This window comes from Curtobacterium sp. MCBA15_007 (genome assembly GCF_001864905.1).
GTDB classification, from domain to species: domain Bacteria; phylum Actinomycetota; class Actinomycetes; order Actinomycetales; family Microbacteriaceae; genus Curtobacterium; species Curtobacterium poinsettiae.
The window spans coordinates 589115-646785 of the sequence record NZ_MJGM01000001.1; the positions used below are offsets into that span (position 1 = coordinate 589115).

At 70.3% G+C, this 57671-nt stretch carries 50 protein-coding genes and 1 tRNA gene (2 of these 51 running past the window's edge); 31 read left to right on the forward strand and 20 right to left on the reverse strand.

What is annotated here, in order from left to right:
* The 5 genes from pstA to BIU95_RS02870 form a co-directional block, all read right to left on the reverse strand.
* Positions 1 to 1045, reverse strand: partial view of a phosphate ABC transporter permease PstA gene (pstA, locus tag BIU95_RS02850; protein WP_017888093.1) — the 5' portion only. The gene continues 41 nt to the left of window position 1, outside the view; the window shows 1045 of its 1086 coding nt (coding positions 1-1045); it begins with the start codon at positions 1043 to 1045; its stop codon lies beyond the left edge, outside the window.
* A gap of 13 nt (positions 1046 to 1058) precedes the next feature.
* Positions 1059 to 2009: a phosphate ABC transporter permease subunit PstC gene (gene pstC / locus BIU95_RS02855; protein ID WP_071250253.1), complete on the reverse strand. Its 951-nt coding sequence runs from the start codon at positions 2007 to 2009 to the stop codon at positions 1059 to 1061.
* A gap of 238 nt (positions 2010 to 2247) precedes the next feature.
* On the reverse strand, positions 2248 to 3354 hold the full coding sequence (locus BIU95_RS02860; protein ID WP_071250255.1) for a phosphate ABC transporter substrate-binding protein PstS: 1107 nt from the start codon (positions 3352 to 3354) through the stop codon (positions 2248 to 2250).
* Between the two features lie 381 nt (positions 3355 to 3735).
* Entirely contained in the window at positions 3736 to 4683 is a 948-nt protein-coding gene (locus BIU95_RS02865) for an NUDIX domain-containing protein (protein WP_071250259.1), read from the reverse strand.
* Complete coding sequence (locus tag BIU95_RS02870; RefSeq protein ID WP_042539263.1) at positions 4680 to 6845, reverse strand: RNA degradosome polyphosphate kinase; 2166 nt, start codon at positions 6843 to 6845, stop codon at positions 4680 to 4682. Before BIU95_RS02870 ends, BIU95_RS02865 begins: the two co-directional genes overlap by 4 nt.
* A 207-nt stretch (positions 6846 to 7052) precedes the next feature.
* On the opposite strand from BIU95_RS02870, the gene BIU95_RS02875 reads away from it, so the two are divergent.
* The 7 genes from BIU95_RS02875 (at position 7053) to BIU95_RS02900 (ending at position 15682) form a co-directional block, all read left to right on the forward strand.
* Complete coding sequence (locus BIU95_RS02875) at positions 7053 to 7334, forward strand: hypothetical protein (RefSeq protein ID WP_017888088.1); 282 nt, start codon at positions 7053 to 7055, stop codon at positions 7332 to 7334.
* Between the two features lie 107 nt (positions 7335 to 7441).
* On the forward strand, positions 7442 to 12742 hold the full coding sequence (locus tag BIU95_RS02880) for a DUF6531 domain-containing protein (RefSeq protein ID WP_071250261.1): 5301 nt from the start codon (positions 7442 to 7444) through the stop codon (positions 12740 to 12742).
* 104 nt (positions 12743 to 12846) lie between these two features.
* Positions 12847 to 13227: a hypothetical protein gene (locus BIU95_RS18105; protein WP_139179603.1), complete on the forward strand. Its 381-nt coding sequence runs from the start codon at positions 12847 to 12849 to the stop codon at positions 13225 to 13227.
* A gap of 954 nt (positions 13228 to 14181) precedes the next feature.
* Entirely contained in the window at positions 14182 to 14739 is a 558-nt protein-coding gene (locus tag BIU95_RS02885) for a hypothetical protein (RefSeq protein WP_139179604.1), read from the forward strand.
* A gap of 48 nt (positions 14740 to 14787) precedes the next feature.
* Entirely contained in the window at positions 14788 to 15063 is a 276-nt protein-coding gene (locus BIU95_RS02890; protein WP_139179605.1) for a hypothetical protein, read from the forward strand.
* A 39-nt stretch (positions 15064 to 15102) separates the two neighbouring features.
* A complete protein-coding gene (locus BIU95_RS02895) occupies positions 15103 to 15384 on the forward strand; it encodes a hypothetical protein (protein WP_071250263.1) in 282 nt (93 codons plus the stop codon).
* A 94-nt stretch (positions 15385 to 15478) separates the two neighbouring features.
* Positions 15479 to 15682, forward strand: a complete 204-nt coding sequence (locus BIU95_RS02900) for a hypothetical protein (RefSeq protein WP_071250265.1) — start codon at positions 15479 to 15481, stop codon at positions 15680 to 15682.
* Between the two features lie 33 nt (positions 15683 to 15715).
* On the opposite strand, the gene BIU95_RS02905 is transcribed toward BIU95_RS02900, so the two are convergent.
* Positions 15716 to 16309, reverse strand: coding sequence for a hypothetical protein (locus BIU95_RS02905; protein ID WP_071250267.1), 594 nt, complete (start codon positions 16307 to 16309; stop codon positions 15716 to 15718).
* A gap of 253 nt (positions 16310 to 16562) precedes the next feature.
* Here BIU95_RS02905 and BIU95_RS02910 point away from each other — a divergent pair, with 253 nt between their 5' ends.
* The 3 genes from BIU95_RS02910 to BIU95_RS02920 are packed head-to-tail and all read left to right on the forward strand — an operon-like array spanning position 16563 to position 25024.
* Positions 16563 to 19319, forward strand: coding sequence for a hypothetical protein (locus BIU95_RS02910; RefSeq protein ID WP_071250269.1), 2757 nt, complete (start codon positions 16563 to 16565; stop codon positions 19317 to 19319).
* Complete coding sequence (locus BIU95_RS02915) at positions 19316 to 20722, forward strand: hypothetical protein (protein WP_071250272.1); 1407 nt, start codon at positions 19316 to 19318, stop codon at positions 20720 to 20722. Before BIU95_RS02910 ends, BIU95_RS02915 begins: the two co-directional genes overlap by 4 nt.
* Positions 20723 to 20758: 36 nt before the next feature.
* Positions 20759 to 25024 carry an FtsK/SpoIIIE domain-containing protein gene (locus tag BIU95_RS02920; RefSeq protein ID WP_071250274.1) on the forward strand — a complete coding sequence of 1422 codons (4266 nt, stop codon included), beginning with the start codon at positions 20759 to 20761 and terminating at the stop codon, positions 25022 to 25024.
* 100 nt (positions 25025 to 25124) lie between these two features.
* On the opposite strand, the gene BIU95_RS02925 is transcribed toward BIU95_RS02920, so the two are convergent.
* The 3 genes from BIU95_RS02925 to BIU95_RS02935 are packed head-to-tail and all read right to left on the reverse strand — an operon-like array spanning position 25125 to position 28735.
* On the reverse strand, positions 25125 to 27176 hold the full coding sequence (locus tag BIU95_RS02925; protein WP_071250416.1) for a serine/threonine-protein kinase: 2052 nt from the start codon (positions 27174 to 27176) through the stop codon (positions 25125 to 25127).
* Between the two features lie 48 nt (positions 27177 to 27224).
* On the reverse strand, positions 27225 to 28052 hold the full coding sequence (mshD, locus tag BIU95_RS02930) for a mycothiol synthase (RefSeq protein ID WP_056071814.1): 828 nt from the start codon (positions 28050 to 28052) through the stop codon (positions 27225 to 27227).
* Positions 28052 to 28735: a response regulator transcription factor gene (locus BIU95_RS02935; RefSeq protein ID WP_071250276.1), complete on the reverse strand. Its 684-nt coding sequence runs from the start codon at positions 28733 to 28735 to the stop codon at positions 28052 to 28054. The genes mshD and BIU95_RS02935 overlap by 1 nt, the downstream gene beginning before the upstream one ends.
* A gap of 180 nt (positions 28736 to 28915) precedes the next feature.
* Here BIU95_RS02935 and BIU95_RS02940 point away from each other — a divergent pair, with 180 nt between their 5' ends.
* From BIU95_RS02940 to BIU95_RS02950, 3 genes are all read left to right on the forward strand, one after another.
* A complete protein-coding gene (locus tag BIU95_RS02940) occupies positions 28916 to 29197 on the forward strand; it encodes a hypothetical protein (RefSeq protein ID WP_139179606.1) in 282 nt (93 codons plus the stop codon).
* A 137-nt stretch (positions 29198 to 29334) separates the two neighbouring features.
* Complete coding sequence (locus BIU95_RS02945; protein ID WP_071250278.1) at positions 29335 to 29937, forward strand: FABP family protein; 603 nt, start codon at positions 29335 to 29337, stop codon at positions 29935 to 29937.
* The gene (locus tag BIU95_RS02950) at positions 29937 to 31019 is read left to right on the forward strand and encodes a folate-binding protein YgfZ (RefSeq protein ID WP_071250280.1); all 1083 of its coding nucleotides are present in this window, start codon (positions 29937 to 29939) and stop codon (positions 31017 to 31019) included. Before BIU95_RS02945 ends, BIU95_RS02950 begins: the two co-directional genes overlap by 1 nt.
* A 96-nt stretch (positions 31020 to 31115) precedes the next feature.
* Here the strand turns inward: BIU95_RS02950 and BIU95_RS02955 are convergent, their stop codons facing one another.
* Complete coding sequence (locus BIU95_RS02955) at positions 31116 to 31889, reverse strand: SAM-dependent methyltransferase (protein ID WP_017888073.1); 774 nt, start codon at positions 31887 to 31889, stop codon at positions 31116 to 31118.
* A 44-nt stretch (positions 31890 to 31933) separates the two neighbouring features.
* On the opposite strand from BIU95_RS02955, the gene BIU95_RS02960 reads away from it, so the two are divergent.
* Positions 31934 to 32680 carry a phosphoglyceromutase gene (locus tag BIU95_RS02960; protein ID WP_017888072.1) on the forward strand — a complete coding sequence of 249 codons (747 nt, stop codon included), beginning with the start codon at positions 31934 to 31936 and terminating at the stop codon, positions 32678 to 32680.
* A 183-nt stretch (positions 32681 to 32863) separates the two neighbouring features.
* Here BIU95_RS02960 and BIU95_RS02965 read toward each other — a convergent pair whose 3' ends face one another.
* Both BIU95_RS02965 and phoU read right to left on the reverse strand, forming a co-directional pair.
* The gene (locus BIU95_RS02965; RefSeq protein WP_017888071.1) at positions 32864 to 33412 is read right to left on the reverse strand and encodes an AAA family ATPase; all 549 of its coding nucleotides are present in this window, start codon (positions 33410 to 33412) and stop codon (positions 32864 to 32866) included.
* A 31-nt stretch (positions 33413 to 33443) separates the two neighbouring features.
* Positions 33444 to 34112 (reverse strand): phosphate signaling complex protein PhoU, encoded by a 669-nt coding sequence (gene phoU, locus BIU95_RS02970; RefSeq protein WP_017888070.1) that lies wholly within the window; start codon positions 34110 to 34112, stop codon positions 33444 to 33446.
* 146 nt (positions 34113 to 34258) lie between these two features.
* On the opposite strand from phoU, the gene BIU95_RS02975 reads away from it, so the two are divergent.
* Both BIU95_RS02975 and BIU95_RS02980 read left to right on the forward strand, forming a co-directional pair.
* Positions 34259 to 35425 carry a cell wall metabolism sensor histidine kinase WalK gene (locus tag BIU95_RS02975; RefSeq protein ID WP_017888069.1) on the forward strand — a complete coding sequence of 389 codons (1167 nt, stop codon included), beginning with the start codon at positions 34259 to 34261 and terminating at the stop codon, positions 35423 to 35425.
* Positions 35422 to 36102, forward strand: coding sequence for a response regulator transcription factor (locus BIU95_RS02980; RefSeq protein ID WP_017888068.1), 681 nt, complete (start codon positions 35422 to 35424; stop codon positions 36100 to 36102). The genes BIU95_RS02975 and BIU95_RS02980 overlap by 4 nt, the downstream gene beginning before the upstream one ends.
* Positions 36103 to 36393: 291 nt before the next feature.
* On the opposite strand, the gene BIU95_RS02985 is transcribed toward BIU95_RS02980, so the two are convergent.
* The gene (locus BIU95_RS02985; protein WP_140448501.1) at positions 36394 to 36996 is read right to left on the reverse strand and encodes a hypothetical protein; all 603 of its coding nucleotides are present in this window, start codon (positions 36994 to 36996) and stop codon (positions 36394 to 36396) included.
* Positions 36997 to 37137: 141 nt separating this feature from the next.
* Between BIU95_RS02985 and BIU95_RS02990 the strand changes: the two genes are divergently transcribed.
* From BIU95_RS02990 to rlmB, 4 genes are all read left to right on the forward strand, one after another.
* On the forward strand, positions 37138 to 37620 hold the full coding sequence (locus BIU95_RS02990) for a CarD family transcriptional regulator (RefSeq protein WP_017888066.1): 483 nt from the start codon (positions 37138 to 37140) through the stop codon (positions 37618 to 37620).
* Between the two features lie 64 nt (positions 37621 to 37684).
* Positions 37685 to 38887, forward strand: a complete 1203-nt coding sequence (gene ispD, locus BIU95_RS02995; protein WP_071250282.1) for a 2-C-methyl-D-erythritol 4-phosphate cytidylyltransferase — start codon at positions 37685 to 37687, stop codon at positions 38885 to 38887.
* A 32-nt stretch (positions 38888 to 38919) separates the two neighbouring features.
* Positions 38920 to 40329, forward strand: coding sequence for a cysteine--tRNA ligase (cysS, locus tag BIU95_RS03000; RefSeq protein ID WP_042539317.1), 1410 nt, complete (start codon positions 38920 to 38922; stop codon positions 40327 to 40329).
* 28 nt (positions 40330 to 40357) lie between these two features.
* The gene (gene rlmB, locus BIU95_RS03005; RefSeq protein WP_017888063.1) at positions 40358 to 41368 is read left to right on the forward strand and encodes a 23S rRNA (guanosine(2251)-2'-O)-methyltransferase RlmB; all 1011 of its coding nucleotides are present in this window, start codon (positions 40358 to 40360) and stop codon (positions 41366 to 41368) included.
* A 435-nt stretch (positions 41369 to 41803) separates the two neighbouring features.
* On the opposite strand, the gene BIU95_RS03010 is transcribed toward rlmB, so the two are convergent.
* Positions 41804 to 43111: a DUF4032 domain-containing protein gene (locus BIU95_RS03010; RefSeq protein WP_139179607.1), complete on the reverse strand. Its 1308-nt coding sequence runs from the start codon at positions 43109 to 43111 to the stop codon at positions 41804 to 41806.
* A gap of 84 nt (positions 43112 to 43195) precedes the next feature.
* Positions 43196 to 44296, reverse strand: coding sequence for an ABC transporter ATP-binding protein (locus tag BIU95_RS03015; protein WP_017888061.1), 1101 nt, complete (start codon positions 44294 to 44296; stop codon positions 43196 to 43198).
* Positions 44297 to 44539: 243 nt separating this feature from the next.
* On the opposite strand from BIU95_RS03015, the gene BIU95_RS03020 reads away from it, so the two are divergent.
* Positions 44540 to 45472 carry a thioredoxin domain-containing protein gene (locus tag BIU95_RS03020; RefSeq protein WP_071250284.1) on the forward strand — a complete coding sequence of 311 codons (933 nt, stop codon included), beginning with the start codon at positions 44540 to 44542 and terminating at the stop codon, positions 45470 to 45472.
* Positions 45473 to 45610: 138 nt separating this feature from the next.
* On the opposite strand, the gene BIU95_RS03025 is transcribed toward BIU95_RS03020, so the two are convergent.
* Positions 45611 to 46504 carry a neutral zinc metallopeptidase gene (locus BIU95_RS03025; RefSeq protein ID WP_017888059.1) on the reverse strand — a complete coding sequence of 298 codons (894 nt, stop codon included), beginning with the start codon at positions 46502 to 46504 and terminating at the stop codon, positions 45611 to 45613.
* Between the two features lie 100 nt (positions 46505 to 46604).
* Here BIU95_RS03025 and BIU95_RS03030 point away from each other — a divergent pair, with 100 nt between their 5' ends.
* Positions 46605 to 47747 carry a glycerol dehydrogenase gene (locus BIU95_RS03030; protein WP_071250286.1) on the forward strand — a complete coding sequence of 381 codons (1143 nt, stop codon included), beginning with the start codon at positions 46605 to 46607 and terminating at the stop codon, positions 47745 to 47747.
* A gap of 13 nt (positions 47748 to 47760) precedes the next feature.
* On the opposite strand, the gene BIU95_RS03035 is transcribed toward BIU95_RS03030, so the two are convergent.
* Complete coding sequence (locus tag BIU95_RS03035; protein WP_031260218.1) at positions 47761 to 48564, reverse strand: NAD(P)H-hydrate epimerase; 804 nt, start codon at positions 48562 to 48564, stop codon at positions 47761 to 47763.
* Here BIU95_RS03035 and BIU95_RS03040 point away from each other — a divergent pair.
* Both BIU95_RS03040 and BIU95_RS03045 read left to right on the forward strand, forming a co-directional pair.
* Positions 48563 to 49348: an alpha/beta fold hydrolase gene (locus tag BIU95_RS03040; RefSeq protein WP_017888056.1), complete on the forward strand. Its 786-nt coding sequence runs from the start codon at positions 48563 to 48565 to the stop codon at positions 49346 to 49348. The two genes, BIU95_RS03035 and BIU95_RS03040, sit on opposite strands and share 2 nt — an antisense overlap.
* Before the next feature lie 53 nt (positions 49349 to 49401).
* Positions 49402 to 50433, forward strand: a complete 1032-nt coding sequence (locus BIU95_RS03045) for an aldo/keto reductase (protein WP_071250288.1) — start codon at positions 49402 to 49404, stop codon at positions 50431 to 50433.
* A 257-nt stretch (positions 50434 to 50690) separates the two neighbouring features.
* Here the strand turns inward: BIU95_RS03045 and BIU95_RS03050 are convergent.
* Positions 50691 to 50766 (reverse strand) — tRNA-Thr (locus BIU95_RS03050).
* A gap of 37 nt (positions 50767 to 50803) precedes the next feature.
* Positions 50804 to 51211, reverse strand: coding sequence for a peptide-methionine (R)-S-oxide reductase MsrB (msrB, locus tag BIU95_RS03055; RefSeq protein ID WP_017888054.1), 408 nt, complete (start codon positions 51209 to 51211; stop codon positions 50804 to 50806).
* Between the two features lie 65 nt (positions 51212 to 51276).
* Between msrB and BIU95_RS03060 the strand changes: the two genes are divergently transcribed.
* The 7 genes from BIU95_RS03060 to BIU95_RS03090 all read left to right on the forward strand — a co-directional run bounded on the left by BIU95_RS03060 (position 51277) and on the right by BIU95_RS03090 (position 57312).
* Positions 51277 to 51750 (forward strand): GNAT family N-acetyltransferase, encoded by a 474-nt coding sequence (locus BIU95_RS03060; RefSeq protein ID WP_031260216.1) that lies wholly within the window; start codon positions 51277 to 51279, stop codon positions 51748 to 51750.
* Positions 51750 to 52829, forward strand: coding sequence for a DUF2332 family protein (locus BIU95_RS03065; protein ID WP_071250290.1), 1080 nt, complete (start codon positions 51750 to 51752; stop codon positions 52827 to 52829). Before BIU95_RS03060 ends, BIU95_RS03065 begins: the two co-directional genes overlap by 1 nt.
* Before the next feature lie 96 nt (positions 52830 to 52925).
* Entirely contained in the window at positions 52926 to 53237 is a 312-nt protein-coding gene (locus BIU95_RS03070; protein ID WP_231564081.1) for a DUF3263 domain-containing protein, read from the forward strand.
* Positions 53234 to 53845 (forward strand): LytR C-terminal domain-containing protein, encoded by a 612-nt coding sequence (locus BIU95_RS03075; RefSeq protein ID WP_017888050.1) that lies wholly within the window; start codon positions 53234 to 53236, stop codon positions 53843 to 53845. The genes BIU95_RS03070 and BIU95_RS03075 overlap by 4 nt, the downstream gene beginning before the upstream one ends.
* A gap of 180 nt (positions 53846 to 54025) precedes the next feature.
* Positions 54026 to 54229, forward strand: a complete 204-nt coding sequence (locus BIU95_RS03080; RefSeq protein ID WP_017888049.1) for a cold-shock protein — start codon at positions 54026 to 54028, stop codon at positions 54227 to 54229.
* Positions 54230 to 54486: 257 nt separating this feature from the next.
* Complete coding sequence (gene groL / locus BIU95_RS03085) at positions 54487 to 56109, forward strand: chaperonin GroEL (RefSeq protein ID WP_017888048.1); 1623 nt, start codon at positions 54487 to 54489, stop codon at positions 56107 to 56109.
* Between the two features lie 306 nt (positions 56110 to 56415).
* Positions 56416 to 57312 carry a hypothetical protein gene (locus BIU95_RS03090; RefSeq protein WP_139179608.1) on the forward strand — a complete coding sequence of 299 codons (897 nt, stop codon included), beginning with the start codon at positions 56416 to 56418 and terminating at the stop codon, positions 57310 to 57312.
* A gap of 210 nt (positions 57313 to 57522) precedes the next feature.
* Here the strand turns inward: BIU95_RS03090 and BIU95_RS03095 are convergent, their stop codons facing one another.
* Positions 57523 to 57671: the end of a cell wall metabolism sensor histidine kinase WalK gene (locus BIU95_RS03095; protein ID WP_031260211.1), read on the reverse strand. 1549 nt of this gene lie beyond the right edge of the window; 149 of the gene's 1698 nt are visible here — the last part of the coding sequence; its start codon lies beyond the right edge, outside the window; the stop codon is at positions 57523 to 57525.

Genomic DNA, 57671 nt, shown 5'->3' on the forward strand with positions numbered 1-57671 from the left:
GGGCAAGCAGGTTGAGCAGCATCACGATCAGGATGAGCACCAGGGCCGCGGTCCACGCCCGGTCGACGAACGGCACCGGGTTGGCGCCCTGCTGCGAGTACTGCGTGTACGCGTACACCGGCAGGGTCATCATCGGGTCGCGGAACAGGTTGTAGTTCATGCTCGCGGTGAAGCCGGCCGTGACGAGCAGCGGGGCGGTCTCACCGATGACGCGGGCGATCGAGAGCATGATGCCGGTCATGATGCCCGCGAGGCTCGTGGGCAGAACCACCTTGAGGATCGTCAGGTACTTCGGGACACCGAGGGCGTACGAGGCCTCGCGGAGTTCCATCGGGACGATCTTCAGCACCTCTTCGGTGGAGCGCACGACGATCGGGATCATCAGCACCGACAGGGCGACGGAGCCGACCAGACCGAAGCGGGCACCCGGGCCGAGGAACAGCGCGAAGAGCGCGTAGGCGAACAGCCCGGCGACGATCGACGGGATGCCCGTCATGACGTCGACGAAGAACGTGATGCCCTTCGCCAGCGCGCCACGACCGTACTCGACCAGGTAGATCGAGGTGAGCAGACCGATCGGCACCGAGATGAGCGCCGCGAACAGGGTGATCTCGAGGGTGCCGATGAGCGCGTGGACCGCGCCGCCGCCCTCGGAGATGACCCCGCGCATCGAGTACGAGAAGAAGTTCGCGTCGAGGCGGGCGACGCCCTTGGCGATGACCGTCCAGAGCAGCGACACCAGCGGCAGGACCGCGATGACGAACGCCGTGATGACGAGCGAGGTGACCAGGCGGTCGACGGCCTTGCGACCGCCCTCGACGATACGCGAGACGACGACGATGAGCACGTCGAACAGGACCGTGCCGAGGAAGATCGCGGCGACGACGTTGAAGTCCTTGACGGCGCCACCGGCGTTGAGCAGGGCGAAGACCAGGACGAGGGCGACCCAGCTGCCGACCAGCAGCAGCCACGGGACGGACGCGTGCAGCTTGCCGTTGGCGTAGACGTTGCCGGCGGTGCCGGTCTGACGGAGCGCGAGGGACATCGGGTGCGACCTCTCAGCTGACTCGGCTGCGGACGATGTACCGCGCGAGCATGTTGATGACCAGGGTGATGACGAAGAGGATGAGACCCGACGCGATGAGCGCGTTCAGTGCCGTCCCGGAAGCCTCGGCGAACTGCAGGGCGATGTTCGCGGCGATCGTCGAGGGGTTCTGCGACGTCAGCATCTCGAACGTGACGTTCGTCGAGACCGACAACACCAGCGCGATCGCCATCGTCTCGCCGAGTGCACGACCGAGGCCGAGCATGATCGCGGACACGATGCCGGACTTCGCGAACGGCAGGACAGACAGGCGGATCATCTCCCAGCGGGTCGCGCCGAGGGCCAGGGCCGCTTCCTCGTTGAGGGTCGGGGCCTGCAGGAAGATCTCACGCATGACCGCCGTCATGATCGGGATCGCCATGACGGCGAGGACGATCGAGGCCGTCAGGATCGTGCGGCCGGTGCCGGACACCTGACCGGAGAACAGCGGGAACCAGCCGAGGTACTCGTTCAGGAACACGTAGAATGGCTTCACCAGGGGAGCCAGCACGGCGATGCCCCAGAGGCCGTAGACGACCGACGGCACCGCGGCCAGCAGGTCGATGACGTAGCCGAGGACCGGAGCGAGTCGACGCGGCGCGAAGTGCGAGATGAAGAGGGCGATCCCGAGGGACAGCGGCACGGCGATCACGAGCGCGATGAGCGCGGACCAGACGGTGCCGAACACCAGGGGGCCGACGAAGTCCCAGAAGTTCGTGGCCTTCCCGGGCAGCTCGCCGACCTTGGCGGAGAACGCCGGGATGCTCTGCCAGACGAGGAACGCGGCGACGAGCACGAGCACGAAGAGGATGAGGCCGCCGGCGATGACCGAGGCGGCGGAGAAGATCCGGTCACCGACGCGGACGACGGCCTTCGGCTTGATCGGGGTGACGGTGGCCCCTGGCTGGGTCGGTGCGGTCGTCATGGGGTACTCCAGTCGGAGGAACGCCGGGGGAGGCGACGGGTGCGGGTGGTGGAGCGGGGTGGGACGTCCGGGTGCGGGCTCTTCCCGGTGGGAGCGGTGATGCTGTGCTCCCGGTGGCGGCAGTCGTGCTGCGCTCCCGGTGGCGGCGGTGGTGCTGCACTCCCGGTGGGGCCCGGACGGGCGAGGGCCCGGACGCCGGTCATGTGGGTGGGACCGGCGTCCGGGCGCTCAGGGGGCCTTACTTGATGGACGCGACCGCGTCCTTGGCCTTCGACGCGAGGTCGGAGGAGAGGGCGGCCGACTTGGCCTCCTTCGCAGCGGCGTCCTGAGCAGCGCTCGAGACGACGTAGTCCAGGTAGCCCTTCACGAGCTCGGCCTTGTCGGCGTCCTTGTACTCCTGGCACGCGATGGCGTAGGAGACGAGGACCAGCGGCCAGGCACCGTCAGCGGTGTCCTTGCGGTCGATGTTGATCGCGAGGTCGTTGTCCTCGCGGCCGGTTGCGATCTTCGAGTCGGCGACGACCTGCGCGGCACCGTCGGCCGAGATCTCGGTCGCCTTGTCGCCGACCATCAGCTTCGCGCGGTCGAGGTCACCGGCGCCGGAGTCGTCGATGTAGGTGATGGCGTTGGTGGCGTTGCCCATCGCGGAGGCGACACCGGAGGTGCCCTTCGCGCTGTCACCGACCGAGTACGGGAAGGTCTGGCTCGGCTCTTCGGTCCAGACGTCGCCGGCGTTCGCGGAGACGTACTCCGAGAAGTTCTGCGTGGTGCCCGAGTCGTCGGAGCGGTGCACGACCGTGATGTTCGCGTCCGGCAGCTTCGCGTCCTTGTTCAGGTCGGCGATCTCCGAGTCGTTCCACTTGGTGATCTTGCCCGAGAAGATGCCCGCGATGGTCTTCGCGTCGAGGGTCAGGTCGCTGACGCCGTCGACCTTGTACGCGATGGCGATCGGGGAGATGTAGACGGGGATGTCGATGCCCTTGGTGTCCGCCTTGCAGGACTCGAACTTGCCCGAGAGCTCCTCGTCCTTCAGCGCCGCGTCGGAGCCGGCGAAGTCCGCGGCACCCGACATGAAGTTCTCGCGGCCGGCGCCGGAGCCGTCCGGCGTGTAGTTCACCGTGACGCCCTTGGCTTCGTCCTGGAAACCGGCGGCCCAGGTGGCCTGCGCGGTCTGCTGTGCGGACGAGCCCGAGCCGGTCAGGGTGCCGGAGAGCTTCGAGTAGTCGCTGCCGCTGGTGGAGGAGGACTTGGTGCTGCCCGCGTCCTCGTTTGCCGCGCACGAGGAGAGCACGACTGCGCCGGCGATCGCGATTGCTGCGATCGAACCGATTCGCTTGATGTTCACAGGGGTCCCTTCGGGAATGGAATGCAGTGGGACCACTGCGGTCCCTGGGCCGGTGCCGACCCGGGAGCGACTGTAGGGACGCGAGGTGACGGGGATCACCCCCGCTGGTGAACGGAAGGTGAACGAGGGGTTGTCCGCGTCGGGGCGGCGTGCGCCGCGCCCGCGCAGGGAGCAGGATCGGGGGCACTGTGCGCGCGTTCGGAAGATACGCACGCATGATCGCGGAAGGGCGGTCGGGAGGCCCGGATCGCGTTCTCCGGGCGCGGCGCGGCCCCGTCGTGTGGTCGGGTGCCGGGCGCGTCGGCTGCGGCGCTCTGGTCCGGCGGCGCTGCGGTCCGGCGGCGCTGCGGTGCGGCGGCGCTGCGGTCCGGCGGTGGCCGGCTACGCCGGGATCGTGTTGCGGTGCGTCTCGACCGCGACGAGCGTGTCTCCGGCGATGTGCATGACGGAGAAGTCCCCGACGGACAACATCGCCGCACGACGCAGGTCGAAGCGGCCGGAGTCGTCGGCGGTCACGGTGGCGATCCGGGCGATGATGTCGGGCAGCACCGGGCCGTGCGAGCAGAGCACGGCGGTCTTGCCCTTGTCGAGGCGGCGCCGGACGACACCCTTGACGTCGGCGGCTCCGCGGTCGTGAGCGTCCTGGCTGATGTCCGGGGTGCTCGAGACGCCGAGCTTCGTCGCGGCCGAGAGCGGTTCGACGGTCGCGAGGCACCGCGCCGCCGTGCTGCTCACGATCTTCTTCGGGCCGAACGCCGCGACCGGCGCCGCGGCGGCCTTGGCCTGCGAACGGCCGACGGGCAGCAGCGGTCGGGTGGCATCGGGACCGTCCCAGTCCGAGCCGGGCACGGTCTTCGCGTGGCGCAGGGTGATCAGGGCGAAGGTGCGGTGCTGTCCGGCGGCGGCGCGTTCGGCGAAGCGGTCGAGGATCGCGACGTCCCGCTCGTACGTCAGACGGTTGCGGGCGTCGTCGATGGTGACCCACTCGAGTGCGGCGACCTCGTGGTTCGGCTCGAAGGCCCCGGCGCGGGCGTACTCCTTGGCCGAGACCCGGGCCGCCCAGTAGTGCACGACCTTGTCGCGACCGTTCGGCAGCACGTACTCGGCGGTGCCGAGCGGAGCGCCGAGGTGGACGCGGTAGCCGGTCTCCTCGTCGATCTCGCGCACAGCGGTCGTCGGGACGGCCTCGCCCGGGTCCACCTTGCCCTTGGGCAGGGAGACGTCCTTGTGGTGGTCGCGGTGGATGAGCAGCACGAGGGGTGTGCCGTCCTGTTCGCGCCAGACGACCGCACCCGCAGCGACGACGGGGCCCGAGGGACCGCCGCTCACCGAGTCGAGCGCTTCCGAGCCGAGATCTTCCGCATGGTCACATTCTGCACGTCCTCGAGCGGACGGCCCGCATCGTCGGTGGAGTGCCGCGTCCACTCGCCGTCGGACTCCAGGTGCCACGAGCTGGCGGTGTCGGCCATCGCCAGGTCGAACATCTCCTGGACCTCGTTGATGTGGTCCGGCGCGACCAGCCGCACGAGTGCCTCGACGCGACGGTCGAGGTTGCGGTGCATCATGTCGGCGCTGCCGATGAAGACCGCCGGGTCGCCGTCGTTGTGGAACGCGAAGGCGCGGGAGTGCTCCAGGTAGCGGCCGACGATGCTCCGCACGCGGATGGTGTCGCTGACGCCTTCCATCCCCGGCTTGAGCGAGCAGATGCCCCGGACCCAGACGTCGATCGGCACCCCGGCCTGGCTCGCCAGGTAGAGCGCGTCGATGATCTGCTCGTCGACCATCGAGTTGACCTTGATCCGGATGCCCGAGGGCTTGCCGGCACGGGCGTTCGCCGCCTCGGTCTGGATGCGCTTGAGCAGGCCCTTCCGCAGGTGCAGCGGTGCCACGAGCAGGCGCTTGAACTTCTTCTCGATGGCGTAGCCGGACAGCTCGTTGAACAGGCGGGTGAGGTCCTTGCCCACGGTGTCGTCCGAGGTGAACAGGCCCATGTCCTCGTAGATGCGCGAGGTCTTCGGGTTGTAGTTGCCCGTGCCGATGTGGCTGTAGTGCTTGAGCGTCCCGCCCTCTTGCCGGATGACGAGCACCAGCTTCGAGTGCGTCTTCAGCCCCACCAGGCCGTAGACGACGTGCACGCCGGCCTTCTCGAGCTTGCGGGCCCAGGTGATGTTGTTCTGCTCGTCGAAGCGCGCCTTGATCTCGACCAGGGCGAGGACCTGCTTGCCGGCGGCCGCTGCGTCGATGAGCGCTTCGACGATGGGGCTGTCGCCGGACGTGCGGTACAGCGTCTGCTTGATCGCCAGGACGTTCGGGTCGGCGGCGGCCTGCTCGAGGAACGCCTGCACGCTCGTGGCGAAGGACTCGTAGGGGTGGTGGACCAGGACGTCGTTCGCCTTGATCGCACGGAACAGGTCGGGCTTCGTGTTCGGCTCACCCGGCTGGAACTGCACCGGGGTCGTCGGCACGTGCTTCGGGTAGTGCAGGTCCGGGCGGCTGATCTTCGAGATCTCGAACAGCCCGCCGAGGTCGAGCGGCGACGGCAGCCGGAACACCTCTTCCTCGGTGATGTCGAGTTCACGCACGAGCAGGTCGAGGGTCACCGGGTCCATGTCCTCGGTGATCTCGAGGCGGATCGGCGGGCCGAACCGGCGGCGCAGGAGCTCGCGCTCGAGGGCCTGGATGAGGTTCTCGGCCTCGTCCTCCTCGATCTCGACGTCCTCGTTGCGGGTGACCCGGAACACGTGGTGCTCGAGGACCTCCATCCCCGGGAACAGGTCGTCGAGGTGGTTCGCGATGAGGTCTTCGAGCGGGATGAAGCGCATCCGCCCGGAGTTGTCGTCGGGGAGCTTGATGAAGCGGGAGAAGTTCTGCGGCACCTTGAGGCGCGCGAACTCCTGGCGCTGCGACTTCGGGTTGCGGACCCGCACCGCCAGGTTGAGCGAGAGCCCGGAGATGTAGGGGAACGGGTGCGCCGGGTCGACGGCCAGGGGCATGAGCACCGGGAAGATCTGCTCGTTGAAGTACTCCCGCATCCGCTGCCGGTCGGCTTCGTCGAGGTCGGACCAGTGCTCGATGTGGATGCCCGCGGCGTCGAGGTCCGGCTTGAGCGACCCGATGAACGCCTGCGCGTGCCGGTCCTGGAGCTCGTGGGCCTTCTTCGCGATGTCGCGCAGGACGTCACTGGGGGCACGGCCGACGTTGGTCGGGACGGCGATGCCGGTGTCGATGCGGCGCTTCAGGCCGGCGACGCGGACCATGAAGAACTCGTCGAGGTTGGACGCGAAGATCGCCAGGAAGTTCGCTCGCTCCAGCAGGGGCTGCGTGCGGTCTTCACCCAGCTCGAGCACGCGCTGGTTGAACCTGAGCCAGCTGAGCTCGCGGTCGAAGTAGCGGTCCGTCGGCAGCGACTCGTGCTCGATCTCGACGACCTCGTCGAAGTCGTCGAGGTCGGGTGCGACGGATTCGCCGTCGAGCTGCGGTTCGGTGTCCATCCCCACATCCTGCCACCCGGCCCCTGCTGTCGGAGGGGCCCCGGTGGACGCTGTGGAAACCGGTGGTGAACCGTTCGTGTGTGGAGGAACGGTCACGATATACCGACGGTGACATCTGCCCGGGTTTGTGGGTATGGTGGGCCGTGTCAGAGCCTCCGGGGGGATTCCACTGCGCGGGGGTGCAGCTACGAATGAAAGAGGTTCATCATGTCGCGTGTCCTTTCGACCGAGCAGGCCAAGACCGCCATCCGTCAGGTCCAGTCGATCGTCAACGGTGGTTTCACCGATCAGATCTCGCAGCTCGACGCTCAGGGCCGGATCCTCTCCGACTCGAACGTCTGGGACGGCCCGCTCGCGGCGACGTTCCGTGGGTCCACCTGGCCGGAGACCAAGGCTGCTCTCGACAAGGCGAAGACCGAGCTCGAGCAGCTCCGCACGCAGCTCGACAAGATCTCGCAGGACATCTTCACCGCAGGCGGCGGCGCGTAAGCACCAGCCTGTTCCCGCCCGGACCGTCGCATTCGCGGCGGTCCGGGCGTTCGCGGTCGGTGGGGCCGCTTCACCAGCACGATCAGCACGACTTCGGGGGATGAACCATGGTTGACCTGCACGGCAATGAGCCAGTCAAGTTCGACAACGGCACGGCCGATGCACTCAGCACGGCGCTGAACGGCGCGGCCGAGTCGATCGAGGGCCAGGCCGGCTCGCGGCAGTCCTACGTCAACACCGCGTCCCAGGAGTTCCGCGGGCACTTCTCGGAGCTCTTCGCGCAGAACGCCGGTACCGCGAAGAGCGACGCCGAGGACATCGCCACGAACCTGCGCACCGTCGCGGGCTGGGTCGACGAGATGAAGGCGGCCGCCGAGCGCGAGAACGCCCGTCGCAAGAAAGCCCGCGACTGGTACGCCGAGTACGGTGACCGGAACTTCTTCGAGTGGATGCACGACAAGGTCGCCGGCGCACCGGAGCCGCCCAAGGTCGAGCACGAAGACCCTCCGACCTTCGCGCCCGCGAGTGCCAAGTCGACCACGCGCCAGACCCCGAACCCGGGCGCGGGTGGGAGTGGTGGCGGCGGGACCTCGTCCGCCAAGCCGGAGGATCTGCGTTCCTTCGCCGCCGGATCGACCTCGCTCAACAGCGACCTCACCGGGAAGCCCGCGGGGCTCCGCGGCAAGCTCGACGACTTCGCGACGAAGTGCTCGTGGGGCACGATCAACGCCGACGGGCTCGTGTCGGCGTTCGACAAGTGGCTTGCTGCCAACGACCAGGACGTCAAGTGGGCGAACACGATCGCCGATGCATTCGCGGCCGCTGGCGGCGAGGGCTCCGTGTCCACCGTCTCGGATGCTGCGCTCGCCGCAGCCCTGGCTGCCGCCGGGGTCGCGCAGTCCCGCACCGACCTGCAGTTCGATCCACCATCGGCCTACGGCGCTCAGCCCACCACCGGATTCTCGATGGACCCGGTGAACACCACGACGGGCAACTTCCTCGAGCCGGAGCTCGACCTGGCGTTCACCGGTGCATCTGCGGCGCTGCAGGTGACCCGCATGTACAACTCCCTCGACCAGCACGTCGGCCTCTTCGGTCCGGGGTGGGCGTCGATCCTCGAGACCCGCCTGCTCCTCGACGACGAGGGCGCGTCGTTCGTCGGCGCCGACGGTCGTCAGGTGCGCTTCCCACGTGACGGCGAGGGGTGGGCCCGCGGCGTCGGCGAGAACCGCTGGCTCGCGGCCGAGGGCAACCGGCTCGTCGTCCGCGACAACCAGGGTGAGCGCATCGACTTCTCGCCGTCCGGGCTGTGGCTCGGACAGCGCGGTGGGGCCGGCACCGCGGTCCGCGTCGAGCGGGACGCCGACGACGTCGTCGTGCGCCTGCTGCACGAGCGCGGGCGCTCGATCGACATCGACCACGTCGACGGCCGAGTGGCGGTGCTCCGCGCCTCCGACGGTCGCCGGGTCGAGTACGGGTACGACGAGCGCGGCCGACTCGTCTCGGTGACCGACGCCGTCGGCACCCGGACCTACGGCTGGAACGACGACGACCTCATCACGACGGTCACGAGTGCGGCCGGTGTCGTCGAGGTCGACAACACCTACGACGACCAGCGCCGCGTGGTCGAACAGATCAGCCCGCACGGCCGCACCGTGCGCTTCGCGTACCTGCCCGGCCGCGTCACGGTGGTGTCCGACCACGACGGATCGCGGTCGAACTCCTACATCGCCGACGCCAAGGGGCGTCTCGTCGGGGTCATCGACTCCGACGACCGACGCCAGTCGATGAGCTACGACCGGCACGGCAACCTGGTGTCGGCGACCGAGCGCGACGGGTCGGTGACCGTCCACGCGTACGACGACCGCGGCCGGAAGACCCGGACCGTCACGCCGTCCGGCGGCGACCTGACCTACGGGTACGACGACCAGGACCGCGTGACGACGGTCGTCACCGAGGCCGGTGCCGTCGTGAGCTACGAGTACGTGGGCGACGACCGCGACCCGTCGGTCATCGTCGACCCGGTCGGCGGCCGGACGGAGCTGACCTGGCAGGACGGCTCCCTCACCCACGTCGTCGACCCGACCGGCGTGGTCCTGACGCTTTCCTACGACGCGTTCGGTGAGCTCGTCTCGACCACCAACGCCGTCGGCGACACCGCTCGGATCGAGCGCGACGCGGCCGGTCACCCGGTCGCCGCGATCAGCCCATCCGGCGCACGGAGCGAGTACCGCTACGACGCCGCCGGGCTCCTCGTCGAACGACGTGACGCCGACGGAGCCGTCTGGCGCTTCGAGTACGCCGCCGGAGCACGGATCGCTGCGATCACGGATCCGCTCGGAGCACGGACGACGCTCGAGTACGCCCCAAACGGCGAACTCGCGACCACGACCGACCCACTGGGTCGACGCGTCTCACGGACGTTCGACGACCAGGGGAACCTGGCGGAGGTCGCGTTGCCGGGCGGCGCGGTCTGGACGTTCGCGCACGACGCCTTGTCGCGCCTCCGGGCCGTCACCGACCCCGCCGGCGCGACCTGGCGTCGCGAGTACGACGTCGTCGGCGAGCTGACGGCGACCGTCGACCCGACGGGCGTCCGTCAGGAGTTCTCGGACGACGTCGCGACCGGCGTCGCGACGCTGCGCGACGCCTTCGACACCGCGACCGTCCGGTTCGACGAGTACGGCCGACCCGTCGAGTCCACGTCTGACGAGACCGGTTCCGAACTCATCACCTACGACGCCGCCGGTCGCCCCGTCGAACTCGTCGACGGCGAAGGCGGACTGACCCGACTCGAGCGCGACCTCGCCGGTCGCGTCGTCGCGTTGGTCGCCCCCTCGGGCGCGCGCTCCACGTACGAGTACGACGCCTGCGGGCGTCCCGCCGCAGCCACCGACGCCGCGGGGGCGCGGACGACGCTCACCTACGACGCGGACTCCCGTGTCGTGGCCCGGACCCTGCCCACCGGCGAGGTCGAGGAGATCACATACGACGCCGTCGGGCGCGTGGTCACGCAGACGACTCCGGGTGCCGGCACTGCGCGGTTCCGCTACGACCTGGCCGGGAGGCTCGTCTCCAGCCACGACGCACGCTTCGGCCGTCGTCGGTTCCGCTACGACCCCGCCGGGCAGCTGATCCAGGTCGTCAACGGTCTCGACGGGGTCACCTCGTTCGAGTACGACGAGCGCGGGCGCCTGGTGACGATCACCGACCCTGCCGGCGGGACCACTCGACGGGAGTACGACGCCGCCGACCACGTGGTCGCCGTCACCGATCCGCTCGGACGGACGACCACGGCGGCCTACGACCCGGCCGGGCGCCAGATCCGCCAGACGGATCCCGACGGCCGCACCACCGAATGGACGTACGACGCAGCCGGCCGCCAGCGGGCCGTGCTCGTCGACGGTGCGGTGCAGTCGGAGATCACCCGCGACGCCGTCCACCGAATTGTCGTCGTGTCGGACCACACCCGTGGTGCAGGCCGGACGATCGAGCACGAGCTCCAGCACGACCGCCGCGGCCTGCTCGTCCGCCGAGCCCGAGGCGACCAGTCCGTCGCGTGGGAGTACGACGCCGACGGCAACCGCACTGCTCGGGTTGACCCGAACGGCACCCGCACCACCTACCGTCGCGATGCCGTCGGCCGTGTCGTCGGGGTGGACCGTGACGGCACCGCTGCCGGCGCGTTCACCTACGACGCCTCGGGTCGTATCGTCCAGGCGGCCACGGGCGACCTGGTGCAGTCGTGGTCGTACGAGGGAGGCGCCCTCGTCGCGCACACCTCGACCACGCTCGACGGTGCCACCAGTACGCGGATCGAGCGCGATGCCGACGCGCGGATCACCGCGGTCGACGGACCGTCGGGGGCGGTGTCGTACGAGTACGACGCCGCCGGGCAGCTCGTGCGCGCCGGGGAGTCGACGTGGGCCTACGACGACGGTGGGCGACTCGTCGTCGAATCCGTCGGCGGTGTCGAGACGCGCCACGAGTACGACGCTGCCGGACAGCTGGTCGCGACGACCACCGAGGCCGGCCGCACCGAGTACGTCCACGACGGTCTCGGCCGCCGCATCCGGCGGACCGCAGCCAATGGTTCGACCACCGAATACGCGTGGTCCGACCTGGGGTACCTCGCTGCCGTCGTCGACCGCGACGCCTCGTACACCGAGACCGGTCGGCTCGACGTCTGGGTCGACGCGCTCGGTGAGCTCGCCGAGGTGGGTGGGGTCGCCGCGTGGTGGGACTCCGCCGCGGTCGTGCCGTCACTCATCAGCATTGCCGACACGTCGCTGCTCGACCTGCCGGGGGGTGTCACCGCGATCGGCGAAGCCGTGACGCAGCCCGCTTGGCGCAGTGCTCGCGCGACCGATGCTGCGGACCCGTGGGCTGCGCTCGCTGCCGTCACCGACGTCGGGCTGCCCGCGGGGGTGTCCCTGACCGGCTCGGGTGGGGTGTCCGTCGCAGGGCTGGAGTGGCTCGGGGCCCGTGTGTACGACCCTGCGGCGCGGGGCTTCCTGTCGGTCGATCCGCTCGCGCCGATCCTGGGTGCCGCGTGGTCTGGGAACCCGTACTCGTACGCGGGCAACGATCCGTTGCAAGCCGTCGACCCGCTCGGGTTGCGGCCGGCGACTGACAAGGACTTGCAGGCCTACCGGGATGCGAATCAGGGTGCAATCGCCAATGTGCGTGACTGGGCCGACGAGCACTCGGAGCTGATCTCGAACATCGCCATCGGCCTCGGCGTCGCAGCGACAGTCCTCGCGATGTGCACACCGATCGGCCCGGTAGTCGCGATTGCCGTGATGGCAGGCGGCGGAGCTGCTTTGGCCGGGGGGCTATCGATCAAGGAAAACAGGGGGGAGAACGGCAAGGTCGATTGGGGAAAGGTCGGCCTGGACACTCTCGTTGGTGGTGTGTCGGGAGCTGCCGGAGGGGGAAGCGCGCTGGGTCTCTCGAAACTCGGGACAGCGGCTGCTCGCGCAGGTGCTCCAGTGCTCCAGCGGATCGGCACGCAGGCCTTGACATCGACTACTCGCTCGGCGATCTCGTCAGGAGTGTCAGGTGCCACGCAGAACGTCGGCGGGTACATGTTCGACGAAGACGTCTCGCACACTGCCGGCGGTTACGCGGCGTCTGCGGCGTCCGGCTTCGGTCTGGGGGCGGGCTTCAGCCTGGGATCCGGGGCGCTCGGAGCTAAGATCGTCAAGAACTTGGACCTCAGTTCTCCATCAGCGACCGCTTTGATCGGTGGTGCGGTGAACCACAGTGCAGGCGGCTTTGGTGCCGTGGCAAATGAGCTGGTCCGCCCGGGCGGGGATCAGAGTCGCGCAAACCTGGTCCAGACCTTTGGAACAGGGTTCCTTGCAGGGGCGCGGGGTCCTACCGTCACTTCACATCGTGCGCCATGAGTGGCGGGCGACGAGAGAAAGAGAGCGTAACCGTGCCGAATACGGAGACCCGGCTTGGGACGGACGTCGCCAGGCGGCGTGTATTTCGGAACCGCACCATCGCCGTGCTCTTGCTCTTCCTCGTCGTTGTCTTCCCGATCTTGGCATTCTTTGTAGCGCCGATCGCTTTGGGCGTGTACGACGATTCTCACCCAATGTCCGTAACTTGCACTGTTGAATCCGCAAAAGCGGGGAGTACTTCGAGTCGTTCCTTGAAGGGCGTCGGGAGTTCGGGCAGTCAAGTTGTCATCGAGACAAAAGGCTGTGGGCGGTTGCTGATCGACTCAGGTATCAACAAGGACAATGTCGATCGGGTGGCCGACGAACTCAAGGCGGGGCAGCGCTACCGATTCATAGTTGGAGAGGGGACCTACCGGTTGCGCTCGGTTCTTCAGTTGGTCAAGGTCGCACCTGATGTGCGCGACTTCAAGGCAACCCAGGAGTAGCGTGCGACGCGGTCTCGACGTTCACGCATGGTCTCTAGGGGTTGGGTCCCCGCACGCGGGTGGCTTCGAGCAGCATCGCGGCGTCCTCATGGCTGCGGCGACGATCGGTGCACTCGGAATCGCCTTGCCCCTCGTGCTCGCTGGTGATCATGCTTTCGCAGCGACGCCGTACTCGGTCCTCGGCGGTCCGTGCCCTCGATGGCGGTGGCCGGACGTGCAAGGCGATGATTTCGGCAGGACCTTACTGAGCGGGGCCATACGCGGCGCTGAAGAGCCGATGTGCGGGTCCCAGCCGCGCACAGAGGCCAGGGTCGGCTGGTGAATTCCACTGAAGATGATCGGGTTGCGTCCAAGCTGCTCCGAAGGAGGAAAAGCAGGGCACCCGTCTGGGGGAATCGAGTGATTGCAGTAGCAATCGTGCTAGGCGTCATCGTGATTCCTCTCCTGGCATTAACGGTCGGACCGACCTGGCTCGGGCGATACGATGATTCTCATCGAATCAAAGTAACCTGCAAAGTTGATTACGCCGAAGCAAACATTGCGTCTTCACGGTCTGCGAAAGGCGCGGGAGGCTCGCGACCGCAGGTGACCTTCCATACAGACTGCGGGAATCTCATCTACGCAGACGGGGTCGATCGATCGAGTATGAAACGAATAGCCGGCTCGGTTGAATCGAACGCGCCGTATCGGTTCGAAGTTGGTGCTGGCTCGTTCAATCTGCGGAAGGGTCTCAAGTTTGTCAAAGTAGCTCCGACGGTTTACGGCTATAGCCAAGTCCGCAAGTAGGGGCGAAAGAGTTCAGTGAAGCACCTAGCTGCTAGCCTCTACGGGATTTCGAACAGGTTTGTGTGGAAGATGAGCTATCGACCGAAGCCAGTGACCTCGCTTTTTCTACTATCCACCTCGACCCCGGACTTCCCAGCGGAGCGGACGCGATGCGGGGATCCATGGCACGTGGAGACACCGAACGTCCGGTTGGCGAAGAAGGCGGCTGGAGGCGATCATTTACTGGTGAGTGCTGCTTCTGATGGCACGTTTCGTCCTGCTCATAAGAGCCCTGCACGTGTCTTTCTTGAGCGGTTGCAGGCCGTCGGACTGTTGTTCTTGATCATCGGCCTCCCGGTGGCCACGTTCGGTTTCGGCCCGTCGATTCTCGGGCGGTACGACGATGGGCACCGCATGAACGTCGTGTGTCGGGTCGATTCGGCAGAGGCGAACATGTCGTCTTCCCGGTCCGCGAAGGGAGCCGGCGGTGCACAACCCCAGGTCACCTTCCACACGAATTGCGGGAATCTCCTCTACCTGGAAGGCGTGGATCGGTCCAGCATGCAGCGAATAGCGTCCGCGGTGGAACCAGGCGAGCGCTACCGATTCACTGTCGGTGCTGGCTCGTTCAGGCTGCGTGCCGGCCTCAAGATCCTGAAGGTAGCGCCGGAGATCTACAGCTACACCGGCGTGCTCGCCTCGGAGACGCCCCGGCGTGGATCGCGTGACAGCCCAAACGACGAGTGAGCCGGAGCGGTGATGTTGAGACGAAGGAGCACACGGGACGAGGTCGTCGTGCTGTGCAACGAGGTGGCCGGATTCCTCTGCCGGATGGGGGCTCGTGAGGCGGAGGGCTTTTACCTCCGCCAGGCCGAGGCACTCCGCGTCGAGGAGGCGTGGCTTGCTCGGCGGCGGATCTACCGAAGGATCTACTCCGCGTCGAACACGGGGGCAGGGGGCATGGGCGACATGTTCGTGGTCACGCCTGACGGCGCGGGCGATGTCCCTGCGACCAAAGCGTTCCAGCGGTCACTCTCCGCGCTGCTGCGGGTGACGCGCACATTCCCGTGATGGACTCGCTGTTCCAGCGCTGAAGGGGCACGGCAGAACATGACCTTGTCGGAATTGCTCAAGCAACTCGACGACCACGCCGTCGAGGACGCCGCGTCGGCTGTGCAAATAGCCGCCGTACGATCTGTCCTCATTGCCGCATTCGAGCAGGCGCCCGACCATCCGGCATACCGCAGCGGGATACAGGGCGCCACCCGCCTTGTTGCCGACACTTGGCCCTACGAGAGCGAGCTGGGGGCGCTGATGCTGGCCTTTTCCGAAGCGGTGCGACGGAAAGTTGGCCCGCACCGTACGACGGACATTGGGGCTGCAGTCGAGTGACCCAGGACTAAACGGCTGCAGCGTCAGCTCCGCGCACAGCAGTGCGGACTCGTCTCACTCCCTGAAGGGCGTCGGCTCGTCGACGTCGCAGGTCGTGCTCGAGACGTCCGACTGCGGAACGCTCGTGCAGAGCTGGGGTGTGAGCCGCGACAACGAGGACGAACTGGCGCGGGACGTCATCGAGGGGGAGCGCTACCGGTTGAACGCCGGCGAGGGTTCCTTCACGATGCGGGCATTCCTGAACACGATCCGCCAGGCCGTGTACGTGAAGAGCTTCGAGCCCGTGCGAACACGGTAGGTCCGTCGGCCCAGTGCAGCAGCAGCGCGCCGCTCAGCGCCCGAAGGCCCCGATGAACTCACCCCACTGCGCGGGCGCCCGCTGCTCGAGCCATGCACAGAGCTCGGGATAGGCGGCGTCGATCGACAGGACGCTGATCACGCCGCGTTGGCCGTTCACCTTGATGTCCAGGCCACCGAACCGGTTGGTGGTGGGCCGGATGCGCTTGATCGCCGCCGGGTCGACGGTCCGCGCGGCACGGAACATCGGCGTCACGACCAGCTGCGAGTCGTACGCCTCGACGCGACGGCGCTTCTGACCGACGCCGAGGTAGACGAACAGGATCCCGAACAGCACCATGCCGACGCCGGCGATGAGCATGCCGATCGCGTCGGGGTCGTCGAGCAGGCTGAGCGTGGCCAGGAAGAAGAACCCGCCGACGACGATGACGACGATCCCGATGATCCGGAGCAGCAGGTAGCTGAACCGGCGAGCACGGACGGTGAAGAGCACGCCGTACGCCTCGTCGCCCACGACGGTGGACGGTGGCCGCTTCCGGTCGTTCTGACGGACGAGCGCGCTGACGGCGGCCGGGATGGTGATCATGGCAATCAGCGCGATGAGCACCGGCGACAGGTTGATGTTCACCGGTCCGCCCCCGTTCGTGCGTTCGTGCGCCGTCGTTCGAAGGGCGTGACGCCCTGGTCCCCCTGGATCATGCGTGCAGAGTATCAGCGCCCTGTGGACAGGTACGAGCACACTCGCGGATGCTCTATGTTGGATTTCAGTAGCGAGCTGTGGCCCGAACGGGGGTGGCTCCCGGGGGAGACCAGCCCGGATCTGACGCCGTTCAGCAACTAGCATCGATGTGCTCGACGATTCTCTTGGGGGGAAGACCGTGATGAACCAGCGTGCCGGGAACACCGGAGCACGACGGACCGGACGACGGATCGCGGGGACGGTCGCCGTCACGGGGATCGCTGCGCTGGTGCTCGCCGGCTGCACCTCCGACGACAAGCCTGTTGCCGACCCTTCGAGGGTCCTGCAGACCGTCGACACGCGCCTCGCCGCGGACGGCTCGATCACCTCGATCTCGGACACCGCGATCTCCGTCGCAGGCAAGGACTCCTCGTCCGCGACGACCGAGCACGACCCCGCGAAGGCGGCGAGTGACCTGCCACTGCGCATCACGACGCAGTACTCGACCAAGAAGAAGACCGGCACGGACCTGGCCGACCTCGACGGGTACTCGGGTCGGGTGTCGATCGACCTGACGATCGAGAACCTCACGGTCACGTCGAAGAACCTGACCTACGACGTCGCCGGCACGTCGCGTTCGACCCCGGCGCTCGTGGGCGCGCCCTTCAGCATCGCGGCGTCGACCGTGCTGACGGGGACTGCCGCCGACCGCGTCGTCACGGACTCGGCCGACTCCGGCTCGTCGACCGACGGTGTCGTGAGCACCAACGAGGACGGCGACGCGGTCGTCCAGTGGGGCCGGTTGCTCGCTCCGCCGACCTCCGGCGCGAGCAGCACGCTGCACCTCGTCGCCGACGTCGAGGACTTCACCGCGCCGACCATCGACGTCGCCGCGCAGCCCGGGCTGTCCACGGACCTGTCCTCCACAGGCGTCGTCAACGCGGCCTTCGGGTCGGACAGTGACTCCGAACTCGCGCTCCAGCGCCGCACGATCGACCTGATCTCGCAGGTGAACGAGGTGTTGGCGCGTGCCGGTGGCACCATCACCGAGGTCCGGTCGAACCTCGAGACGACGTCGGAGACCCTCGGCGTCAGCACGGCCGAGCGCCTCAAGGAGAGCAGCTCCTCCCTGGCCAGCACCATGCAGTCCCTCGCCGGACAGCTCGGCTCACTGAACAGCGACCTCGGCACCACGGTCAAGGCCACGCAGTCGACGGTGTTGCAGCAGCTCCAGCAGACCACCACGAGCCTCGACAGCCTGCTCGGCGACACGTCCGCGACCGCGCCGGCAACGGTGCTCGACGGCAACGGGTGCGCGGCCACGCCGAAGACCCCGTCCGCCGGGGGCAGTGTCTACGGCAACCTCCTCCGCGTCTCGGCGCAGCTCACCGGCTACGCCGATGCCAGCGAGGCGTGCAAGCAGCAGGTCAGTGCGCAGCTGGCGGGAGCGGTCGGCCCGGCGTCGCCGGACGAGACGACGTGTGCCCCTCAGGAGGCCCGTGGATCGTTGACCTGCGCGCTCTGGGATTCGTCGCGTGCGGTGAGCACCTCGCTGATCGGTCTGGTCAGCACCGGGCAGCAGCTCGCCGACCAGCTCGACCCCAAGCTCGCGGACACGGCGATCGAGCAGTCGGACGCCCTGCGCGCCAAGCTCGGCGAGATCGACACCGCCGTGCAGGCCCTCGGCGCCGACGGCACCGGTGAGGTCGCGCGCACCCTGCAGGCGTTGCAGGACCTCCGCGACCAGACCGCTGACGACCTCGGCCCCGTGCGCGACGCCGTCACGACGGTGAACCGGCAGGCAGTCGCAGCGCGCGGGCTGGTGGGCAACGCCGGCGACGGTCTGTTCAGCACCTCGATGCAGGCGCAGAACCTCGAGGTCGCCGACCAGCTCTGCGCCCTCGCGGCGACGGACCAGCTCGACGCCGAGCAGGCCGATGCGCTGCGCGGGTACCTGACCGCCACGCCGTGCCCCGGTGCCGAAGAGGGCACGACGTTGCAGCCGGGTGGACGCTTCAGCACCCCGATGGACCAACGCCTCACGGACCAGGCGAAGCAGTGGGACGCGGTGGTCGCGGCGACCGATATCCGCTCCGAGACCGGCATCGGTGCCGCGGTCACGACGCTGTCCGACGACGTCGACGCGCTCGACGACGGCATCGCCGCGGTCCGCCGGGCGGTGCGCAACGACGGTGGTTCGGTCGAGGGAGCGGCACATGAGCTCCAGGAACTCGTCGAGCAGGCAACGAAGTCGAGCGCTGTGGTCGGCACCCAGCTGACCGCGATCAGCACGCAGCAGACCCAGCTGCAGGACGCGGTCCGCAAGGCCTTCGCCGACGCATCGACGCAGTCCGAGAAGGACGTGCAGAAGATCATCGACCAGCAGGTGCGGCAGGTCAGTGAGACCGCGAAGGGCAGCCGTGACGCCGTCATCTCGGCCTTCGACAAGTCGATCTCCGGGCTCCGGTCCACCTCGGGCGAGGTCACGAAGGACTCGAAGGGCACGATCGACGAGCAGAAGGGCACGCTCGAGCAGGAAGGCTCCGAGCTGGCATCCGCCGTCGACCGTCAGACGGCCTCGAGTCTCGAGCAGATCGCCGCGAGCACGAGCGCCTCGACGCGCGACGTGCAGGGAGCCTCGACGCTGCTGACCGGCGACCTCAACCGGGTGATGCTCGACCTGGGCGACCGCAAGGTCAACGGATCCGGCATCCTCGGCGCGATGGCCACGAGCGCGGCGAAGTCCGACTCCGCCGACTACCAGCTCGCCCTGGCATCGCAGAACGCCGCGGGCTACGCGAACGTCCGCGCCGAGGACGTCGCCGGGATCCTGCTCCAGCAGGAGCAGTTCCGAGCCTCCCTCGACGCCGCGACGACGCTGCCCGCCTTCCAGCTCAAGGTGCCGGCCAGCGCGACCTCGACCACGCTGTACACCTTCCGGATCGGGGCGGACCGATGAGCGACCAGACGATCGACGAGTCCGATGGCACCGAGGCGGGACGTCCGCGTAATCGCCGTCCGCTGGTCATCACCGCCATCGCGGTGCTCCTGGTCGCCGCGGTGGTCGCCGCCGTCCTGACCTTCCGGGCGATCGGCAGCAGCACGCCGGCCGAGGCTGTCCCGGCCACCGTGCCGGTGGAGATCACCGTCAAGCACGTCCCCGACACCACGAAGATCGGCGTCGTCGTCACCCTGGGCGACGGCGAGGGCTCTGAGTGGAACGAGGCGGCACAGGGTGCCCTGGTCGCCGAGCGACGACTGGCGCTCGGCGGGACCGACATCACCCTCGTCACGAAGAACGACGGCGGGACGTCCGCGGGGGCGAAGACCGCGGTGGAGTCCCTGGCGAAGAGCGGCGTCGCGGGCATCGTCGTCGCGTCGTCCGGCAAGCACGTCTCCGGGGCGCTGACGACGGCGGCCGAGAAACACCTCCCGGTGGTGGTGCCCTACGCCTCTGCCGAGAAGGACTCGTGGTCGACCGCGCCGACCGCCGAGTCGATCGGCGCCGCGATGACGACGGCGCTCGGTGACGCGAAGTCGCCGCTCCTGGTGAACCTCGGCGGTGGTGCGCCCGCAGACCTACGAGTGGCGCACGTCCTCGACGGGGACGACACCGCAGACACCGCGGAGCTCGCCGCGACCATCGCCTCGCGGACCGGCGCGACCGACGCAGACGACGACACCGCCGAGGCCGCGGACGCCGACCCGAAGGCCACGCCGGACTCGGACGCTGTCGTCGTCAGCGGGTCCGCGCAACGACAGGGTGCCCTGGTGGCGGCACTGCAGGCCGCAGACGTCACCGTGCCGGTCGTCCTCACCCCGGACGCGACGAGTCCGGCCTTCGGCGCCGCACTCATCGATGCCGGCGGCAGCCTGAGCGGCTCCTTCCGCACCGTCGGGGTGGCCACCGACGACGCACGGGCGCTCTCCTCGGACGCCGAAGGCCGGGCGATGTCCGCGTTCCTCGGTGGGGTCCGGGTGCTCGCCGACGATGCCGACGCCCAGAACCTGACGGGCGACCAGCCGTTCTCGGCGGTGGCCGGAGCAGCGGACGCCCGCAGCCACGATGCCGTCGTCGCCCTGGTCCGCGCGGTCGGCAAGGCCGGCAGCACGGAGCCCTCCGACGTGACCGATGCTCTCGCCGCGCTCGACCTCGACTCTGCGGCGGGCATCGCCGGTCCGGCGCTCGACTTCACGCGGCAGCAGGCGCTCGGTGCGTCCGCGACGGTCTTGGCGGCCTCGGCACAGCCACTCGGACTCCGACCCGACAACGCCGCCGCTGCTGGCTCCGAAGACGCATCCGGCGACGACGCGGCTCAGGCCACCTCGCTGGTGTGGTTCGAGGACTCCACCGCACACTGACCCACCCACGCACTACCCGAGAAGGACACCGCGAGCATGCGCCTGCTGATCGAGCTCGACGACCGACGTGAAGCGGTCGAGGTCGACGGGTGGTCCGGCGCGTCCTCGCTGGGGGAGCTCATCTCGGCGGCGATCGGCGTCGAGCTCGATGCCGAGACGACCCTCGCGGTCGATGGTCACCGCACCAGTGCGGCGACCCCGCTGCGCGACCTCGTCCTGCTCGAGGGGTCCCGCATCGGCCGCGCACCACAGGAGCGACCGCAGACGATCGACGGGTGGAGCGTCACCCTCGCCGGGGGACTCGACGCGGGTCTCGTCGTACCGGTCCCGCGCAGCCGGAAGCTCGTCGTGGGCCGGGCGCCCCAAGCCGACGTCGTGCTGCCCACCGAGAGCGCCTCGTGGGAGCACTGCACGATCGAGCGCGAGGACGACGGGGTCCGCGTGCGTGACGCCGGGTCGACGAACGGCACCGTGATCGCGGGCGAGCGCATCGATGCCGAGGGAGTCCTGCTCACCGGGACCACGAGCGTCATCGTGGGCGGCGCCGTGCTGTTGGTCCGGCCAGCGCTGGACGAGGTCCCCGTGCCGGCCGCGGGCTCGCTGGCCAACCTGACGCCCGCGGCGACCGCGCCGTTCAACCGCCCGCCCCGAGCCGGGCGGAACACCGAGACCGAGACCGTCGACCCACCCGCCAAACGCGAGGTCCCCCAGGCCTCCAAGTTCAGCTGGATCACGGTCGCAGCGCCTCTGGTCCTCGCCGGGGCGATGGTGCTCCTGCTCGGCGACGCACGGTTCGCCCTGTTCGCGCTGCTGTCTCCGGTCACCGCGATCGGCATGTGGTTCGAGCAGAAGCACCGTCGGGCGAAGAACCTGAAGGAGGAGGACACCCGCTTCGCCGAGGCAGTGGAGTCCTTCCGGGGTGAGATCGCCGAGGCCGCAGCGGTCGAGGCCGCCCGTCGGCAGGAACTCGTCCCCGACCCGGCCACCGTCGTCCGCCGGGCCGAGCTCCCCACCACCCTGCTGTGGCAGCGACGCTCCCAGGACACCGACTTCCTGAGCCTGCACGCCGGCACCGGAGACGCACCGTGGCGCCCCGAACTCGATCAGCGGGCCGCGTCGTCCAAGCTCGAGGACGAAGCGAAGGCGGCCATCGCGGACAGTCGCCTGACCGCAGCACCGGTGGTGGCCGACCTGTCCGACGCCGGCGTCGTCGGGATCGTCGGTGACCGCGAGGGAGCACTCGCGCTGGCGCGCAGCCTGCTCGCGCAGGCCACCGTGCACTGCGGTCCCGCCGACCTGACGGTGGGCATCTTCTGTGACGCTGGCCGTGCCGATGACTGGGGGTGGGCCTCCTGGCTGCCGCACGCGCGCGTGGCGGGGAGCAGCACCGGTGCCCGTTGGATGTCGGCGCAGCGCGACCAGAGCGCGGCGATGCTCCGAGGGCTGCGGGAGTCGCTCGACGAGCTACCGACCCCGAACCTGCTCGTCGTGGTCGACTCCGAGGTGCTCACCGAGGGGCGCGATGCGCCCGCCCGCAACCTGCTCGGCGAAGGGCGCACCGTCCCCGGACAGTCGCTCCGTCCCGGTGAGCAGCCACGGCGGGTGAGCGGGATCGTCATCGCGACCAACGAGCAGCAGCTTCCAGCAGCCTGCACGACGATCGTCACGGTCGGTGCCGACGCCGCCGCGACGGTCTACCGGCCGGAGGACCGGACCCGCGTCGAGGACGTCGTGCTCGCCGGACTCAGCGTCGAGACAGCCGAACGGAGCGCCCGCAGCGTGGCGCACTTCGACGATCCCGAACTGCTGGTTCCGGGGGCGTCCTTGCCGTCGCTCGTCCGCCTGCCGGAGCTGCTCGCGGGGGACGACACGGTCCCGCGAACCCAGGCGGCCACGAGCCCCGTCGACACGATCCGAGCGGCGTGGGGCGCCCGCACCGGCTTCTCGACCCCGATCGGGTCCTCGGAGAGCGGCGTCCTCGAGCTCGATCTGGTCCGCGACGGGCCGCACGGTCTGGTCGGTGGCACGACGGGTTCGGGCAAGAGCGAGTTCCTGCGCTCGCTCGTCGCCGGGCTCGCTGCACGCAACGATCCCACCCGCCTCAACTTCCTGCTCGTCGACTTCAAGGGCGGCGCCGCGTTCGCTGCCTGCGAGCGACTGCCGCACACCATCGGCACCATCAGCAACCTGGACGAGCAACTCGCCGACCGTGCGATCCGTGCACTCGAGGCCGAACTCGAGCGTCGTCAGCGGGTGTTCGCCGCAGCCGGCGCGGACATCGACAACCTCGACGCCTACCTGGCGACGATGCCCGACGAACCGATGCCGCGCCTGCTCCTCGTGGTTGACGAGTTCGCGATGCTGGCGAAGGACTTCCCCGACGTCCTCACCTCGCTCGTCGCCGTCGCCGCGGTCGGTCGGACACTCGGCGTCCACATGATCCTCGCCACCCAGCGGCCTGCTGGCGTCGTGAGCGAGGACATCCTGGCGAACACCAACATGCGGGTGGCGCTGCGGGTGCAGAGCCGCGAGGACTCGACCAACGTGATCGGCGTGCCCACCGCCGCGGGTATCGGTCGCCAACAGACCGGTCGCGCGTACGTGAAGCTCGGGCAGGACGACATCACCCCGGTGCAGACCGCGCTCGTCACCGGCCGTGCTCGCGACGAGCGTGCGGAGCAACCGGTGTCCGTCCGACCGACCGACGTCTTCGGCGTGCCCGCTCCGATGCCCGCTCCGGCGCCGACGGCGGCCGACGTCACCGACCTCGACCAGCTCATCGAGGCGATCGCGCAGGCCAACGCCGCCGCCGGGCACGCCCCGCCGCGACCGATCTGGCCCGAGGCCCTCGGCGATCGCGTCGAGCTGGCCGAGCTGGCGCCCGTCGTCGGACCGCTGCGGACCGTGCCCGTCGCCCTGGCCGACGACCCGGACCACCAGCGCCAGGTCACGACCGGGTGGGACCTCGACGAGGGCAACCTCATGCTCATGGGCATCCCCGGCAGCGGGACGAGCACGGCCCTCGCCACCCTCGCCTTGCAGCTCGCCGAGGCGACGAGCCCGGACGACCTCGACCTGCTGGTGCTCGACATGGGTCCAGGCGACCTGGCGCCCCTCGCGCAGCTTCCGCACACGACCGCCTACGTCGGCTCCGGTGCCGGCGCGGGGGAGGTGCAGGCGCGGTTCCTCCGGCACCTGCGCGTCGAGCTCGAGCGACGTCGCGCCACTCCGGGTGGCCGCCGGGCAGTCGTGTTGATCGACGGCCTCGCGGCCCTGCGCGACGAGTACCAGGACTTCGAGGGGCAGCTGCTGCTCGACGCCCTGTACCGCGTCTACGCCGAGGGGCCCGCGCTCGGCATATCGTTCGCCGTCTCGACGACCCGCGCCAAGGCGGTCCCGTCCGCGATGGACGAAGTGACGACCCAGAAGTGGATGTTCCGCCTGGCCGACCCGTACGACTACGCCTCGATCGGCGTCCGCCCGAAGGACGTCCCACCGCCCGTAGCCGGTCGCTTCATCGACTCGATCCTGCGGCTGCAGTCCCACGTGGCGACGCCGGGCGTCCCGCTGGCGCAGGCCGTCGATCGCCTCGTCGAGCGCTGGCCCGGCACGGCTCCGAAGGCGAGTGCGGTCGGTCGGCTGCCCGACGCCGTCCTGGTCGACGAACTCGGTGCGGGTGCGGTGTTCGCGGGGGAACCGTGGCGGATCCCGATCGGGGTCGCCGAGGACGATCTCCGTCCCGCAGCGCTCGAGGTCTACGACGGCGAACACGTGCTCGTTGCGGGTCCAGCCCGGTCGGGCAAGTCGACCGTGCTCCTGGCGCTCGCGGCCCTCGCTCGCGCCGCGGATGGCGTGCGACCGGCGGTCTGGGCGATCTGTGATCGCCGTTCGCCGCTCGCCTCCGGGGACTTCGACCGCATCGCCGTCGGCCCCGACGAGGTCCCGGCTCTGCTGGCCGGGCTGCGGCTCGAGCGTGGACCGGTGCTGCTGTTGATCGACGACGCGGAACGCTTCGATGACGGCGACCAGGCCATCGCGACGCTGCTCGCGACCGAGCGCCCCGGGCTCTGCGTCGTCGCGGCGGGCCGCTCGGCGGACCTCCGATCGCTCTACAGCCACTGGACACGAGCGGTCCGCAAGTCGCGTTGCGGCGTCCTCCTGCAGCCGGACGTCGACTACGACGGCGAGTTGCTCGGCGTCACGCTCCCGCGCCGAGCACCGGTGGCGCTGACCGTGGGTCGCGGCTACGCGTCCTCCGGCGGCGCCGTCCGCCTCGTGCAGACCGCGTCCGCAGGCAGCTGACCGACTGACTGACGGACTGGAGGCCCGTGGCGACGCCGCCACGGGCCTCCACGCTGTCAGCTGGTCGCGCGACCGACGCGCTCAGCCCCGACAGGCCCGCTCAGTCGCGCGTCGTGATCCCGAAGGGCGAGCTCTCGAGGTTCGTGAAGTTCCCCACCGTCGCCCGGACGGTGCACGACGGGGCGACGGAGAGTGCGGTGACCACGAGCCCGTCGGACGACACGGCCAACGCGCCCGAGCAGCCGTCGGCGAACCGGACGCCGGACTCACCGCCGGCCACGTCGACGAGCATCTGCGACGGCCGCCCGCTGCTCGGACTGCGGTAGAGCGGGTTGAGCTCGTCGGCACCGTTCGGCCAGACCGGCACCAGGGTCACCGGCAGCGCCGTCTGGCTGACCGTCCGGTCGGGCGTGCGGACCTCGACGCCCTGCAGCCGCTGGACGGGGTAGGCAGTCCCGCGGACGGCGTCGTCGGTCACGGCTGTGGTGGTCGCCTCGCCGACACCCTCGAGCCAGGTCTGCAGCGCGGCACCGTCCTTGACAGAGAGTGGCACAGAGGCCTCGACCGTGACGTCTCCACCGGCGGGGACCTCGACGCCGGACAGGCTCCACGCACACACCGTGTCCACACCGGTCAGCGACGGCTGGTTGCGCTTCGCCGTGATGCCCTCGCCGGACCAAGTGGCCGCGGGGCAGGAGTCTCCCGACCGAGCACCTGGCAGCACCTCGAGGAACGGTCCGCTGAGGGTGGCCGCCTGCGCCGCGTACGTGATGCGCAGGTCCACGGTGCCCTTCGCCGGGTCGATGGTGGCACGCCGTGTGGTCGCGAGGCCGGTGGGAAGCGGCTGGTCCTGCTGGTAGGCGTTGGCGGCCTGTGCGGTCGCGGAACCGGGCCCCGGCGTCTTCTGGAGAGCTCCGGGCAGCCACACGACGCCACCGACGATCAGTGCGGCGACGAGCACGACGCCGATGCCGCCGAACAGGAGCGCACGGTTGGTCAGCCATTCGGGGCGGGCGAACCGACGCGTCGGTTCGGGCTCGGCGGCCGGTGCGGCGGGCAGCGGCTGCCGCGCCATCGGCCGGATGACGGTCTGCGACCCGGCGGGGCCGAGCTCCGGGGCCGGCCCGACGACCGCTGTGTCGTCCCCGGTGGCGGTGGTCTGGGATCCCGTCGCGTCGTCCCCGGTGGCGGTGGTCTGGGATCCCGTCGCGTCGTCGGGGCGGACCCCACGGACGACGGTCGCCGGACGCTCGACCTCGTCGAACGAGTCCGGGTCGCTGGAAGCGACCAGCGCGGATGCCGAGGCGAGGGACCGTGCGAGCCGACGGAGAGTCCCCGCCGCGTCGGCCGCCGACGGCCGGGCGTTCGGGTCCTTCGCCAGCAGGGCAGACACCGCCGTCCACAACGGGTCCGGCACGTCGAGTGGGGGCGGGTTCGACGTGACGTGCCGGTACGCCACTGCGAAGTCCGTGCCAGGCCCGGCGAACGGCGTGCGACCGGACAGCAGCTCGTAGAGCATGACCCCGGCGCCGTAGACGTCGGCGGCCGGACCCGAGCGGCCGTGGCTGATCGACTCGGGTGCCATGTACTGCGGTGTGCCGAGGAGCCCGGTGGTGGTGCGCTCGCGCTCGGCGACGACGGAAGCGATGCCGAAGTCGCTGACCCGGACGTCGCCGGTCGCGCCGGACTCCCACGGGGCCTGGAGCAACACGTTGTCGGGCTTGACGTCACGGTGGGTGACGTCCTGCTCGTGCGCCGCAGCGAGGGCGTCGAGGGTCTCGGCGGTGATGGTCAGGGCGTCACGCGGAGTGAGCGGCCCGTTCGCCGCGAGCAGGTCGCGGGCGGATCCGCCCGGCACCAGGTCCATGACGATCGCGAGCCGGTCACCCTCGACGACCAGGTCACGGACGCGCACGACGGACGGGTGCTGCAGGGCGAGGAGCACGGAGCGCTCCCGGACGAAGCGCTCGACGATCTGCGGGTCGGCGGCGAGTTCGGCACGCAGGAGCTTCGCTGCGAAGGCCTCACCGGTCGCAGTGTGTTCGACGCGCCAGACCTCACCGGTGGCACCGGTCCCGAGCAGTTCGACCAGTCGGTAGGACGCACCGAGCGGTTCGCCCTGGCCGTACTGCCCTTGACGGTCCTGCGCCACGCGTTCCCCGATTCCCCCGATGGCCGACCCCTCGCCGACCACGCAATGTTACCGGCCGGGCTGCTCCGGCGCCGCGTACTGCACGTCGATCGCGTGCTGCGTGAACCCCGAGCGCCGGTACAGCGCGAGCGCCGGCTCGTTGTCCCCCTCGACGTACAGTGCGGCGGCGCTCAGCCCGCGGCCGTGCAGCCGGGCGGTGCCCGCGCGCATGAGCACACCACCGAGCCGCTGTCCCTGCAGGTCGGGCCGCACGGCGACGGCGTAGAACTCGCCGATGCCGTCCTCGACCTTGAGCCAGCACGACCCGGCGAGCTGCCCGGAGGCATCGCGGAGCAAGAGCAGGTCGTCGCCGGAGAACCAGGCGTCGGCTTCTCGGGCATGCAGGTCGTCCAACGTCATCCGCCCCTGCTCGGGGTGGTGCGCGAAGGCTGCGGCGTTCAGCGCGAGCCAGTCGGTCTCGTCGTCGGTGCCCGGGCGGAACGCCGACAGGCTGAACCCGTCGGGCAGCTCGACGTCGGCGGCGACGTCCACCTCGGAGTCGGCGACGGGCGCCCGGAGCTGCAGCAGCGTGCGGACCGCGCGCCAGCCGAACCGGTCGGCCAGCGCCCGCGCTGCCGGGTGGTCCCCGTGCGCCCAGGCGAGCCGGGGAGCGGCCCCGCCGCCCAGCGCGAGCGCCTGCGTCACCAGGGCGGTGCCGATGCCGCGGCCGCGGGCCTCCTGGGCGACGACCATCTCGAGCTCACCGTCACGGACCACGGCGACCCCGTCGTCGACGGACAGGACGCTCGCGCGCCCGGCGCGGACGTCCACCAGGGTCTGGTCGGAGAACGGCGGGGCCTCGCCGGGGGCGACGAAGGCGCCGAGGTCGGGCAGCACTACTGCCCCATCAGGCGCTCGGCCTCGTCGTCGTAGACGTTGAAGCGGTACCCGACGTTGCGGACGGTGCCGATGAGTGACTCGAGGTCGCCGAGCTTGGCGCGGAGCCGTCGGACGTGCACGTCGACGGTGCGGGTGCCACCGAAGTAGTCGTAGCCCCAGACCTCGCTGAGCAGCTGCTCGCGGGTGAAGACGCGTGACGGGTGGGTGGCGAAGAACCGCAGGAGCTCGAACTCCTTGAACGTCAGGTCGAGCGGCCGACCGCGGACCTTGGCGGAGTAGCTGGCCTCGTCGATGACGACACCGGACGCCTGGATCTTCGAGCTCGTCTGGCCATTCGCGGCACGACCGGCCGACAGGCGGATGCGGGCATCGATCTCGGCGGGGCCGGCGCTCTCGAGCACGACGTCGTCGACGTTCCAGTCGCTGTTCACCGCGGTCAGACCGCCCTCGGTGACGACGAGCACGATCGGCGTGGTCGACCCCGACGATGCGAGGATCTTGCACAGGGCCTTCGCGCTGACCAGGTCGGTGCGGGCGTCCACGAACATCAGGTCGCTCTGCGGGGCGTTGACCAGCTGCGCGGCCTCGGCCGGCACGTGGCGGATCCGGTGGCTCAGGAGGCCCAGGCTCGGCAGGACGTCTCCGGGCGCGGTCGAGGTGAGTACCAGGAGCTGTGCCACAGGACCTCCGGAGGTGGATGACGTCGTGGAGACATCCTAGTGATGCTCGGGAAGGACTCATCCGGCCGGACGGATTGCGCGCCGTCCCGCACAGCACCGCACCGGCGGTGCGAGCGTCCCGCACGAGCACCGCACCCGACGGTGCGAGCATTCCGCACGTCCCCTGTCATGATGGATCGCGTGACCGAGCCCGTGCACCCCACCGACCAGCGTCGCCTGCGGCTGACGTCCGTCCTGCCGGTCTGGGTGCTGGCGGTCGTCGGGGCGGTGCTCGTCCTGACCCTGGCCGAGCGTGACTCGTTCGCCTGGCTGCTGCTCGTCTTCGTCGCCTGCGTCATGGTCAGCTTCGTGCTGCAGCTCATCACCGCCACCAAGGACGGGCTGGTCGAACGGATCAGCATCGCGTCGTCCGGGGCGTTCGTCGTGGTGCTCGTCACCGCGGTGGTGCTCCTGGTGCGTTGAGCCGAGCCGCGTAGACTCCGGACCATGGATTCGCTGCTTGCGCTCGAGCTCTTCTACGTCGGCCTCCTCGGCCTGGCGTCGCTCGCGATCGCGTTCATCTCGGTGGTCGTCGTCGTGAAGCTGTTCAAGGGTCAGCGTTGATCGAGCTGCCCGAAGGCCTCGCCCCCGAACTGGTCCCGCTGTCGTGGCTGGTCGGCGTGTGGGAGGGCACCGGTGTGGTCGAGTACCCGGTCGGTGACGACGACGAGGTCCGGAACTACGAGTTCGGCCAGCGCGTCAGCTTCAGCCACGACGGCCTGCCCTACCTGAACTACTCGTCCACCACGTGGCTGCTCGACGACGACCACACCCCGCTCGCCGCCGAGATGGGCTACTGGCGGATCGACCGTCCGACCGAGCCCGGCGACCGCGGCCCCGCGATGCTCCTGGGCGACGGTCCTACCCCCTTCAGCACGGTCGAGAGCGTCGAGGCGCTCCGCAACACGACCGACGGCTTCGACGTCGAGGCCGCGATCATCCACCCGACGGGCGTCAACGAGCTCTACGTCGGCCGTGTGCTGAAGGGCCGGATCGACCTGTCGACCGACGCCGTGCTGCGCTCGCCGAACGCGAAGGACTACTCCGCCGCGACCCGCCTGTACGGCCTGGTCGAGGGCAAGCTCTTCTGGGCGTGGGACATCGCCGCGCTCGGCCGTGAACTCACCTCGCACGCCTCGGGGCAGCTCGCGAAGGTCGAGTGATGTCGGTGTTCGCCGCGCGGGACGGCTTCGTCGCGGCCGATTCGGTCGCCGCGCACTTCGGCAACCCGATCGGGGAGCAGCGCCTGCTGTCCCGCGGCCGCGCCGTCGTCGAGCTCGGTCTGGGTGTCGTCACGGTCTCCGGGCCGGACCGCCTGTCGTGGCTCAACTCGATCACCTCGCAGCAGCTCACCGGGTTGCCCACGGGCGTCAGCACCGAGACGCTCGTGCTCGACCAGGCCGGACGCGTCGAGCACGCGGCCCGGATCGTGGACGACGGTGCGACCGCCTGGCTGCTCTCCGAGCGCCCTGACGCTGCGCCGCTCGCCGGCTGGCTCGACTCGATGCGCTTCATGCTCCGGGTCGAGGTCGCCGACCGTTCGGCCGACTTCGTCACCCTCGGCTGGCTCGGCGAGGCCGCACCGTTCGCCTCCGTCGAACTGCCCGAACCACCCGTCGTCGAGTGGGTCGACCCGTGGGGCGTCGTCACGCCCGGCGGGTGGGGCTACGCCGCCCAGGAGGCCCACCCCGGCTCCGACTGGACCCTCCGCATCGCCGTGGTCACCCCCGGCACCGCGGCCGCGATCGCCGCGTCGGACGTCCCCGTCGCGGGGCTCCTGGCGTACGAGGCGTTGCGGATCGCCGCCTGGCGACCGGTCCTGTCCGACGTCGACGAGCGGACGATCCCGCACGAGCTCGACTGGCTGCGTTCCGCCGTGCACCTGTCGAAGGGCTGCTACCGCGGGCAGGAGACCGTCGCCAAGGTCCACAACCTCGGGCACCCGCCGCGTCGGGCCGTGCTGCTGCACCTGGACGGGTCCGACGGCGTGCTGCCGGCACCCGGCACCCCCGTGCTGCTCGACGACAAGCAGGTCGGTCGGCTGTCGGCGTCGGCGATCCACCACGAGCTCGGTCCGATCGGGCTCGCCGTGGTCAAGCGTTCCCTCGACCCCACCGCGACCCTGCGGCTCGAGGCCGACGACGTCGTGGTGACCGCGGCGCAGGAGACCATCGTCCCGCCCGAGGCCGGTGCGACGGCGAACGTCCCGCGCCTGCCCCGTCTCGGAGCCGTGAAGCGCTCCTAGCCTGCGCGTTGACGGTCGCAAGACACCGGTGTTCGCCGGTCGCACCGCGGTTCGCGGGTGTTCGGAGCGCGAACACCGGTGTTCTGCGCCGCTGCGTCAGGCGGGCTCGACGGCCGACCAGGGGACGCTGAGCTCGCCGAGCCGCCACCTGGTCACGCCGTGCAGCACCGGCCACCCGCGGCCGCGCATGCCGCGCACCGTGGCGATCCACCGCTGCCGGGGTCCGTACGTGCCGAGCGGAGCCGCGACCGCCCACGACAGGTCGAGGTCGCCGAGGAACGCGTGCACCCGTTCGCCGGGCACGTTGCGGTGGATCAGGGCCTTCGGCAGGCGCTCCGCGACGATGGAGGGCACGTCGAGCCCGGCGAGCCGGAGCGACACCGTGAAGGTCCGTGGCGCGACGTCGTCGAGCGTGACCCACGATGCGACCCGGCCGACCTCGTTGCAGGTCCCCTCGACGAGCGCACCGCCGGGCTGCAGCCGGTCCTGCATGATCCGCCACGACCCGACCACCGCGGACTCGTCGTACTGCCGGAGCACGTTGAACGCCCGGATGACGGCTGGCCGGCGCTGCCCGGGCGTCGGCGTCTCGAAGCCACCCAGGCGGAAGGTCACGCCGTCGCGGGTCCCGGCGTTCGCGAGCGCGACCCGCGAGGGCTCGATCTCGATGCCGGTCACCTCGACGTCCGGTCGGACGGCCGCCAGCCGGTCGCGGAGCTCGAGGGTGGTGGTCGGCGATGCCCCGTAGCCGACGTCGGCGACGAGCGGGTCGTCCGTCCGGCGCAGCACCGGCAGGGTCGCGATCCACCGGTCGACGCGGCGGAGCCGGTTGTACCCGGTCGTCCCGCGCGTCACGTTCCCGATGGGCATGCGTCAAGGGTACGGGGCCGGTACCGCTCGGTAGACTCGGAGGCATGACCTCCACGCTCGTCCTGCTCCGTCACGGCAACAGTGACTGGAACCAGAAGAACCTGTTCACCGGTTGGGTCGACGTCCGGCTCAGCGAGCTGGGCGAGAAGGAGGCGAAGCGCGCCGGCGACCTCATCGCCGAGTCCGGCATCGTCCCCGACGTCCTGTACACCTCGCTCCTGACCCGCGCGATCCAGACCGCGGACATCGCGCTGCTGCAGGCCGACCTGGCCTGGCTGCCGGTGAAGCGCGACTGGCGCCTCAACGAGCGCCACTACGGCGCCCTGCAGGGCAAGGACAAGGCCCAGACCCTCGCCGAGTACGGCGAGCAGCAGTTCATGGAGTGGCGCCGCTCGTTCGACGTCCCGCCGCCGCCCATCGCAGACGACGCCGAGTGGTCGCAGTCCGGTGACCGCCGCTACGCCGAGCTCGGCGACCAGCTGCCCCGCACCGAGTCGCTCAAGCTCGTGATCGACCGCCTGCTGCCGTACTGGGAGTCCGACATCACGAAGGACCTCGCCGCCGGAAAGACCGTGCTCGTCACTGCCCACGGCAACTCGCTGCGTGCGCTCGTGAAGCACCTCGACGGCATCTCCGACGACGACATCGCCGGTCTGAACATCCCGACCGGCATCCCGCTGGTGTACGAGCTCGACGACGACTTCACGCCGACGAAGCCCGCGTACTACCTGGACCCCGAGGCCGCCGCTGCCGGCGCCGCCGCCGTGGCCGCCCAGGGCGCCAAGAAGTAGCGCCCACGCAGAACGCCCCGTCCGGCATCCGGGCGGGGCGTTGGTGCGTGTGCCGTGCTTCCCGGAAGCGACAGTGGGCCGCCAACGTTCCGCCGACTCCTGTCGCTCTGCCAGGAGGAACGGATCGCCCCGTCGACGACGTGTCGCTTCGGCAGCATGGTCGGCTCGACGAGCCGTGGCTGGTCAGACGAAGTGCGACGCGATCTCCTGCACCAGGGCCCCGACGTCGTAGGGCTTCGTGGTGTCGACCCGGATCACCGGGACACCGGCGAGCCCGACCGGGTGCGCGTCGTCGCCGTGCTCGTCCCAGAAGGCCAGCACGTCGGCCATGTCCCCGTGCACCTCGTGCCGCACCGGCACGGTGCCCGGGTCGTACCGGTCCCGCAGCCGCTGCTCGGCCGTGACGCGGTCCGTGTCGCACCACACCTCGACGGCGCGCGGCGACCCGGCGGAGGCGAGCCCGGCCTCCAGGCGGTCCCGGTCGCGGGACGGCAGCCAGACGGCGTCGAGGACGACCCCGTTCTCGACGGCCCGGGCCATGGACCACATCGTGTCCATGGCGATGCCGCCGAGCGGACGGGAGGCGATCATCGGGCCGACGACGTCGGCCAGGGGCTCCTTGATGCGGTCCTTCGACAGGAACGGGCAGCCGAGCACCTCGGCGAGTGCCGTGCCGATCGTGCTCTTGCCGGAACCGGGCATGCCGTTGACGATGATCGCGACCTGGGCCATGCCACGATCCTCGCAGACCGATCGGGTCGGGTCAGACCGCCGCGGTCGAGGTGGACGCGCCGGTCCAGTCGCCGGTCGCCAGGTACTCGACCTTCTTCGCGATCGAGACCGCGTGGTCGGCGAAGCGCTCGTGGTAGCGGGAGGCCAGGGTGGCGTCGACCGTGTCGATCGGGCCGCCCTTCCAGGCCTCGCCGAGCACGAAGTCGAAGACGCTGGCGTGCAGCTCGTCGACGGCGTCGTCCTCGTCGCGGATCTCGGCCGACAGTGCGATGTCCTCGGTGGCGAGCAGGCGCGTGAGCTTCTGCGCCATCGCGACGTCGTGCTTGCCCATCTCCTTGAAGGTGCTGCGGAGGCCCTTCGGCACGACCTTCTCGGGGAAGCGCTGGCGGGCGAGCTGCGCGATGTGCTCGGCCATGTCTCCCATGCGCTCCAGCGAGGAGCTGACGCGCAGGGCGGTGACGACGACGCGCAGGTCGCGGGCCACCGGCGCCTGGCGGGCCAGGATGTCGATCGCGATCTCGTCGAGGCTGTTCGCAGCGAGGTCGATCTTCTCGTCGTCGGCGATCACCTCTTCGGCGAGGGCGACGTCGGAGTCGCCGAAGGCCTGCGTGGCTCGGGTGATGGCGGACTCGACGAGCCCGGCGATCTCGGTCAGTCGCTCCTGGACGTCCTGGAGTTCCTGCTGGAAGACTTCGCGCATGGGGGAGTACCTCTCTCTGCGTACCGGACGAGTGTCGTCAGCGCAGGTGAACGAACGGTGACGCGGGGCTGAACGCTTCGCGTTCTGGCCTTCCGCGGACGGTGAACGGTACCGGAACCCCGCATGACCATCCCTACACTGGCGGCATGGACAACGCGTGGCTCGTGCCACTGTCGATGCTCCTCGGCGGGGTCTTCGGCGCGGGCGTCGTGGTGCTGATCATCACCGCCGAGCGCACGGCACGTGCTGCCGACGTGGCGGAGCGGACCCTGCCGGACGGTGTCGCAGCGGTCATCTCGACGATGCACAACCCGGCGGTCGTCATCGACCCGTCGAACACCGTCGTCGCGGCATCGCCCCAGGCACTCACCGCGGGGCTCGTCGTGCGCCGACGTCTGGTGCACCAGGAACTGCTCGGCCTGATCGACCGGGTGCGCAAGAGCGGGGAGATGGGGGCGGAGGACCTCGAGCTGCCACGCGGCCGCCACGGGGAGCTCATCGGCTACCTCAGCTTCCGCGCGGCCCAGCTGGGCAACCGGTACGTCCTGCTCACCGCGGACGACCTGACCGAGAGCCGCCGCATCGACGAGGTCCGCCGCGACTTCGTCGCCAACATCTCGCACGAGCTGAAGACCCCGATCGGTGCCATCGGGCTGCTGTCGGAGACGCTCGTGCTCGCCGCCGACGACCCCGCGCACGTCAAGAAGTTCGCCGCGCAGCTCATCACCGAGTCCGAGCGGCTCGGGGCGCTGACGAAGGACATCATCGAGCTGTCCCGCCTGCAGTCGGTCGACGCGCTCGAGAACAGCGAGGAGACCGGCATCGACAAGATCGTGCAGGCCGCCATCGACGGCAACGAGGTCGTCGCCCGCGCCCGGTCGATCGAGATCATCCGCGCCAAGAAGTCGAAGCTGCGGGTGATGGGCGACCCGGGCCTGCTGCAGGTCGCGGTGTCGAACCTCATCGCCAACGCGGTGAAGTACTCGCCGGACGGCACCCGCGTCGGTGTGGGCGTCCGGTCGTCGAAGGGCTTCGTCGAGATCGCCGTCACCGACCAGGGTGTCGGCATCCCCGAGGCCGACCTCGACCGCGTCTTCGAACGGTTCTACCGTGTCGATCCCGCACGGTCGCGCGCCACCGGGGGCACCGGCCTCGGGCTCGCGATCGTCAAGCACGTCGTCAGCAACCACGGTGGTGACGTGCGCGTCTGGTCGCAGTCCGGCAAGGGCTCGACCTTCACCATCCGTCTGCCCGAGGCAGATCCCGAACTGACCACAGCCCTCGAAGAGCAACTGGAAGAGCAGCCATCGTGACCAAGATCCTCATCGTCGACGACGAGCCGGCCCTGAGCGAGCCCCTGGAGTTCCTGCTGCAGCGTGAGGGGTACGAGACCTCCGTCGCTGCCGACGGCGTGACAGCGCTGTCGAAGTTCGACACGGAGAACCCCGACCTGGTGCTCCTCGACCTCATGCTGCCGGGCCTGAGCGGCACCGAGGTGTGCCGGCAGATCCGGACCCGCTCGAACGCGCCGATCATCATGCTGACCGCGAAGGACTCGGAGGTGGACATCGTCGTCGGGCTCGAACTCGGCGCCGACGACTACGTCACGAAGCCGTACTCCACGCGGGAGCTCCTGGCCCGGATCCGTGCGGTGCTCCGCCGGCGTACCGAGGACGACCCGGCCGACAGCGGCATCCTGCAGGTCGGCGGCATCCGGATGGACGTCGAGCGCCACACGGTGTCCGTCGACGGGTCCGAGACGCCGATGCCGCTCAAGGAGTTCGAGCTCCTCGAGCTGCTGCTCCGGAACGCCGGCCGCGTGCTGACCCGTGGTCAGCTCATCGACCGGGTCTGGGGGTCCGACTACTTCGGCGACACCAAGACCCTCGACGTGCACATCAAGCGCATCCGCTCGAAGATCGAGCGGGTCCCGTCGACCCCCGAGATCCTGGTGACGGTCCGCGGTCTCGGCTACCGCATCGAGGCGTAGGCCCCGCGACCGGTCACGACTCACCGCGCGTCGTCCTGGGAGTGGTCGCAAGTCGTCGCCTCCGGCGCCTTGCAGTGACGGTTCGTGACCACTCGACGAGTGGTCTGCGACGAGTCATGACCGGGCCGCGCGCGAGGGCGCGCGCGACGGCTGGCGACGGCTGGCGACGGCTGGCGACGGCTGGTGTGTGCACCGCACGGACAGGAGGCCCGGTGCCGGTCCCTGGGACCGGCACCGGGCCTCCCGGTCTGCAGTGGTCGAGCGTCGCGTCAGCGCGTCAGCGCGGACGGACTACTGGCCGTCCGTCGGCGTGGCCGTCGGGGTCGAGGTCGGCAGCGTGACCGTGTCGGTCGGCTCCGGGGTCGGGCTCGGCGCGAGGGTCTGGTACTCCTCCTGCGAGCTGGTCAGCACCGGCACGTTCGCCGAGGTGCCCTCGGCGTCGGGGTAGCTGAAGTAGACCTTGACGAGCGACCCGGGCTTCGCGTCCGCGTTGTCGAACACGATCGGCTCGGCGTCGGCGGCGGTGGTGCCCTGGGTGGTGTCGCCCTCTTGCACGCTCGACTCGGCGTCGCTGCCCGCACCCGCTGCCATGGCGAGGTCGACGTGGCTGTTCGCCGGCACGTCGACGGTCTGGGTGTCGCCGCCGATCTCGATCGAGACGGTGTAGTCGTCCTGGTCGTCGTTGTTCACGAGCGTGCCGATGAAGCGGGCGCTCTCGCCGTCGTCCGAGATCAGCAGGGCGTTCCGCACGTCGACCTTGCCGGTCGAGACGTCCACGCCGTCGGTGATCTGCTTGATGTCGACGGTGTGGGCCGGCGACATGAACTCGCACCCGGTGGCGCCGAGCGCGATGGTTGCCGCAACGGCGACGGACACGAGTACCCGAGGTCGCAAGAGATTCCTCCGTAAGTCACGATGGGGACCGGGCGGTCCCCGCGCCCATCCTAGCGATCACCGGGAGGGGTGAGCGTTGAGGGTCCCCTTACCGGAACGGCCCTTGTGGTAAACTGGAGGTCTGGGAACGGAGCCTGATACATGCAATTCGAGGTCGGCGAGACCGTCGTCTACCCCCATCACGGGGCGGCAACCATCTCTGAAGTCAAGACTCGCGTCATCAAGGGCGAGGAAAAGGTCTACCTGAAGCTGCGGGTGACGCAGGGCGACCTGACGATCGAGGTCCCGGCGGACAACGTCGACCTGGTCGGTGTCCGTGACGTGATCGGCAAGGAAGGGCTCGACAAGGTGTTCGAGGTCCTCCGGGCGCCGTTCACCGAAGAGCCCACGAACTGGTCACGCCGGTACAAGGCGAACCTCGAGAAGCTCGCTTCCGGTGACGTCATCAAGGTGTCCGAGGTCGTCCGCGACCTCTGGCGGCGCGATCAGGACCGCGGGCTCTCCGCGGGTGAGAAGCGGATGCTGGCCAAGGCCCGGCAGATCCTGATCTCCGAGCTCGCGCTGGCCGAGAAGACCGACGAGGACAAGGCATCGACCGTCCTCGACGAGGTCCTGGCCTCCTGAACGCCTGAACGCTGAACCACTGAGCGCGACAGCACGAACGACGACCGCACGGTTCCCCGACGGGGTGGACCGGGCGGTCGTCGTCGTTGCAGCGGGGTCCGGCACCCGGCTCGGCATCGGGACGGCGAAGGCGTTCGTGCCCGTGGCCGGTTCGCTGATGCTCGCGCGGGCACTCGAGCCCCTGTTCGCGTTGCCGTCGCCGACGCTCGTCGTCGTGGTCGCACCGGCGTCGCACCTGGACGAGTGCCGGCAGGTGGTCGGTTCCGTCGCGGGTGCTGCGGTCGCGTACACGGCCGTCGTGGCCGGAGGCGCGGATCGCCACGGTTCGGTCGAGGCCGGCCTGGCCGTGCTGCCGGACTCCGTCACCACGGTGCTCGTGCACGACGCGGCACGGTGCCTGACACCCGCGGCGCAGTTCGCGCGGGTGTTCGACGCCGTCGCCGCCGGGGACGGTGCGGGCGTCGTGCCGGCACTCCCCGTCACGGACACCGTGAAGCGCGTCGACGGTGACGTCGTCGTCGAGACCGTCGACCGTGCCGCACTCGTCGGGGTGCAGACGCCGCAGGGCTTCCCCCTCGCCGCACTCCGGCGGGCGTACGCGGTTTCGTCGCAGTCCGAGACGGACGATGCCGGCGTGTTCCAGGCCGTCGGGGGCACCGTCCGGTTTGTACCGGGTGACGCCGACGCCTTCAAGATCACGACGCCGTGGGACCTCGGCCGGGCCGAGTCGATCGCGCGGGCGCGGTCCGAAGCCGGTGCTGGTGCTGGTGCGGCGGGTGCCGGCCAGGCGGACACCGTCGCGGTCCGACTCGGGCTCGGGGTGGACGTGCACGCCTTCGACGACGCCTCGCCCTGCCGCGTCGGGCTGCTCGACTTCCCCGGCGAACCCGGGCTCTCCGGGCACAGCGACGGCGACGCGGTGGCGCACGCGGTGTGCGACGCCCTGCTCTCCGCCGGGGGCCTCGGCGACATCGGCGGCCGCTTCGGCACCGCCGACCCGCAGTACGCCGGCGCCACGGGCGACGTCTTCGTCCGCGGCGCGGTCACGCTGCTCGCCGACGCGGGGCTCGTGCCGGTGTCGGTCACCGTGCAGGTCATCGGCAACCGGCCGCGCATCGGTCGTCGCCGTGACGAGATGCAGGACGCCCTGTCCGCCGTGGTCGGCGCACCCGTGGCGGTGTCCGGCACCACGACGGACGGACTCGGGTTCACCGGCCGCGGTGAGGGGCTCGCCGCGATCGCCACCGCGCTCGTGCGTCCCTCCTGAAACCGCGGCCCCGCGCCGATTAGGGTTGAGGCGTGACCGTTCGCCTCTACGACTCCCGCGCCGCAGCCGTCGTCGACCTCGTGCCCCTGGTCGACGGACACGTGAGCGTCTACGTCTGTGGGCCGACGGTGCAGTCGTCGCCGCACATCGGGCACCTGCGGTCCGCGCTGGTCTACGACATCTGGCGCCGGTGGCTCACCCACCGCGGGTACCGGGTGACCCTGGTGCGCAACGTCACCGACATCGACGACAAGGTCCTCGACCTGGCTGCCGGCACGGACGAGGCGTGGTTCGCACGCGCCTACCGGGTCGAGCTCGAGTTCACCGCCGCGTACAACGCCCTCGGCATCCTGCCCCCGACCTACGAGCCGCGGGCCACGGCGAGCGTGCCGCAGATGCACGAGATCATCCAGCGTCTCATCGACCGCGGGCACGCCTACGCCGCCGACGACGGCTCGGGCGACGTCTACTTCGACACCGGCAGCTGGGCCGACTACGGGGTGCTCACCCGGCAGCGGCGCGAGGACATGGTCGAGGCTGCCGACGCCGATCCGCGTGGCAAGCGCGACGCCCGTGACTTCGCGCTCTGGAAGGGTGCGAAGCCCGGCGAACCGTCGACCGCCAACTGGGACTCCCCGTGGGGCGCCGGCCGTCCGGGCTGGCACATCGAGTGCTCGGCGATGTCACGTCGGTACCTCGGCCCCGCGTTCGACATCCACGGCGGCGGGCTCGACCTGCGCTTCCCGCACCACGAGAACGAGCTCGCGCAGTCCACGGCCGCTGGGGACCCGTTCGCGTCGTACTGGCTGCACAACGGCCTGGTGACGGTCGAGGGGCAGAAGATGTCGAAGTCGCTCGGCAACTCGATCTTCGCCGCGGACTTCATCGGGTCTGCTCGTCCCGCGGTCGTCCGGTATTTCCTCGGCGCCGCCCACTACCGCTCGTCGATCGACCACCACGAGGGCTCCCTGGCCGAGGCCGAGGCGGCGTACGACCGCATCGCCGGGTTCCTGGAGCGCGCCGAGCCCCGGCTCGAGGGCGTCCACCTCACCGATGCCCCATCCGTGCCCGAGGCCTTCGCCGCGGCCATGGACGACGACCTCTCCGTGCCCCAGGCCCTGGCCGTGCTGCACGAGACCGTGCGCACCGGCAACGCCGCCCTGGACGCCGACGATGCGGAAACGCTCGGGACCGCGTACCATCAGGTGGCTGCGATGGTGGAGGTGCTCGGCATCGACCCGCGAGCCGCCCACTGGTCGGGCGGCGGCCACGACACCTCGGCAGGCCCGCTCGCCGCCCTCGTCGAACGCCTCGTGCAGGAGCGCGCGGACGCCAGGGCAGCACGGGACTTCACCGCGGCCGACCGCGTGCGCGACGACCTCGCCGCCGCGGGCATCACGATCGAGGACACGCCGTCCGGAACACGCTGGAGCATCGCCTGAACACGGCAGTGCCGAACAGGAGCTACGCATGAAGAACGTCTCGGGAAGCAAGAAGGGTCGGCCCGGCGCCGTCCGCGCCGGTCGCAAGGGCAACAAGCAGGTCGGTTCCGGCGGACAGGGCGCGCAGGCGCTCGAGGGCCGCAAGCCGACCCCGAAGGCCGAGGACCGCCCGTACCACCCCGCGGGCAAGCGCAAGGCCGCGAAGGACCGCTTCGAGGCGGCCAAGGGTCGGCACGGTTCCTCGAGCACCCCGCAGGGTCGCACCGGCCGTCCGCCGGCACGCAAGACCGACGACTCCGAGCTGGTGACCGGGCGCAACTCGGTGCTCGAGGCGCTGCGCACGAAGACCCCGTCGTCGACGCTCTACATCGCGTCGCGCATCGAGGTCGACGACCGTGTGAAGGAGATCCTCGCGCTCGCGAACCACCGTGGCGTGCCGATCATCGAGCTCATGCGTCCCGAGCTCGACCGCATCACCGGGCACGACAGCGTGCACCAGGGCGTCGCCCTCAAGGTGCCGGCGTACCAGTACGCCGTGTCCGAGGACATCGTCGAGCAGGCGTTCTCGCGCGACCAGGTCCCGCTGCTCGTCGCCCTCGACGGCATCACGGACCCCCGCAACCTCGGTGCGATCATCCGCTCGACCGCGGCCTTCGGTGGACACGGCGTCATCGTGCCGCAGCGTCGCTCGGTCGGTGTGACGGCGTCGGCGTGGAAGACCTCGGCCGGTGCCGCGGCCCGCACCCCCGTCGCGATGGCCCCGAACCTGACGCAGACCCTGAAGTCGCTCAAGTCGATGGGCCTGTTCGTCCTCGGCCTCGACGGCGACGGTGACGTGGAGCTCGACGGCCTCGAGCTCGCCGACCGCCCGATCGTGATCGTCGTCGGTTCCGAGGGCAAGGGCCTGTCGCGCCTGGTCACCGAGACCTGCGACGCCATCGTGTCGATCCCGATCTCGAGCGCCACCGAGTCCCTGAACGCCGGCATCGCCGCGAGCGTCACCCTGTGGGAGGTCGCGCGGCGCCGCCGCACCGCGTAGCCCCGGCGCTTCGTCCGCAGCAACGGTCGCCTCCCCTCGTGGGAGGCGGCCGTTCCTGCGTGCGGCGCCGGCCGGGGCAGGCCCGACGGGTCAGGACACGTCGGATGATGCCCGCCGGCAGGTCACGAGTCGTCGCTGCGCGACGCCGCAGGCGACGGTTCGTGACCTGCCGGCGTGCACCTGGCGGGGTGTCGTGACCGCTCGACGTCCAACGGCACCACCGGCGGTGCAGGTGACGGTCTGGAGGGCCGGCACCGGTCTCCGGGACGCACGCCGGGCCTCCAGGCGGTCGCGTTCTCGAACCCCGAGCGGTCACGGCCCGTCGGCGGGTGTCGGCCGTGTGGTCACGCGTCGTCGCTGCGCGACGCCGCCGGCGACGGTCTGTGACCAGTCGGCACCCACCCGGCGGGGCGTCGTGACCGACCGGGGACCGCGTCAGACGGTGGCGCGCCAGTCGTCCACGTCGTCGGACTCGTCGTCGGCGTCGTCGTCGAGCATCGGGATCGGCACGGTGATCGACGAGGTCGGCGGGTTGATGAGCAGGCGCTCGTCGCGACGGTGGCGGAGCACGTCGTTGATGTACGCGGTCGTGGCCTCGGGCAGGGAGACGGAACGCTCCTCCTGCTGGGACATGAACCAGCGGTGCTCGAGCAGCTCGTGGAACACCTCGGCGGGTTCGAGCCGACCGCGCAGGTCACGGGGGATCGACCGGACGACGGGCTCGAAGACCCGTGAGACCCACTCGTGCGCCACCATCTCCTCGTCGAGTTCGTCACGGCCGTTGCGGGCACGGTACGAGTCGAGGTCGTTGAGCAGGCGCCGGGCCTGGTTCTCGCCGGCGTCGAGCCCGGTGAGCCGCAGCAGTCGGCGCTGGTGGTGCCCGGCGTCGACGACCTTCGGCTGGATCCGGACCTGCGAGCCGCCCTCGGTCGTGTGGATCGACAGTTCTTCGATGTCGAAGCCGAGCTCGTTCAGGCGCTCCACGCGGTCGTTGATGCGCCAGCGTTCCTTGATGTCGAACTGCTCGGTGCCGGTGAGCTCGGTCCAGAGCGTGCGGTACTGGGCGACGATGCGGTTCGAGACGTCCACGGGGTCGGCGTTCTCGTCGAGCCGTCCGCCGGCCTCCAGGTCGAGGAGCTCGCCGGCGATGTTCACGCGGGCGACCTCGAGGTCGTTCTCGCGCTGGCCGTTCGACAGCCCGCCGGGGTAGAGCTTGCCGGTCTCCGCGTCGACCAGGTACGCGGCGAAGGCGCCGGCGTCGCGACGGAACAGCGTGTTCGACAGGGACACGTCGCCCCAGTAGAAGCCGATGACGTGCAGGCGGACGAGCAGCAGCGCGAGGGCGTCGACCAGACGGGTGGCGGTCTCCGGGCGCAGCGTCTGCGAGTAGAGCGCACGGTAGGGCAGCGAGAACCGCAGGTGACGGGTCACGAGCACAGGGTGCAGTGGTTCACCGTCGGCATCGGCGCGGTTCGTGATGACCGCGACCGGGTCCACGCACGGCACGTCCATGCGCTGCAGGGTCCGGAGCATCTCGTACTCGGACCGGGCGACCTCTTCGCCGGTCTCCTTCACCGCGGCGACGTACCCGCTCAGGTGCACGAACCGCACGAGGTGCCGAGAGATGCCCTTCGGCAGCGCGACGATCGCGTCGTCGGGCCAGTCGGCGAGCGGCAGGTCCCACGGCAGGTCGAGCAGGCCGGGGTCGACGGTGGCGGCGGTGATGGACATCGAGTCGGGCACGGTGGTTCCTCTGGTGTCGGGGACAGCCGAGAGCCCGCGTCCGGCCTGGTGAGGCGGGCGCGGGCTCTCGGGGGAGTGCGCTGGTTACGCGCTGACGACGGCCTTGTCGTCGAGGCGGTCGCCCGACTCGGTGTCGAAGGCGTGCACGTGGCCCTGCTTCGGCGTGATGACGATCGTGTCACCGATCGACGGGTGCGCACGACCGTCGACGCGGGCGACGATGTCGGCGCGCTGGCCGTTCACGTCGGCGTGACCGTAGAGGTAGCCGTCGGCGCCGAGCTCCTCGACGACGTCGACCGTGACGGGCAGGCCCTCGCCGGACTGCGACACGACGACGTCCTCGGGGCGGATGCCGACCGTGATCTGTGCGGCACGGGCGTTCGACAGGGTGTCGCGGTCGATCGCGTGGTTGAGCGTGCCGAACTTGATGCCGCCCTCGATGACGTCGGCGGGCAGCAGGTTCATGGCCGGCGAACCGATGAAGCCGGCGACGAACACGTTGTTCGGCTTCTCGTACAGGTCGCGCGGGGTGCCGACCTGCTGCAGGATGCCGTCCTTGAGCACCGCGATGCGGTCACCCATGGTCAGTGCCTCGGTCTGGTCGTGCGTGACGTAGACCGTGGTGACGCCGAGACGACGCTGCAGCGATGCGATCTGCGTGCGGGTCTGGACGCGGAGCTTGGCGTCGAGGTTCGACAGCGGCTCGTCCATGAGGAACACCTGCGGCTGACGGACGATCGCACGGCCCATCGCGACACGCTGACGCTGACCACCGGAGAGCGCCTTCGGCTTGCGGCCGAGGTAGTCCTCGAGGTCGAGGAGCTTGGCGGCTTCCTGCACACGGGTGGCGCGCTCTTCCTTGCCGACGCCGGCGATCTTGAGCGCGAAGCCCATGTTCTCGGCGACGGTCATGTGCGGGTACAGCGCGTAGTTCTGGAACACCATCGCGATGTCGCGGTCCTTCGGCGGGACGTCCGTGACGTCGCGGTCGCCGATGCGGATCTGACCGGAGTTGACCTCTTCGAGGCCGGCCAGCATGCGGAGCGAGGTGGACTTGCCGCAGCCCGAGGGGCCGACGAGGACGAGGAACTCGCCGTCGGCGACGTCCAGGTCGAGGGAGTCGACCGCGGGACGGTTGCCTCCGGGGTAGAGACGGGTTGCCTTGTCATAGGTGACGGACGCCATGAGCGTTCGGTCCTTCCTTCACCGGCAGGTACGTGCCGGACGATCCGAGTGAAGCGGTGTGCCCGTACGGGCCCCGGACAGTCGTCGTCGACTGTCGAGCTTCATACAACACGAGTTCACCCGGGTGCGCCAGTGTTTTCCCCCTTGGTCGGCTGCTTCCCAGAGCGCCCCACTACAATCGCCGGGTCCGTCCGCCGAGCAGGGGAACGCCGAGCGGACACCGATCAGGAGGACGACGCACCGATGAACAACCGCCCCGAGGGTGCTGCCCGCGCCGCGCGGAACGAGCGCCGTGAAGCCGCCCGCCAGCGAGCCCAGCGTGCCCGGACCCAGCAGAAGCGACGCCAGCGCGGTGTCCGGCTCGGACTGCAGATCGGGCTCGGGGTCGTGCTCCTCGCCGCCGCGACGATCGTCACGCTCGTGCTGGTCGACTCCGTGAAGCCCGCCGGGCCCGGACCGTCGACGATGTCGCAGGGCGGCATCACGATCGGACAGGACCTGAAGCCGGTCACCGCGTCCGCGTCCGGATCGGCCTCTGCCGCCCCGAGCAACACCGAGACCGACGGTGCCGGGACCGTCCGGATCACCCTGTACGTCGACTACCTCTGCCCCGGCTGCGGCCAGTTCGAGCGGGCCAACGGTGACTACATCAAGGACCTGGTCGACTCCGGAGCGGCCACGGTCGACATCCACCCGGTCGCGATCCTGTCGAACCGCTCGCAGGGCACGAAGTACTCGCTCCGCGCCGCGAACGCCGCTGCCTGCGTCGCCGAGCACTCGCCGAACCAGTTCTACGCGGTCAACCAGGCGCTCTTCGCGAAGCAGCCGGACGAGGGCACGGCGGGCCTGACGGACGCGGAGCTCACCGACGTCGTCACGGGCGTGCAGGGACTCCAGGAGCGCAGCGCCGTCCGGAGCTGCATCACCGACCAGGACTACGCCAAGTGGGTGGACGAGCAGACGTCGAAGGTGTCCGACGGCACCATCCCCGGGTCGACGCTCAAGGAGTTCCCCGGCACGCCGCTCGTGCTCGTGAACGGCCAGCGGTACGAACTGACCTCGCCGGTCACGAACGACGACTTCCGCACCTTCGTGGTGACGGCCGCCGGGACGACCGACGCGACCCCGACGCCCACCCCGAGCGCGACCCCGACGCCCACGCCGACCAAGCGCTGACGTCCGGACGAGCGCTGACGTCCGGACGAGCGCTGACGTCCGGACGAGCGCTGACGTCCGGACGAGCGCTGACGCGCTGACCACGGGTAGGAGGCCCGGTGCCGGCTGGCACCGGGCCTGACGTCCGCAACGGCGCGGCTACAGGGCCGAACCCGGGATGCTCAGGGTGTCGCAGTGCGTCGCACCCTGCTGGTAGCCCCGCAGGAACCAGCGCTGCCGCTGCTCGCTCGACCCGTGCGTGAACGAGTCCGGGTCGACGCGGCCGGTCGCACGCTCCTGGATGCTGTCGTCGCCCACCGCACTCGCCGCCGACAGGGCGTCCGTGATCTGTGTCCGGGTGATCGGCTCGAAGAAGGTCTCGCCGTCCGCGTCCTCGGTGGTCGCGGCGTCGCCGACCCAGGCCCCGGCGTAGCAGTCCGCCTGCAGCTCGACGCGGACACTGTCCGACGACGCCCCCGTGCCGGAGCGGTCGGTGCTCGCGAAGGATCCCTGCAGCTGCTGGATGTGGTGCCCCCACTCGTGCGCGACGACGTACATCTGCGCGAGCGGACCGCCTGACGAGCCGTACTGCGACTGCAGGTCGTCGTAGAACGCGGTGTCCAGGAAGACCGCCCGGTCCGGCGGGCAGTAGAACGGGCCGGTCGCGGCGGACGCCTGCCCGCACGCGGTGTCGGTGGAGTCCTGGAACAGGAAGAACTCCGGCGAGGTGTAGGAGATGCCGAGGGATCGTGCCTCGGACGTCCAGTAGGCGTCGAGGGACTCGGCTGCGCCCTCCATCCGGCACTCGACGCGCAGGTTGGCATCCCGCCCGGTCCGGCACTCGGGGGCGGCGTCGGCGGACTCGCCCCCCTGCTGGATCGTCGTCAGACCGTTGTCGCCGCCGACGATCCCGCTCAGGTCGACCCCCGTGAACTGCAGGATCAGGAACACCACGACGGCGCCGACACCCACGGCACCACCGCCGATCGCCGTGGTGCGACCCCGCCGCTTGACCTTGCCGCCCCGAAGCCGAGCATCGTCGTTGAACGTCATGGCCCCGAACCTACCGATCAGCGGCCCCGCGTACCGTCGGCGGCGTCGGCCACCCCGACACCTGACGTACACCTGTCGTACAACCGGAAGGAACCGCACGATGGCCACTCCCATCAGCACCGTGATGAGCCCCGCCCGCTACGTCCAGGGCAAGGACGCGATCACCCGCGTCGGCGAGTTCATCGCCCCGATCGGCAAGCGGCCCCTGATCGTCGCCGACGACGTGGTCTGGGGCATCGTCGAGACCGCCGTCACCGAGAGCTTCCGGTCCGCCGACCTGGCCGTCGAGCGTGTCGGGTTCGGCCGCTTCGCCACCCCCGAAGCCGTCGACGAGCTCGTCGAGCAGATCGCCGCGAAGGACGCCGACGTCATCGTGGGACTCGGCGGCGGCTCCGCCATCGACGCCGCGAAGGCCGCCGGACACCTGGCCGGCATCCGGTGGGCGAGCGTCCCGACGGCCGCGTCCACCGACGCCCCCACCTCGGCGCTCGCCGTCATCTACACCGCCGAGGGCGAGTTCATCGAGTACCGCTTCTTCCCGCACAACCCGGACCTCGTGCTCATCGACACCAGGCTCGTCGCCAACGCCCCGGTGCAGTTCCTGGTCGCGGGCATCGGCGACGCGCTGGCGACCTGGGTCGAGGCCCGTGCCGCGAAGCGTGCCAACGCCGACACCATGGCCGGCGGCCTGCAGACCCAGACCGGCGTCGCGCTGGCCGAACTGTCGTGGAGGCTCCTGCACGAGAACGCCCTGCAGGCCATCGAGGCCGTCAAGTCCAAGGTCGTCACCCCCGCGCTCGAGAAGGTCGTCGAGGCGAACACGCTGCTGTCCGGCCTGGGGTTCGAGTCGGGCGGGCTCGCCGCCGCCCACGCGATCCACAACGGGCTGACCGCCGCTCCGCAGGCCCACGGCCTGGCGCACGGGCAGAAGGTCAACATCGGCACGATCGCGCAGCTCGTGCTCGAGGGCGCCCCGGCGGAGGAGATCGAGGACTTCGTCGTCTTCACCACGAAGGTCGGCCTGCCGAACACCCTGACCGAGATCGGCCTGACGGTGGACGACCGCGACGTGCTGCAGGCCGTGGCCGAGGCCGCGACGGCGGAGGGCGAGACCATCCACAACATGCCGTTCCCCGTCACGCCGGAGCTCGTGGTCGACGCCCTGGTCGCGATCGAGGGCATCGCGCGCAGCATCCGCGCCGAGCACGGTCTGCCGGAGCCCGTGCTGTACGAGCACCACTGACCCCGGCGCGGGATCAGGTGCGGATCAGCGGTTCCATCGTCGCCAGGTCCGCACCGATCCCGACGTCGACGAGTTCGATCCGACCCGCGAGGGTGGCGGCGGGTCCGGTCAGCAGTCCGGCCTTCACGCCGCCGAACGTGACGGTGACGTCGGCGTGCAGGACGTGGTCGTCCGCGACGCCGCCGGTGTCCACGTCGACGCCGCTCGGCACGTCGACCGCGACGACGAACGGCGCGCGCTGGTCGCGGGCGAGCTCGCGGATCGCGTCCACGACCTCGCGGGCGGGGGACCGCAGTGCGGTCGCGCCGTGCACCCCGATGCCGAGGATGCCGTCGAGCACCAGGTCGGCCTCGAGTGCCGCCTCGGTCGCGACGGCGGCCAGGCGCTCGCCGTCGCTCCGGCCGGCTGCCCGCAGGATGTCGGCCGCTCCGCCCGCGTTCGGTCCCGAGGTGCCGGACGCGCCGTCGAGCAGACGGGCGCCGGCGTCCAGCGCCGCTGCCAGGCCGGCCGCGTGGACACGGGAGCCGACGCGCAGGACCGCCACGTGCCTCCCGGCCGCTGCCAGGCGAGCACCCGCGAACAGGGCGTCCCCGCCGTTGTCGCCGCTGCCCGCCAGCACGAGGACCGATCCCGGCCCGTCGACCGGCCGCACGGCCGGATCGTCCAGCAGGTCGCCGACGATGCGCGCGAGCCCTGCGGCGGCTCGCTGCATGAGCGGTTCCCCCGCGTCGAGGTGGGGGCGTTCCGCCGCCCGGATCTGATCGCCGCCGTAGCCGTCCATGGCGACCACACTGCCCCGATACGCTGGAGAGGACATGTCACTCGTCCCCGAAGCGCCCCGCCCCCGGTTCGTGATGTCGCCCGACGGGCTGCGACTCGCGACCTACGACTTCGGCGACCCCGACGCCCCGGCCGTCATCGCGGTGCACGGGTTCGCCTCCGGCGCAGTGCTCAACTGGCACGCATCGGGCTGGACGCGACACCTGGTCCGTGCCGGCTACCGCGTGCTGGCGCTCGACCAGCGGGGGCACGGCGCGAGCGCGAAGCCGCACGATCCGGGTGCCTACTCGATGGACCTGCTCGTCGCCGACGTCACCACGGTCATCGACACGTACCTGCTCGACGACGTCGCGTACCTCGGCTACTCGCTCGGCGCCCGCGTCGGCTGGCACACCGCCGAACGCCTGCCGGGCCGGATCTCGCGAGCAGTCTTCGGCGGGATCCCGGACGCCGACCCGATGCGCCGCGTCCGCGTCGACCAGGCGAAGGCCTACATCGCCGACGGCACCCCGATCGAGGACCGCGTGACGAACGGCTACCTGACGATGGCGGGCAACGTCGAGGGCAACGACCTCGGCGCGCTCGTGGCCATGGTCGAGGGGATGCGGAACAGCATCGAGCCGACCCCGCAGAACGCCCCGGCGCAGCCGCTCCTGATGGCGGCCGGCAGCGAGGACGGCATCCGCGACAGCGCGGTCCGGCTCGCCGAGGCCGCACCGGACGCCACCTTCTTCGAGATCCCGGGGCGCAACCACTTCAACGCACCGACCTCGCGGCCGTTCCGCGAAGCGGCGCTGCGGTTCCTGTCCGCCCCGCGCTGAGGGGTACTCGTGGGTCCCCTCGGTCGGACCCCACCGGGCGTACCGTCCCCGCCATGGACTACAGACTCCTCGGCAACAGCGGGACATCGGTGTCGACGCTGACCCTCGGCACCATGACGTTCGGCAGCGAAGCCGACGAACCCACCTCACACGCCATCCTCGACGCCTTCGTGGCCGCCGGTGGCACGCTCGTCGACACGGCGGACGTCTACTCCGGCAACGAGTCCGAGCGGGTCATCGGCAGCTGGCTCGCAGCACACCCCACCGAGGCGGCGCAGGTCGTCCTCGCCACCAAGGGCCGGTTCCCGCAGGGCGACGGTCCGAACGACCTCGGGCTGTCCCGACGACACCTGCGCGTGGCCCTCGACGCCTCGCTCGAACGGCTCGGCGTCGACCACATCGACCTGTACCAGATGCACGCGTGGGACGCCCTGACCCCCATCGACGAGACCCTGCGGTTCCTCGACGACGCCGTGTCCGCCGGCAAGATCGGCTCGTACGGGTTCTCGAACTACCTCGGCTACCAGGTCACCAAGGCCGTCTACGAGGCGAAGGCGCACGGCTGGGCACCGCCGGTCACCCTGCAGCCGCAGTACAACCTGCTCGTCCGCGACATCGAGCACGAGGTCGTGCCCGCCTGCCTCGACGCCGGCATCGGCCTGCTGCCCTGGTCGCCCCTGGCCGGCGGCTGGCTGTCGGGCAAGTACCAGCGCGACGAGGCCCCGTCCGGCGCCACCCGCCTGGGCGAGAACCCGGAGCGCGGCATGGAGGCGTGGGAGGCCCGCAACGGCGACGAGCGCACGTGGGAGGTGCTCGACGCCGTCTCCGAGGTGGCCGACGCCCACGACGCGTCGAAGTCGCAGGTCGCACTCGCCTGGCTGCTGGCCCGGCCCGCGGTCACGAGCGTGATCCTCGGTGTCCGCACCCTGTCGCAGCTCGAGGACAACCTCGGTGCCGCCGACCTGGTGCTCACCGACGACGAGCTCGCCCGGCTGACCGACGCCAGCGCGCCCCGCATCGACGACTACCCCTACGGCACGGCGGGCGTCGCGCAGCGGGAGCGGAAGATCACCGGCGGGCGCTGAACCGGCGGGCGCTGAACCGGCGGGCGCTGAGCCGGCGGGCGCTGAGTCGGCGGGCGTCGGCCGGACCGCGCCGTTTCGCGTTCGTGCACATCGTGCGGATTTCCGCGGATGTGGGGTCAGGGTGTGGACGCGCGGGTCGGTGAGGTGTCATCCTCGTCGCACGACCGGCTGGTTACCGCGTCCAGCGCCCGGAACGCCCCCTGATCCGCGTTCCGTGTGCCGATGCCCCGGGCGAGACTTCGCCCGGGGCATCGCTCTGGGGCCGGCAGCGGGACTTGAACCCGCAACCCCCGTATTACAAGTACGGTGCGCTACCAATTGCGCCATGCCGGCTGACGCCGCTCATCCTACCGGTGAGGGCGTCCGGGGCTCACTCGCCCGACTTCTCCGAGAAGTTCAGCGAGATCGAGTTCATGCAGTACCGGTCACCGGTGGGGGTGCCGAACCCGTCGGGGAACACGTGGCCCAGGTGCGAACCGCAGCTCGCGCACCGGACCTCGGTCCGGGCCATGCCGAGCGAGTTGTCCTCGATGAGCTGCACGGCGTCGGGGTTCACCGACTCGTAGAACGACGGCCAGCCGCAGCCGGAGTCGAACTTCGTGCCGCTCTTGAACAGCTCCGCGTTGCAGGCCGCACAGGTGTAGACGCCGGCGCGCTCCTCGTCGAGGAGTTCACCGGTCCACGGTCGTTCGGTCCCCGCCTGGCGGAGGACGGCGTACTGGTCCGGGGAGAGCTCCTCGCGCCACTGGGCGTCGGACTTGTCGACGTTGTATGCCATTGGTTCCTCCTGCTTCCGGTCGGGCTCTTCCGGGCACTCCCGACCACTTCAGTAAACTCGCCACGATGTCCGAGCATTCCGTGCACCACGCCCGCTGGACCCGTCTGACGACGGACGCACTGTACGGCATCGTCGTCCTGCGCAACCGCGTGTTCGCGCTCGAGCAGCGGGTCACCGCCGAGGACTTCGACGGCCGTGACCGCGAGCCCGACACCGAGCACTGGTGGTTCGGCACGGACACCGCTGCGGTTGGGTACCTGCGGCTCATCCGCCCGGCGGTGGACGAGGTCCACCCGGACGGCGCCGAGTCGCCGGCGTGGGTCATCGGGCGGGTCGCGACCGACCCGGAGCACCGCGGGCAGGGGATCGCCGGCCGGCTCGTCGCCGCCGTCCTCGACGAACACGGACACGACCCGTTCGTCCTGCACGCCCAGGAGTACGTCGCGGCCCTGTACGAGCGGTACGGCTTCGTGCGGTTCGGGGAGCCGTACGTGGAGGCCGGCATCCGCCACGTCGGCATGCACCGGCCCGGGCGCTGATGGACACCCGGGCCCGGTACGCCGCCTACGCCGACCGCATCGAGGCGGTCTCACCGTCGTACGCCGCCTGGGCACGGTCGCTCGACGACGCCCTCGTCGCGCTCCTCGCCGAGGTCCCCGAGCAGCAGCGGCAGCCGGAACTGTTCTTCGCGGTCGCGCGGCGGCTGGGCGCGGACCCGTCGGACCCGGGTGCGCTCGGCGCGCTCGGCCTGGAGGCCCGCCCCGCGCTGGTCACGGCCCTCGCGTCCGCCACGGTGCAGGCCAACGACCCGCGGCGGCTCGCCCCGGTCGTCCCGCTCTTCGCGGCGCTCGCCGAACGCTCCGTACGGCCGCTCGGCCTGGTCGATGCCGGGGCTGCCGCCGGGCTGTGCTCGATCCCGGACCGGGTGACGCTCGACCACCGGACGTCGGAGTCCCGGGTGCCGGCGGAACGCGCCCCGGTGCCGTCGTCGCGCCCCGACTCTTCGGGGCGCGACGACCACGGCGGGGCGCGCACCGAGCTCGTCCGGATGCACACGGCGGTCGACGAACCCGCGGTCCGTCTCGTCGCGGACGTCTCAGGGGTCCTTCCGGCTCCGGCGAGCAGGCCGATCCGGATCGGCGCACGGATCGCCCTCGACCCGAACCCGATCGACCTCGCCGCACCGGGCGCGTTCGACCGGTTGGTCGAGGTCGTCCCGCCCGAGGCGACGGAGCGGATCGCCCTGATGCGCGAGGCGGCGCGCGCGACGCTCGCCGTGCCTCCCGTGCGGATCAGGGGCACGCTGCCGGGTGACCTCGACCGTGCACTGGACGCCCTGCCGGACGACGTCGAACCGGTCGTCCTGACCACTGGGACCCTGGTCTACGTGCCGGGCGCGGACCGGCAACGGTTCGTGGACCGGATCCGTGAGCGGGGGGTGCACTGGATCGCCCTCGAGCGCACCGGGATCCTGCGCGATGTGGCCGCGACGCTCCCCGATGACGTCGACGCCGCTGACACGGACGCGTTCGCGACGGCCTCGATCGACGGGGTCGCGGTCGCCGTCTCCGACCCGTTCGGTACCCGCGTGCGCTGGTTCCGTGCACCGAACCTGTGACCAGTGTTCGCGACAGTCCAGCCCCGTGCCAGGGTCCGGATCGACTCCACCCCTACGATGTGCGAGACCCGTTACCCGACCGTGATCGGAACCGCCGTGACCAGCCCCACCGACGAACGCAGCACTGAGCAGCTCAGTGAGCTCGCCCAGCGCGTGCTGTCGTTCGAGCAGGACCGGGCACGGCACGACCGCACGAAGGAAGCGGAGATCCGGGTCGAGTTCGAGATGTCGGCGGCGCGCTACTACCAGGTGCTGAACCGCGTGATCGACTCGCCCGCGGCACTCGCGTACGACCCGCAGCTCGTCAGCCGGCTGCAGCGGCTCCGGCACGCGCGCACCAGCGCCCGGGCCACGCGCAGCTTCGTCGCGCCAGGCGTGGCTCCCGAAGGACGTGAAGAGGAACGATGAGCACGAGATTCCCCCGAGACCGGTTCGACGACGTCGCCGACGGCCCGCGGGTCGGTGCGCACCGCGGTGCCCAGCGTCGCGGCCGTGGCTGGATCGCCTTCGCCTGGGCGGCACTCGCCACCGGGGTGCTCGTCGGCATCGGCGTGCTCGTGCTCGCGCTGCTGAACGGCAGCTACTCCTTCAACAGCTCGGACTCTCCGTCGGCGTCCACGTCGGCGTCCGCCACCGCGAAGCCCTCGGCGACGTCGAAGCCGTCCGCGTCCTCGTCGGCCGGATCGGGTTCCGCGGGGTCCGGCGCGGGCAGTGCCGCGGCCGCGACGCCGGCGCAGCAGGGCACCACCACCGTCGTGGTCCTGAACGGCACGACCACCACGGGCCTGGCCAGCCGGGCGAGTGCGGCACTGACCGGTGCCGGCTGGCAGGTCGCCTCGACCGGTGACGCCGGCACGACGGGTTCGACGTCGACGATCGTCTACTACCAGCAGGCGTCGCAGGCGGCGGTCGCGCAGGGCATCGCGAAGCAGCTCGGGGTCACCGCGGTGCAGCAGTCGGCGGCGTTCCCGAACGCGGACGTGAGTGTCGTCCTCGGCGCGGACTACACCGGTTGATCCCGGCACCACCGCGTTTTTCGCGCATTGTGTGACGGGTGTGTTTCGGGCACGTTGAATTCTGACGGAATCGACGTGAAACAACGTCACACCTCTTGCCTGATCCGGCGCGTTCGGTCAGAGTCCCATGCAGACGACGATCACGTCGTTCCGCACTGCAGTACCAGGGAGCAAGAGATCATGGCCAACGGAACCGTGAAGTGGTTCAACGCTGAAAAGGGCTTCGGCTTCATCACCGTGGATGGAGGGGGCCAGGACGTGTTCGTGCACTACTCGGCCATCGACATGTCGGGTTACAAGGTCCTCGAGGAGGGCCAGGCCGTCGTGTTCGACGTCGGGACCGGGTCGAAGGGCCCGCAGGCAGAGTCCGTCCGCCCCGCCTGAGCACCACCACTTCCAGAACGCGCCGTCCCGTCAGGGGCGGCGCGTTCGTCGTGTGCGGGGGTGAGGACGGGTGCGGGGAGCGCGACCGCGGCGGTGGTGCGGGGTCCGCCGGACGTGGCGTGTCCTGGGAAGTCGTCACGAGCCTCCCGACTGTGTTGCACTCGCACCCGTCGAGTGCCAGAATCGGCGTTGGCACTCGCTCACGCTGAGTGCCAGCACGACCCCCAAGACGACGTCCGGGAGGGACGAAAAACCACATGGCTAAGATCATTGCTTTCGACGAGGAGGCCCGCCGTGGCCTCGAGCGCGGCCTGAACCAGCTGGCCGACGCCGTGAAGGTGACGCTCGGCCCGCGCGGCCGCAACGTCGTCCTCGAGAAGAAGTGGGGCGCCCCCACGATCACGAACGACGGTGTCTCCATCGCCAAGGAGATCGAACTCGACGACCCGTACGAGAAGATCGGTGCGGAGCTCGTCAAGGAGGTCGCCAAGAAGACCGACGACGTCGCCGGTGACGGAACGACCACCGCGACCGTCCTCGCCCAGGCCCTCGTCCGCGAAGGCCTGCGCAACGTCGCCGCCGGCGCCGACCCCGTGTCGCTCAAGCGCGGCATCGAGAAGGCCGTCGCCGCCGTCTCCGACCAGCTCCTCGCCAACGCGAAGGACATCGAGACCAAGGACCAGATCGCCGCGACCGCGTCGATCTCGGCCGCTGACCCGACGATCGGCGCGCTCATCGCCGAGGCCATCGACAAGGTCGGCAAGGAAGGCGTCGTCACCGTCGAGGAGTCGAACACCTTCGGCACCGAGCTCGAGCTCACCGAGGGCATGCGCTTCGACAAGGGCTACCTGTCGCAGTACTTCGTCACCGACCCCGAGCGTCAGGAAGCCGTCTTCGAGGACGCCTACATCCTGATCGTCAACTCGAAGATCTCGAACATCAAGGACCTCCTGCCGGTCGTCGACAAGGTGATCCAGGCGGGCAAGCAGCTCCTGATCATCGCCGAGGACGTCGACGGCGAGGCCCTGGCCACGCTCGTCGTGAACAAGATCCGCGGCATCTTCAAGTCCGTCGCCGTCAAGGCTCCGGGCTTCGGCGACCGCCGCAAGGCCATGCTGCAGGACATCGCGATCCTGACCGGCGGCCAGGTCATCTCGGAAGAGGTCGGCCTCAAGCTCGAGAACGCGACGCTCGACCTGCTCGGTCGTGCCCGCAAGGTCGTCATCACCAAGGACGAGACCACGATCGTCGAGGGTGCCGGCGACGCCGAGCAGATCGCCGGCCGTGTCCGCCAGATCCGTGCCGAGATCGAGGCGACCGACTCCGACTACGACCGCGAGAAGCTCCAGGAGCGCCTCGCGAAGCTCGCCGGTGGCGTCGCCGTCATCAAGGCGGGTGCCGCGACCGAGGTCGAGCTCAAGGAGCGCAAGCACCGCATCGAGGACGCCGTCCGCAACGCGAAGGCTGCCGTCGAAGAGGGCATCGTCGCCGGTGGTGGCGTCGCCCTCATCCAGGCCGGTGCCGTCGCACTCGAGGCCCTCGAGCTCGAGGGTGACGAGGCGACCGGTGCGAACATCGTCCGCGTGGCCATCGACGCGCCGCTCAAGCAGATCGCGCTGAACGCCGGTCTCGAGCCGGGCGTCGTCGCCGCCAAGGTCCGCGAGCTCGAGTCGGGTTGGGGCCTCAACGCCGCGACCGGCGAGTACGTCGACCTGATCGCCGCCGGCATCATCGACCCCGCCAAGGTCACGCGTTCGGCGCTGCAGAACGCTGCGTCGATCGCCGGTCTGTTCCTGACCACCGAGGTCGTCGTCGCCGAGAAGCCCGAGCGCACCCCCGCTGCTCCGGCTGGCGACCCGACGGGTGGCATGGACTTCTAAGTCCGCCTGACAGAAGGGCCCCGCACGCTGCGCGTGTGGGGCCCTTCTGTGTGTGCGGGTGGGTCTGTTGGTCACGACACCCCGCTCAGGCTCGCGGCGCGGTCACGAACCGTCGGTTTGGCCGGTTCCCGTCGACACTTCGTGACCGTCCGGCGGCGCAGGAGCGGGGAGTCATGACCGGCTCGTGGATGCGGCTTGCTCGTGTCGCGCCTCACCACTCCCGCACAGGAGGCCCGACTCACCTCGTTCTCCACAGGTTCCGAGCGCAGGTGGTCGGCTCGCGTGCCCTGCAGCGACCATGACGGCATGCCAGCTGCCCGTCGCCTCCCCGCTCCGTTCGACCGATCCACCTTCCGCGTGGCCGATGCCGTGGGTGGTGGCATTCATCCGGAACGACTCCGACGTGCCGACCTGGCAGCCCCGGTCCACGGTGTCCGCGCTCCGATCGACTCGGTGGACTTCATCGACGCCGTCGCCCTGGTCATGCGTCCCGACCAGTTCTTCAGTCACACGACCGCCGCTGCGATCTGGGGTGCGCCACTGCCGCAGTCGGTGCAATCGCTCCGGACCGTGCACGTCTCCACTGTGGGAGACGGAGTTCGGATGCGTCGGCCGGACGTGATCGCGCACCGCATCCGTCGGCCGACCGTCGTCGAACACCGCGAGCGCCGGGTCAGTTCGCCCGCGCAGATGTGGTTCGAGTGCGCCGGTGTCGTGGACCGTGACGGCCTGGTCGCGATCGGGGACCACCTCGTCGGAGTGTCGGGTCTGGCGACTGCGGACGACCTCCGCGCTGCGATCCGTCCCGGCACGCGCTCCGCGCTCGCTGCTCGACGCGCGCTGGACTTCGTCCGGGCGGGCGCGGAGTCGCCGCAGGAGACCTGGCTCCGTCTGGCAGTGGTCGAAGCGGGGTTCCCCGAGCCGGAGCTGAACGTCGACGTGCACGACGGTGCGGGACGGTTCCTCGGCCGCGTCGACATGGCGTGGCCGGAGTTCGGCATCGCGTTGGAGTACGACGGCGATCACCACCGCGAGCGCGACACCTTCCGACACGATCAACGACGGGACAACGGGTTCGTGGTGAACGACTGGCTCGTGATCCATGCAACGGCGTCGGACGCCCACCGGCCCGCAGTGTTGTTCGAGCGGCTCCGGCAGGCGTTCGAGGTCCGTGCGGTCGGAAACCGTCGGCGCTCGGCGTGAGAGCGGCATGTGCCACGCGGATGAGTACTTCGTCGGGCGGTCACGACATGTCGTCGGCTGTGCGCCGGTCGGTCACGAACTGTCGGTCAGCGAGTGCGCAGACGACAGATCGTGACCACTCGGCGGCCGTGAACGGGGTGTTGTGACCAGCCGGGACGCCGCGGGACGGCCGGGACGCCGCGGGACGCACGGCCCTCGCCGGTCAGGCGGTCAGGCGGCGAAGTCGCGGGGGAGCAGGGGGAGCCAGACGCGGAAGGTCGCGCCGCCGCCCTCGGTGTCGAAGACCTCGACCGAGCCGTGGTGCGCCGCGACGATCCCGGACACGATGGCGAGTCCGAGACCCGAGCCACCGGTGTCGC

What these genes read in the sequence shown, in the direction of transcription:
- pstC (WP_071250253.1), bottom strand. Translation starts at nt 2,009, where the DNA reads ATGACGACCGCACCGACCCAGCCAGGGGCCACCGTCACCCCGATCAAG.
- BIU95_RS02870 (WP_042539263.1), bottom strand. Translation starts at nt 6,845, where the DNA reads ATGGACACCGAACCGCAGCTCGACGGCGAATCCGTCGCACCCGACCTC.
- BIU95_RS02875 (WP_017888088.1), top strand. Translation starts at nt 7,053, where the DNA reads ATGTCGCGTGTCCTTTCGACCGAGCAGGCCAAGACCGCCATCCGTCAG.
- BIU95_RS02880 (WP_071250261.1), top strand. Translation starts at nt 7,442, where the DNA reads ATGGTTGACCTGCACGGCAATGAGCCAGTCAAGTTCGACAACGGCACG.
- BIU95_RS02895 (WP_071250263.1), top strand. Translation starts at nt 15,103, where the DNA reads ATGACCTTGTCGGAATTGCTCAAGCAACTCGACGACCACGCCGTCGAG.
- BIU95_RS02910 (WP_071250269.1), top strand. Translation starts at nt 16,563, where the DNA reads ATGAACCAGCGTGCCGGGAACACCGGAGCACGACGGACCGGACGACGG.
- BIU95_RS02915 (WP_071250272.1), top strand. Translation starts at nt 19,316, where the DNA reads ATGAGCGACCAGACGATCGACGAGTCCGATGGCACCGAGGCGGGACGT.
- BIU95_RS02920 (WP_071250274.1), top strand. Translation starts at nt 20,759, where the DNA reads ATGCGCCTGCTGATCGAGCTCGACGACCGACGTGAAGCGGTCGAGGTC.
- BIU95_RS02950 (WP_071250280.1), top strand. Translation starts at nt 29,937, where the DNA reads ATGTCGGTGTTCGCCGCGCGGGACGGCTTCGTCGCGGCCGATTCGGTC.
- BIU95_RS02955 (WP_017888073.1), bottom strand. Translation starts at nt 31,889, where the DNA reads ATGCCCATCGGGAACGTGACGCGCGGGACGACCGGGTACAACCGGCTC.
- BIU95_RS02960 (WP_017888072.1), top strand. Translation starts at nt 31,934, where the DNA reads ATGACCTCCACGCTCGTCCTGCTCCGTCACGGCAACAGTGACTGGAAC.
- BIU95_RS02965 (WP_017888071.1), bottom strand. Translation starts at nt 33,412, where the DNA reads ATGGCCCAGGTCGCGATCATCGTCAACGGCATGCCCGGTTCCGGCAAG.
- phoU (WP_017888070.1), bottom strand. Translation starts at nt 34,112, where the DNA reads ATGCGCGAAGTCTTCCAGCAGGAACTCCAGGACGTCCAGGAGCGACTG.
- BIU95_RS02975 (WP_017888069.1), top strand. Translation starts at nt 34,259, where the DNA reads ATGGACAACGCGTGGCTCGTGCCACTGTCGATGCTCCTCGGCGGGGTC.
- BIU95_RS02990 (WP_017888066.1), top strand. Translation starts at nt 37,138, where the DNA reads ATGCAATTCGAGGTCGGCGAGACCGTCGTCTACCCCCATCACGGGGCG.
- rlmB (WP_017888063.1), top strand. Translation starts at nt 40,358, where the DNA reads ATGAAGAACGTCTCGGGAAGCAAGAAGGGTCGGCCCGGCGCCGTCCGC.
- BIU95_RS03015 (WP_017888061.1), bottom strand. Translation starts at nt 44,296, where the DNA reads ATGGCGTCCGTCACCTATGACAAGGCAACCCGTCTCTACCCCGGAGGC.
- BIU95_RS03020 (WP_071250284.1), top strand. Translation starts at nt 44,540, where the DNA reads ATGAACAACCGCCCCGAGGGTGCTGCCCGCGCCGCGCGGAACGAGCGC.
- BIU95_RS03025 (WP_017888059.1), bottom strand. Translation starts at nt 46,504, where the DNA reads ATGACGTTCAACGACGATGCTCGGCTTCGGGGCGGCAAGGTCAAGCGG.
- BIU95_RS03030 (WP_071250286.1), top strand. Translation starts at nt 46,605, where the DNA reads ATGGCCACTCCCATCAGCACCGTGATGAGCCCCGCCCGCTACGTCCAG.
- BIU95_RS03040 (WP_017888056.1), top strand. Translation starts at nt 48,563, where the DNA reads ATGTCACTCGTCCCCGAAGCGCCCCGCCCCCGGTTCGTGATGTCGCCC.
- BIU95_RS03035 (WP_031260218.1), bottom strand. Translation starts at nt 48,564, where the DNA reads ATGTCCTCTCCAGCGTATCGGGGCAGTGTGGTCGCCATGGACGGCTAC.
- BIU95_RS03045 (WP_071250288.1), top strand. Translation starts at nt 49,402, where the DNA reads ATGGACTACAGACTCCTCGGCAACAGCGGGACATCGGTGTCGACGCTG.
- msrB (WP_017888054.1), bottom strand. Translation starts at nt 51,211, where the DNA reads ATGGCATACAACGTCGACAAGTCCGACGCCCAGTGGCGCGAGGAGCTC.
- BIU95_RS03060 (WP_031260216.1), top strand. Translation starts at nt 51,277, where the DNA reads ATGTCCGAGCATTCCGTGCACCACGCCCGCTGGACCCGTCTGACGACG.
- BIU95_RS03065 (WP_071250290.1), top strand. Translation starts at nt 51,750, where the DNA reads ATGGACACCCGGGCCCGGTACGCCGCCTACGCCGACCGCATCGAGGCG.
- BIU95_RS03075 (WP_017888050.1), top strand. Translation starts at nt 53,234, where the DNA reads ATGAGCACGAGATTCCCCCGAGACCGGTTCGACGACGTCGCCGACGGC.
- BIU95_RS03080 (WP_017888049.1), top strand. Translation starts at nt 54,026, where the DNA reads ATGGCCAACGGAACCGTGAAGTGGTTCAACGCTGAAAAGGGCTTCGGC.
- groL (WP_017888048.1), top strand. Translation starts at nt 54,487, where the DNA reads ATGGCTAAGATCATTGCTTTCGACGAGGAGGCCCGCCGTGGCCTCGAG.
- BIU95_RS03090 (WP_139179608.1), top strand. Translation starts at nt 56,416, where the DNA reads ATGCCAGCTGCCCGTCGCCTCCCCGCTCCGTTCGACCGATCCACCTTC.